Raw genomic sequence first — 55594 nt, forward strand, 5'->3', positions numbered from 1 at the left:
ACGTGCGGTCACCTCAACCGTCCGCTGTCGAAACGGTCCCAAGTCGATCCAGGCGATGATCACGCTCAGCCAAAGGTCACAGACTGCCGAAACCAGGGGCTTCGCCACGGGCATTGCCGTCGATGCGGGTCGGCCGTCTCCAGCCGATCCGCGGGCGCTTGCGCAGGCGGAGGGTCGGCCAGTCGCCGCGGTCCGTCCGTTCCGCCAGGCGCATTCCCTGGGCGCGATAGGCAGCCAGCACCGCACCGGCCTGTTCATTGAGCAGCCCCGCAAGGACGATGGTGCCGCCTTCCTCCACCAGCGCGCAGAGCGAGGGAGCAAGTTCGATCAGCGGACCGGCCAGGATATTGGCGATCAGCAGGTCATAGGGCGCGCGCGTCGCAATAGCCGGGTGATCCACGCCGGCAGCCGTGTAGAGCGCGAGTTGCCCCTGTCCCTTGCCCGTCGCAATCCCGTTGGCCGCCGCGTTGGCAGCGCTGATCTCCACCGCGACGGGATCGATGTCGGACGCCGTCGCATAAGCACGCGGCCAAAGGTGGAGCGCCGCGAAGGCAAGCAGGCCAGTGCCCGTTCCGATGTCCGCGACATTGCCGAAGCGCATGCCGACCCGCCGCATGCGGTCGAGCATGATCAGGCAGCCCGCCGTGGTTTCATGCTGGCCAGTGCCGAAGGCGCGGCTCGCCTCGATCAGGAAATTGACGTGACCGGGCGCCGCCGGGTCGCTGGCGAGATTGCGGACATGGAAACGCCCCGCAGTGACGGGTTCCAGCCCCTGCTGGCTCAACGTCACCCAATCCTCGTCGGGCAGTTGCTCGACCAGCGGCTTGACGCCGGCGGCGCTGGGGACGAGCGAACGGAGCAGCCGGATCGCGGCGGGGCTCGGCTGGCCTTCGAAATAGGCGTCGAGCCGCCAGCTTTGTTCATTATCGGGCTCCGCCTCGCTGGTCATCAGCACAGGCGGACGATCCATCAGCGCGAAGGCGGCAATGTCGCCATCCAGCGCTTCGGCCTCCGCACGGGTGCATGGGAAGGTGACTTTCCAGCTTTGCGCCTTCTCTTCGGCCAGCGCGGATGGGGTGGCAAGGTCGTTCATGTCGCGGCCTTTAGACCTTTGGCGGATGGAGGGGAAGCAGGCACATCTGCCGGGGATGCAAGCCTTGGGTGATCGAGGACATCAAACCCCTTCCCTGAAGCAGGGGGGAAGCGCCGGTGTCCGCAATTTCCCAGAACGAAGCATATATAAGAAAAGGGCGAGCTTCGCAGCCCGCCCTTCCCTGTTTCCCGCCGTTCGCGCGGCTTAGTAAACGCGCGCCTTGGGCTTGATATATTCCGCCTCGTCCGTGAGCGTGTAATCGTGCACCGGACGGTAGTCGAGCGTCACCTTGCCGCCCTTGCCGCCCCAGCCCTCGAACCAGCTTACGGTGTGCTTCATCCATTCGGCGTCGTCGCGGTTCGGGAAGTCCTCATGCGCATGGGCGCCGCGGCTTTCCTTGCGGTTTTCCGCGCTGACCATGGTGCAGACAGCCTGGGACATCAGATTGTCCAGTTCCAGCGTCTCGATCAGGTCGGTGTTCCAGATCAGCGAGCGGTCCGAAACCGCGACGTCCTGCAAGCGGCCATTGACCTCTGCCATCTTCGCGACGCCCTCCGCCAGCAGCGCGCTGTCGCGGAACACGGCGGCGTGCTTCTGCATGGTGTGCTGCATTTCCAGGCGGATCTTCGCCGTGGGCGAACCGCCCTTTGCATTGCGATAGTGATCGAGGCGGCCCAGCGCCAAGTCGGCCGCGTCCTTGGGCAGCGGACGATGCGAGCCGTTGGGCTTGATCGTTTCCTTGAGGTGCAAGCCGGTCGCGCGGCCGAAGACGACGAGATCGATCAACGAGTTGGAACCCAGGCGGTTCGCGCCATGGACCGAAACGCAGGCCGCTTCACCCACGGCATAGAGGCCCGGCACCACGACTTCGGGATCGTCACCGACCTTCGTCACCACCTGCCCATGATAATTGCAGGGAATGCCGCCCATATTATAGTGGACGGTCGGCGTCACCGGCAGCGGCTGGCGGGTCAGGTCGACACCGGCGAAGATCTTGCCGCTTTCGGTGATGCCCGGCAAGCGTTCCGCCAGCACCTTGGGATCGATATGATCGAGGTGCAGGTAGATATGGTCCTTGTTAGGACCCACGCCGCGCCCTTCGCGCATTTCCATGGCCATGGAGCGCGACACGACGTCGCGCGACGCCAGATCCTTCGCGGAAGGCGCATAGCGCTCCATGAAACGCTCGCCCTCGGAATTGGTGAGGTAACCGCCCTCGCCCCGCGCGCCTTCCGTGATGAGCACGCCCGCGCCGTAGATGCCGGTCGGGTGGAACTGCACGAATTCCAGATCCTGCAAAGGCAGGCCCGCGCGCAGCACCATGCCGCCGCCGTCGCCGGTGCAGCTATGCGCCGAAGTGGCGGAGAAGTAAGCGCGGCCGTAACCGCCCGTCGCCAGCACGACCGCCTTGCTGCGGAAGCGATGGATCGAACCGTCTTCCATGCAGATGGCGATGACGCCCCGGCATTCCTTGCCGTTCGGGCCGTCTTCCATGATCAGGTCGATGGCGAAATATTCGATGTAGAAGTCCGCGTCATACTTCAGGCTCTGCTGATAGAGCGCGTGCAGCATGGCGTGGCCGGTACGGTCGGCGGCGGCGCAGGTGCGCTGCACCGGCGGGCCGGCGCCCATATTCTGCATGTGGCCGCCGAAGGGACGCTGGTAGATGGTGCCATTGTCGTTACGGCTGAACGGAACGCCCGCATGCTCCAGCTCGATCACGGCGGCCGGCGCCTCGCGCACCATATATTCGATGGCGTCCTGGTCGCCCAGCCAGTCCGACCCCTTGACGGTGTCGTACATGTGCCAGGTCCAGTGGTCGGGCGAGTTGTTGCCAAGGCTCGCCGCGATGCCGCCCTGCGCCGCCACCGTATGGCTGCGGGTCGGGAACAGCTTGGTGATGCAGGCGGTCTTCAGGCCCGCTTCCGCGCTGCCCATGGTGGCGCGCAGGCCGGAGCCGCCGGCACCCACGACGACCGTGTCATAGGTGTGGTCGATGATCTTGTAGGCTTCGCTCATTATTTGACGATCCCCGTGAAGGCGATCTTGGCGATCGCGAAGATGCCCGCGGCCGCGCCGCCAATGGCATAGAAGTTCAGCAGCAGGATGCAGAAGAAGTTGAGGCCCTTGTCGTGGACATAGTCCTCCAGCATGATCTGCATGCCCAGGCGCAGGTGATAGAAGATGCTGACCAGCATCAGCATCAGCGGCACCGCCACCAGGGGCTGCGCGATCCAGTTATGGACGCTCTGATAGTCGAGGCCGGGCAGGGCGATCAGGCTGAACAGCAGCCACAGGACCAGCAACAGGTTGCCGACGGCGGTATAGCGCTGCGCCAGCCAGTGATGCGCGCCATGCCTCGCCGATCCAAGACCGCGGACGCGGCCGATTCCGGTTCCGGTTCCCATCAGAATTTCCCCGTGCAGATGGCGGCCCAGAAGGCGATGGTGAGGAGCATCGAGAAGACGAAGGTCAGCAGCGACCAGATCTTGTTGTTCTTGAGCTCATAGCCCGCGCCCAGATCGAGCACGAAGTGGCGAAGACCGGAGCAGAGATGCTGGAAGAAGAACCAGCTAAGGCCGGCCATCACCAGATAGCCGATGGGCGAAGTCGCGCATTTGACGAAGGTTGCATAGGCATCCGGCCCCATGGCGGCGGCCATCAGCCACCAGACCAGTCCCATCGCGCCGACCGTCGCAAGACCGTTGCCGGTCACGCGGTGCATGATGGAGACGGCCATGGCTGGCCCCCATTTCCAGATCGTCAAATGCGGCGAGAGCGGCCGGCTCGTGGTTCGCGCCATATCTTCCCTACGTCCCTGATGTTTGTCCCTCGAGTCCCGTCCCCTTAGGAGCGATACGCCAAGAGGGCAAGCCGCCCTGACCACGCGACGGGGCGATCCCCGCCAGGCCGGCGGAACATTTCCGGGATGAGGAACCATGCAGGCCGGTTTTCGGCGGTCGATGACGGGTAAAGCGCCAAAGGATCGGGATCGGGGCCGAATGTCCGCCGATCCTAAGAAGTGATTAACCAAATGGCGCTATCACCCGACGGGACAATGAGACCAATCTGGGGTTTTGCCGCACATGAATTCCGCCGCCACGCCCAAAAGCACCGTCCTTGCGATGATGAGGGAGGTCGACCCGCATGGCGAGCTGGCGCAGGGGTTGCGCCAGATTCGCGACCTGCTGGGCGAACAGGTGACCCTGGCGGCGCGCACTTTCTACGATGCCTATGTCGAGCAGACGGGGCTGCGGTCGAAGCTCAACCCCTCCACGCTCGCCAAGATCGAGACGGAAGCGCATGAATATGTGCGCCAGAAACTCGGCTATTACGATGCGGGCGAATGGGCGATTTCCTCCATCGCCTGCGTACGCCACGCCCGCAAGCACGGCTCCCCGCTGCGTGCGGTGCTGATGCCGGTGGCTGCGGCCAACGAGAAGCTGATCGACCTTATCTGGCATCGGATGGAGGATGAAACGGGGCGTCGCCGTCTGGTGCATGTCATGATGCAGGTCGGCATGGTCGACGCCGGGCTGATGGCGAACGTCATCGCAGGCGACGAGGCGGAGGCGCAGCGCAACGAGCGCCAACGCTTCGGCACGATGTTCGAACAGCGGATCATGGGAGAGATCGACGGCGCGTCGCAATTGGGCGAATCGCTGCGCGAACAGGCGAAGGACGCATCGGCCGCGACACGCGGCATGCTGGGCAAGGCGTCGGAAGTCGCCGCCGCCGCCGAACAGTCCGCCCTTGCGATGCGCGAAGCCGCCCGCACCTCCGCCGGCCTCATTCGCGCTATCGAGGATGCGCGGACGGAGGTGGAAAGCGCGGCCGACGTCGCCCAGCGGGCGGCCCGCCAGTCGGGCGACGCGGTGGCCATGTCGACCACCCTGTCCGACCATGCGAAATCCATCGAATCGATCCTGGGCCTGATCCGCGACATTGCCGGCCAGACCAACCTGCTTGCGCTCAACGCCACGATCGAGGCGGCCCGCGCGGGCGATGCCGGCCGCGGCTTCGCGGTGGTCGCGCAGGAGGTGAAGAGCCTCGCCAACCAGACCGCCCGCGCCACCGATGAGATCGCGGGCAAGATCGCGGACATCCAGGCATCCACCCGCCAGTCGGTGGAGACCAACGAGCGCATTCGCGACACGGTGGGCGAGGTCCAGGCCAGCGCCGAACGCATCCGCCACGCCATGGATGCCCAGGCGCAGACGGTGACGATGATCACCGCCGCTGTCGACGAAACCGCGCTGGCCGCCGACTCCATGTCGTCGACCATCAGCGCCATCCGCCAGGATACCGAGGTGGTCGCATCCGAAATCGACCAGCTCGAACGCGGCTTCATGAGCGTGGAAGGCAAGCTTTCCAGCCTGCGCGCGGCGTCATCGGACTTCGGACGCCAGGTGGCCTGAGGAAGAGCGGCGGCCGGCGGGGCGGAACTGCCCGCCCCGCCCCCCTTACCGCCAGTCGAAGGTCAGCGGCGCTTCCCTGAAGGCGAAGCGGTCGAGATGGTCCGCCACCACCTGCTTGAAGCGTTCGACATCGGTCCCCTCCCCCGGTTCGATCGTGACGGTCAGGGCGTCAGCCCCGGCCGCCATCCGGATCGGCCCCATGGGAAAGGCGATGCTTCCCTGCCGCGCGTCGAAATCGGTTTCGAACTTGTGCCCCCAATGCTTGCACAGCTGCTGGAGATAGCGGCTGGCGCTGGCGGTCGGCACATGCGCCGTCAAAGCCATGGTCAAAGCCTTTCGATCCTGCTGGCCGCCTCGTCGATCAGCGCGGCGACGTCGAACATGGTCTGCGCATCCGCCCCCTCCTTTTCAAGCCGCGCCCGGACCGCCATGCCCAGATTGTGCATGGCCCGCCGGATCGGCGCGCCGTCGGTGCGCTCCGCCTTGCGCGCCAGCGAGCCCAGCCGGTCCATGACCAGCGCCACGCCTTGTTCATGGTCGGCAAGATAGGCCGTGCCCGCCTCCGTGATCGCGAACAGCTTGCGGCTGCTTTCGCCCGGCTGCTCCGCGATCAGATCCATGTCCGCAAGCAAGGTCAGCGTCGGATAGACGACGCCCGGACTTGGCACATAAACCTCGCCCGACAGGGTTTCGATCTCGCGGATCAGATCATAGCCATGGCGGGGCGCGTCGGAGATGAGCTTGAGCAGGATGAGCCTGAGCGCGTCATTGCCGAACAGGCGGCGACGGCCGCCACCCCGCCCGCCGCCAAAATGCCCGCCCCGGCCGCCGCCGAACGGACCATCCCCGAAGCGACCGCCAAAGCCGCCGGGTTCGCGGCCGTCCGGTCCGAACATGCGGTCATGGCCAAAACCGTGGTGCCCGCGAGCGCGATGATGAAAATGCATGGATGATTCTCTCAACTGTTTCTTGATAGTTTGAGATATATCTTAAAAAGATCGAACGTCAAGAGTTGCGATATATCTTTATCGCGGATCAGGGCTATTGCGGGAACTCCCCAAAAATCTGGGCCGGCCTTCCGCCCCACCAGTGCCTGAATCCGGCTCAAGCATGACCCGGCCATCCCGGCGCGGTTCTGCCGGCGGACCGCGCGGGCCCGTGAACGAAAAAGGCCCGCCGGACGGTGGTCCAGCGAGCCCTTGCATGCTTCAGGTGCAACCGATCAGTCCGGTTTCTTCGCCACGCTGACCAGCGCCGGGCGCAGCAACCGGTCCTTGATCGTATAGCCTGCCTGCATCTCCACCAGCACCGTACCCGGCTCGGCATCGGCGGAGGGTACTTCCATCATCGCCTGATGCTTGTTGGGGTCAAGCGGCTGGCCGACCGACACCAGCTTCTCAATGCCGTTGCGGCCGAACACCGCCTCCAGTTCCCGCCCGGTGGCTTCAAGCCCGGCGACCAGGCCCTTGAACTTCTCATCCTCGCGCAGGTCGGCGGGGATCGCCTGAAGCGCGCGGCCCAGATTGTCCGCCACCGACAGCATGTCGCGGGCAAAGGCCGTCGCGGCATAGGCGCGTGCGTCGGCCAGTTCCTTTTCCAGCCGCCGCCGCACATTCTGCGCTTCGGCATGGGCGTAGAGCACCTCCTGCTTCGCGGTCGCCAGCTCGTTTTCAAGGCTCGCGATCCGTTCCGCCGCCGCGTCGCCGGCGGGCGACGCATCCTCGGGCAGTTCATCCACGACTTCGGTATTTTCGATATTCTGCTTATCTTCGCTCATCTCATCAATCTCGACAGCGTCTGTGCGGTGAAGTCCACCATGGGGATCACCCGCGCATAGTTCAAGCGCGTGGGGCCGATTACCCCGACCACGCCCACCACCCGGCCGTCACCGCTGCGGTAAGGCGCGGCTATGACCGAAGAACCCGACAGGGAAAAGAGCTTGTTTTCCGAACCGATGAAGATTTTGGTCGCGCTGCCCGCCAGCGCACTTTCCAGCAGCCGGGAAATCTCCTGCTTGCCTTCAAGCTGTTCCAGCAATTGCCTCACCCGCTCCAGATCGGCGGCGGTGCCGTCATCCAGCAGATGCGCCTGACCGCGCACGATCAGCACCGGGCGGTCATCGGCATCCTGCGACCACAGGGCGATACCCCTCGCCACCAGTTCCCCCGCCGCGCCCTGAAGCGCGTTCCGGTCCCCCTCCACCTCGCGCCGGAGGGCCTCGCGCGCCTGCGCCAGCGTCATGCCGCCGAAGCGCGCCGACATGAAGTTGGCAGCTTCGTTCAGCATCATCGGCGTCACGCCCACCGGAAGGTCCACGACGCGATTCTCGATGGAACCGTCCTGCCCCACCAGCACAGCCAGCGCCTGCCGTTCATTCAGGGGCACGAAGCCGAACTGCCGCAGCACCGGCTCCCGCTTGGGCACCATCACGATGCCGGCGCAGGCCGAGAGGCCGGACAGCGCAGCGGTCGCGGCCGACAGCGCCTCCTCTATCGGGCCGCCTTCGCTGATCCCGGCCTCGATCGCGCGCCGTTCCTCGACCGAAGGCTCCGCGGCCTGCATCATGCCGTCGACGAACAGCCTGAGGCCGGTTTCCGTCGGCATCCGTCCGGCGGAGGTGTGCGGCGCGGCAAGCAGGCCCAGTTCCTCCAGATCCTGCATCACATTGCGGATGGAGGCGGGCGACAAGCTGAGCGACGCCATCTTGCTGATCGTGCGCGAGCCAACGGGCAGCCCGGTGCCGAGATAGCTCTCGACCACCAGACGGAAAACGTCACGCGCACGTTCGTTAAGTTCGGTGATCGGGGTGACCGCCATGGCCTTTATCTAGGCAAGCATCGGTCCCGGCTCAAGCCCGTCGTCACCGGCCCTTCGCCGTCGTCGGCTTCACCATGGCGGCGACGTCGAGCATGCTGGGGATCGACGCGATGGTGGCGCGCAGCTTGCCATAGCCCGCATCCATGCAGCCCGACTGGAACTCCAGCCGGGTGGGCGGCGCTTCGCCCCGGGTCCATTCTATCACATAGCCGGGCATGTCCGTGGCGAAGCGGACGCAATTTTCCCCCTGGCCGATTCGCCTGACCGTGCCCTGCGCGGGCCGAAACTGCGCCAGCGCGGCGCGGAAGCGGCGATATTGCGCCGGCGTCACCGTGAAACGGGTCGGGCCGGGAATGGCGGTGAAACGCTGCGGCTCGATCAGCCCGGACCCGTCCGGCGTCACGCGCAGGCTGTAGCTGGGGCAGGCGCCGAAACAGGGACCGGCGGAAAATCTGATGGTATCGCCGGCCAGGGTCGGCTTTTCCAGCTCCGCCTGTTCCATGGCACAGCCGCCCAGCAGGACAGTGGCCGCCAAAATCGATAGTGCTTTCGTCACCATAGGCCGCTCTCTAGCATCTTTCGGGTTCATCGCCACTGGCATGATGGGCCGCCCGACGCTAAGCCCGCTCGACACAACGCTTCGGAGTAGAATATTTATGCGTCCTTCCGGCCGTGCGCCCGACCAGATGCGCGACATCACCATGGAACCCGGCTTCACCATCCATGCCGAGGGGAGCTGCCTGGTCAGCTTCGGTGACACGCGGGTCCTCTGCACCGCCTCGATCGAGGAGAAGGTGCCCCCCTTCCTACGCGGCAAGGGGTCGGGCTGGGTCACGGCGGAATATGGCATGCTGCCCCGCGCCACCCACACCCGCGGCAGCCGGGAGGCCGCCAAGGGCAAGCAGTCGGGCCGCACCCAGGAAATCCAGCGCCTCATCGGCCGGTCGCTGCGCGCCGTGGTCGACCTCCAGAAACTGGGCGAGCGGCAGATCGTCGTCGACTGCGACGTGATCCAGGCCGATGGCGGCACCCGCACCGCCGCCATTTCGGGAAGCTGGGTGGCGCTGCGCATCGCCATCGACAAGCTGCTGGCATCGGGCGCCCTCACCGAAGACCCCATCGTGCAGAAGGTCGCGGCGATAAGCTGCGGCATCTATAACGGCACCCCGGTGCTGGATCTGGACTATGCCGAGGACAGCAATGCGGAGGCGGACGCCAACCTGATCCTGACGGGCGACGGCAAGTTCGCGGAGGTGCAGGCGACCGCCGAGGGCGCGACCTATGACGAGGAGGAACTGCTGCGCCTGCTGCGCCTTGCCCGCATAGGCTGCGCGCGGATTTTCGCGGCACAGGACAAGGCGACCGGGAGATAATTCTTCCTTCCGTTCGTTTTTGGGGCGCGTGGGATATGGGATGACGGAATGAGCGATGAATTCGGGCAGGAACAGGCGATCCGCAAGCTGGGTCCGGGACGACTGGTGATCGCCAGCCATAATCCCGGCAAGGTGCGGGAAATCGGCGAATTGCTGGCGCCCTATGGCATAGAGACGGTATCCGCAGCGGCGCTGGACCTGCCCGAGCCGGAGGAGACCGGCACGACCTTCATCGCCAATGCGGAACTGAAGGCGATGCAGGCGGCGGATCTTTCCGGCCTGCCCGCGCTGGCCGACGACAGCGGCCTGTGCGTGGAGGCGCTGAACGGCGATCCGGGTATCTTCTCCGCCCGCTGGGCCGGCCCGACCAAGGATTTCGGCCTCGCCATGCAGCTCGTCTGGGACAATATCCAGGCGAAGGGGCCGGAAGCGGGTCATGACGCGCATTTCGTCTGCGCCCTGGCGCTGGCCTGGCCCGACGGCCATGTGGAGGCATTCGAAGGCCGCGTCGACGGCACGATCACCTGGCCGCCCCGGGGCGACAGGGGCTTCGGCTATGATCCGATCTTCCAGCCGCATGGTCATGGCATCAGCTTCGGCGAGATGGACCCGGAGAAGAAGCATGGCATGAGCCACCGCGCCGATGCGTTCGCGCAATTGGTGGCGGCGGTTTTTTAAGGAGCGCCTTCCGCCCGATTCGGCTGCCATGCTGCCGCGAAGGCTGCTGGACGAGGTGGGCGGCTCTTGGAAGCCCGGGGCCGGGCCCTGTGGATGATCTCATCGCCTTGACCGTGCTCCCGCCATCGCAGGAGCACGGCATGCATGAAGCCGGCGATCGGCCAGTAGCGGCCGATCCCGGCTTGTCCGTCATCCCGTGTAGAGGTTCGTCGGCAACCCCCGGACGCCGGGAAAGACTTCGAAAAACGCACCGTCATAGTCGCTTTCCGGCAGACCGGTCGCCGCCGAACTGACGAACATCCGGTCCAGCTCGTCCCCGGCGAAGCAGATGTTCGTCACCTGCCTGGCGGGCAGCGCGATCGAGCGGTCGAGCTTGCCCCCGGGCGTGAAGCGGCTGATCCGCCCGCCGCCCCAATGGGCTACCCACAGATGCCCATCCGCATCGACGGTCATGCCGTCGGGATAGCCATCCTCCTCGGCAAGGCGGATGAAGGGCCGGCGATCCGCCAGGCCGCCTTCGGCCGTGCGGGCGAAGCGATATATCTGCCGCCTGGCCGTATCGCTGTGATAAAGCCAGTGCCCGCAGGCGGAAAAGGCCGGGCCGTTGGGCACGCGATAGCCCCCGTCCATCACCGCCCAGCGTCCATCGGGATCGAGCCGGTAGAGCGCGCCCACGTCCTGCTCCTCCGCCATGTCCATCGTGCCGCACCAGATGGCGCCGCTCGCATCGGCCTTGCCATCGTTCATGCGGCTGCCGGGCAGATGCGGTTCGGGATCGCCCATCGGATCGATGACCAGCGGATCGAGCGAGAACCGGGCGAAGCCGCTCTGGAAGCCGCCGATGAAGCCCCCGCCCGCCCGCTCGGCCACCCAGCCGATCGGTTCGGGCATGGCCCAGCGCTGGATGGCGCCGTCGTCCAGCGACAGGCGGTTGAGCGCGGGCGCGAGTATGTCGGTCCAATAGACCGCATTCTCACGGGCGGACCATAGCGTCCCCTCCCCCAGCGCATCGCTTATGTCGCGGTCGACCTTGCGCCATTCACCCATGCCGGATGTTCCTTCAGCGCTTGACGGACAGGCGGTAGATCATCTGGTGATGATAGGGCTTGCCGGGGTCCACCCGCGCCGACAGGAATTTCGGCTGGTTGGGCGAGTCGGGGAATTTCTGCGGCTCCAGCGCGATGCCGTCGCCCATGCGGTAGAGATGTCCCTGCTTGCCGATCAGCGTCCCGTCCAGGAAATTGCCGGTGTAGAATTGCACGCCGGGCTCCGTCGTCAGCACGTCGAGCACGCGGCCCGACGCCGGGTCTTCCAGGCGCGCGGCCAGTTCGGGGGCCCTGGTCGCACCCTTGTCCAGCGCGAAATTATGGTCGTAGCCGCGCCCGGCGACGATCTGCGCGTCGCGGCCGTCGCGAATGCCATCCGCCACGCGGCGCGGCATGCGGAAATCGAACACCGTGCCTTCCACCGGCTTGAGTTCGCCGGTCGGGATCAGATTGGCGTCCACGGGCGTGAAGGCCCTGGCCGGAATGGTCAGCAGATGCCCCAGTGCGCTGTCGGCCGCTCCCTCGCCCGCCAGGTTGAAGATCGCATGGTTGGTCATGTTGACGATGGTCGGCCTGCTGGTCTTCGCGTCGAAGGCAATGCCCAGATTGCCTGCCTCGTCCAGCGTATAGGTGACGGTGGTGTCGAGCTTGCCGGGATAACCGGCGTCGCCGTCCGGGCTGGTGAGGGACAGGACCAGCGTGGCGGTCGGCCCGCTCTTCAGCGAAACGACGTTCCACGCCTGCTTATCGAAGCCCTTGCCCCCGCCATGCAGCGAATTGACCTTGTCATTGAGCGGCAATTGATAGCTCTTGCCGTCCAGCGTGAATTTGCCGCCCGCGATCCTGTTTGCGTAGCGGCCCACGGTCACGCCGAAATAATTGGGACGGTCGACATAGCCGGCAAGATCGTCATAGCCGAGCAGCACGTCCGCGATCTTGCCGTTGCGGTCCGGCCCCTCCAGCTTCTGCAAGGTCGCGCCATAGGTCAGGATGGTGGCCGACACGCCTTGTGCGTTCTTCAGCGTGATCGCCTCGATCGCCGTGCCGTCGGCCAGCGTGCCGGCGGGGGCGCGACTGGCCTCCGCCGCCAGTGCCGCCGTGCTTGTCATCATCAGGACGGCACCGTATGACAACGTTGCCAAAACCGTTCTGTTCATAAAGGCCTTTCGCATGCAGTTCCTCCCGGACGCCATTGACGCGTCGTTGGAGGGGATATACTCCTACAAAATAATCGGGCGCAACCCTGTTCCGGCGGCGCTCCTTTTCGACTCTTCCGGAGAAGGATGAATGGCAGGACCCATTTCCTCAACCGCGGCGCCCGCCGCGGCCCATAATCCGGGCACGCGCTACGGCCCTGCCCTGACGTTGCTGGCCAGCCTCTTTTTCATGTGGGGCTTCATCACCGTCATCAACAATACGCTGCTGCCGCATCTGCGCAGCGTGTTCGAGCTGAGCTACACCCAGACGACGCTGATCGAATCGGTGTGGTTCATCGCCTATTTCGTCGCTTCCATCCCCTCGGCCAAGCTGATCGAACGCATCGGCTACCAGAAGTCGCTGGTGACGGGGCTGCTGATCATGGCGGCGGGCGCGCTGGGCATGATGCTGGCGGCGTCCATCCCCTCCTATGGCGTGACGCTGCTCATGCTGTTCGTGATCGCCAGCGGCATCACCCTGCTCCAGGTCGCGGCCAATCCCTATGTCGCGGTGGTCGGCAAGCCGGAAACCGCCTCCTCGCGCCTGAACCTGGTGCAGGCGATGAACTCGGCGGGCACGATGCTGGCGCCGATGTTCGGGGCCTATCTGATCCTCGGCCGGTCGAAGGGCGGCACCGCCCAGGGCGATGTCGTGCTGACGCAGGCGGAACGGCTGGCCGATGCCCAGTCGGTGATCCTGCCCTATGGCCTGGTGGCCGTGGTGCTGGTGGTGCTGGCCGTCGTGATCGCGCGCTTCCCGCTGCCCGCTATGGGCGCATCGGCCACCCGCCTCGCCAAGGAGGAGCGGAAGAAGCATTCGCTGTGGGCGCATCGCAACCTGGTGTTCGGCGTTCCCGCGATCTTCATCTACCTGATTGCGGAAATCGGCGTCGCCAACCTGTTCGTGAACTTCGTCAGCCAGCCCCACATCGCCAACCTCACCCATGAACAGGCGGGCCGTTACCTGACCTTCCTCTGGGGCGGCATGATGGTCGGCCGGTTCGCGGGCTCCGCGATCATGCAGCGGTTCGACGCGGGCAAGGTGCTGGCCGCCTTCTCCATCGGCGCCTTTATCGTGATGATGATCACCGTCTTCGCCCATGGGGAGGTGGCGATGTGGTCGCTGATCCTGGTGGGCCTGTTCCACTCGATCATGTTCCCGACCATCTTCACCCTCGGCATCAAGGGGCTGGGGCCGCTGACCGAAGAAGGATCGGGCCTGCTGATCATGGCGATCGCGGGTGGCGCGCTGGTGGTGGTGCAGGGCTATCTGGCCGACCGTTTCGGTTTGCAGACCAGCTTCCTGCTGACTGCGGTCTGCGAACTTTACATCCTGTTCTATGCGCTATGGGGATCAAAGCCGACCCATGCGCTGCCCGATCAGCAGATCGGGTGACGGAGCCGAGGGTCGCAAGCCTCGAAACCGGAAAAGGCCGGAGCGGGACGTCCCGTTCCGGCCTTTTTTTCATCCTCGCCATCGGGATTGGAAGGGAAGCCGGCCAAAGGCTGGCGCAAGCGAAAATGGCACGACCTGCGCGTCCTTCCCGTCCACCACCGCTTCGCGCAGGTGAGGATGCGAATCACCGCGTCATCGCGCTCGCCGTATCCTCCAGCGCCAGATCGACAAGCACGCCCATCGCCTCCGCCGCCGCGGCCGCATCGCCTGCCGCAATGGCGTCGAACACCCGCACATGGTCCGGAATCGGGTTGCGCGGCAAGGCGCGCGCCCGCTGCTTGAACTGGGTGGTCCAGTTGACCGCCGCGCCGATGCTGGCAGACAGCGTCTGCAGCGCATCGTTGCGCGTCGAATTCAGGATCGCATTATGGAAATCGCGATCCGCCGCGCGCCCGGCCTCTGTCGCCAGCGTGTGGCGGCGCATCGCGGCCAGCGCGTCCTTCATCAGCTTGATGTCCTCCCTGGTCCGCCGCTGCGCCGCCAGCCGCGCCGCCGCGGGCTCGACGATGGCGCGCAGTTCGAACAGGTCGCGCACGAACTGAACGTCGGGCTCCCCGGCGAAGGCCCAGGCCAGCACCTCGGGATCGAGCAGGTTCCAGCGGTTGCGCGGCAGCACGCGCGTCCCCGCCTTGGGCCGGCTTTCCACCAGCCCCTTGGCGGTCAGCACCTGTATCGCCTCGCGATAGGCGCTGCGCGACACTTCCAGCTCCTCGGCAAAGGCGACTTCGCCGGACAGGACGTCGCCCGGCGCATATTGGCCGGACAAGATCGCCGTTCCCAGCTTGTGCGCGATGGCGCCATGCAGACGCCTTCCGGGACCCCGCGCCTCTTTCGATGCGCCCCCTTCGCCCTCTTCAGCCCCCTTCAAGAGCCGCCTTTCTTCAGCCATTCATGCTCCTCCGGCTCCTTCCTTAGCAGTCCATCAGCCAAGGCGAAACACAATCATTGCCTTCTACGACTAGCTGTAATATGTCGGAGTAATAAGGAGATTCACATGGCGGATAAAGCCCCGACTTTCGAACTTCAGGGCAGCTAGGCCGCCACGCGCCAGTCTCGCGCCGATGAAATGACTGACAATTCGACCTTTAGATGACGTTTGCGAGCGCCGGGAAAGGCGCGCGGGAGGAGATCGTTCATGAATTTGCGCCTGTTGCAACACCGCTCGGGCAATGGGCGGCGTTCGGTTATCGCCGCGCAGGACAGCGAGGCGCATTTCCTCCTCGGGGTGGGGAGCATCCGCGCCCTGGCGCTGGACGCCATCGCCAAGGGTCTTTCGCTGGCGCAGATCGTCGCCGCGGCGCCGAAGGGCGATGCCGTCGACATCGCCGCCGAGTTCGAGGCCGGCCGCCTGATCGCGCCGATCGACCATGAGGACGCGGCCCATGTGCAACTGACCGGCACGGGCCTCACCCATCTCGGTTCCGCCGAAGGCCGCGACAAGATGCACCGCGAAGCCGCCGCCGCCGAAAAGCAGACGGACAGCATGCGCATGTTCCTGGAAGGGCTGGAAGGCGGGAAGCCCGCCCCCGGCGCGGTCGGGCAGCAGCCTGAATGGTTCTACAAGGGCGACGGGTCCCAACTGGTGGGGCCGACCGATCCGCTGACCATGCCCGCCTTCGCACGGGATGGCGGCGAGGAGCCGGAGATCGCCGGCATCTACATCATCGGCCCCGACGGCCGGCCCTATCGCCTCGGCCTCGCGCTCGCCAACGAGTTCAGCGACCATGTGACCGAGCGGCACAATTATCTCTGGCTCGCCCATAGCAAGCTGCGCCAGGCGTCGCTCGGCCCGGAACTGCTGGTCGGCCCCGCGCCGGAACATATCGAAGGCAGCAGCCGCATCCTGCGGAACGGCGAGGTGCTGTGGGAAAAGCCCTTCCTCTCGGGCGAAGGCAATATGTCGCACAGTCTGGCCAATCTCGAACATCATCATTTCAAATATGACCTGTTTCGTCGCCCCGGCGACGTGCATGTCCACTTTTTCGGCACGGCCACGCTTTCCTTCGCCGACGGCGTGCAGACGCAGGAAGGCGATGTGTTCGAGATCATCGCCGCGCCCTTCACCCTGCCCGTGCGCAACCCGCTGAAGCGCGCGGCACCGGTCGAGGTGACGGTGAAGGTCCTCTAGGCCCATGGACCCCATTCGCATCGCCATCGTCGGCATCGGCAAGATCGCGCGGGACCAGCATGTCCCCGCGATCCGGGGCAATGGCGCCTTCAGCCTGGCCGCGACGGTCAGCCCGCAGGATGCGGGACTTGAGGGCGTGCCGCATCATGCCAGCCTCGACGCCCTGCTGGCGGAGGGGCCGGCGGTCGATGCGATCGCCCTCTGCACCCCGCCGCAGGTCCGCCATGCGCTGGCGTCGCAGGCGATCGGCAGGGGCATCCATCTGTTCCTTGAGAAGCCGCCCGGCGCGACATTGGCCGAAGTCGCCGCACTCGAAGCGGAGGCGGACAAGGCCGGCGTCAGCCTGTTCGCGGCCTGGCATTCGCGCTTTGCCGCCGGGGTGGCTCCGGCCCGCGCTTGGCTGGCCGAGCGACGGATCGACAAGGTGTCCATCGTCTGGCGCGAAGATGTGCGCGTCTGGCATCCAGGTCAGGCGTGGATCTGGGAACCGGGCGGGCTTGGCGTGTTCGATCCGGGGATCAACGCACTCTCCATCGTCACCCATATCCTGCCGCGCCCCTTCTTCCTGAAGGACGCCACACTGGTGCTGCCGGAAAACCGCGCCGCGCCGATTGCCGCCGACATCGCCTTTCGGGACACCGGCGGCGCGGCGATCCACATGGACCTCGACTGGCGCCAGACCGGCCCGCAAAGCTGGGACATCATGGTCGAAACCGACGCGGGCATGCTGAAGCTCAGCCAGGGCGGCGCCGTGCTGCACCTGCCCGGCGGTACGGAGCATGGCGAGGACATCGAATATGCGGGCCTCTACCGCCGCTTCGCCGCGCTGATCCGGGGCGGACGCAGCGATGTGGACACCGCGCCCTTGCGGCTGGTTGCCGACGCCTTCCTGCGCGGCAAGCGTCAGACCACCGCAGCATTTCACGACTGAACACATGCCTGGACATAGGGAGAGAGGAATGATCAAGGCCCTGCGCCGCACCACTGCCGCGCTTCTGCTCTGCGCCACAGCGCTCGCCGGCGCGCATGCGCAGACCGGCGGCAGGCCGACCATGGCGACCATCCATGCCGACAAGCCCGGCGCGACCTATGACAAGGCGATCTTCACCCAGTTCGCGGAGCATCTGGGCAATGGCATCTATGGCGGCCTGTGGGTCGGCAAAGACAGGTCCATCCCCAACACCAACGGCTTCCGCAACGATGTGGTGGCCGCGCTGCGCAACCTGTCGGTGCCGATCATCCGCTGGCCCGGCGGCTGCTTTGCCGACGAATATCATTGGCGGGAGGGGATCGGGCCGAAGAAGGACCGCCCGGTCAAGGTCAATACCCATTGGGGCGGCGTGACCGAGCCCAATTCGGTCGGCACGCATGAATTTTTCGAACTGCTGCGGCAGGTCGGCGCACAGGCCTATATCGCCGGCAATGTCGGCAATGGCAGCCCGCAGGAAATGGCCGAGTGGGTGGAATATATGACTGCGCCCGCCGGCAGCCTGGCCGATCTGCGCGCGAAGAACGGGCATAAGGAGCCATGGTCGGTGCCCTATTTCGGCGTGGGCAACGAACTGTGGGGTTGCGGCGGCAATATGCGGCCTGAATTCGCGGCGGACGAGACGCGCCGCTACGCCACCTTCATCAAGGCGCCGGCGGGCACCCGGATCCTGAAGGTCGCGGCCGGGGCCAATGTCGACGATTACAACTGGACCGAGACGATGATGCGGGTGGCGGCCGATCGTCTGGACGGCCTTTCGCTGCATTATTATGTCCACCCCGCGGGCGGCTGGCCGCCCCGCGCTCCCGCCGTCGACTTCGACGAGACCGGCTGGGCCGACGCGCTGGCCGGCGCGATGCGCATGGACGAGCTGATCACGAAGCACAGCGCGATCATGGACAAATATGATCCTAAGAAGCGCGTCTTCCTGGCGGTAGACGAATGGGGCGCCTGGTACGCGCAGGACCCCGGCACGCATCCCGGTTTCCTGCGGCAGCAGAATACGCTGCGCGATGCGCTGATCGCGTCGATCCATCTCGACATCTTCGCCAAACATGCCGACCGCGTGCGCATGAGCGCCATCGCGCAGATGGTGAATGTGTTGCAGGCGATGATCCTGACCGAAGGGAAGAAGATGGTGCTCACCCCCACCTATCATGTCTTCGAAATGTACAAGCCCTGGCAGGATGCGACGGTGCTGCCGATCGACATCGACACGCCCTGGTACAACAAGGACAGGTTCGTCATGCCGGCGGTCAGCGGATCGGCGGTGCGGGCTAGGGACGGCAAGGTCCATGTCGGCCTTTCCAACCTCGATCCCAGCCAGACCAATATGGTGACGGTGAAGCTGGACGGGCTGAACGCCGCCAATGTGTCGGGCCGCATCCTGACAGCCCCCGCGATCAATTCGCACAACAGCTTCGACGCGCCGGAGGTGGTGAAGCCCGCCGCCTTCACCGGCGCGCAGGTGAGCGGCGGCACGCTGACGGTGGCGCTGCCGCCCCGGTCCGTGGTCGTGCTCGACCTGCAATGAAGCCCTTGGAGCGGACGGAGGGTGGAATCGCCGTCCGCTCCATCCTTTTTAGCTGTGCCGTGTTCCTGCGCAGAAGCACGTTGCGCCCGGAACCATTATCGGAGAGAGCCTATATGGCGCGGCAGACTATCATGAAACTCATGGGCCTCGCGCTGCTGGCGGCTGCTGGCCAGGCCTTGGCCCAGCAACCCGCCGCCACCCTCAACAGCCGCCTGACCGGCGACCTGACGCCGACCCACGATCCGGTCATCATCCGCGAAGGCGACAGCTATCATGTCTTCAGCACCGGCCACGGCCAGCGCCTGATAGAAACGCGCACGTCGAAGGACCTGGTCCACTGGACCGCCGGCGATCCCGTCTTCACCGCCCTGCCCGGCTGGGCGACGAAGGCGATCCCCGGCAGCAACGGCATGTGGGCGCCCGACATCAGCTTCGTGAACGGCCGCTACCGGCTTTATTATTCCGTCTCCACCTTCGGCTCCAACCGCTCGGCCATCGGGCTGGCGACCAGCCCGACGCTCGATCCCAAGGCGAAGAATTACGGCTGGCGCGACGAAGGGCTGGTGGTGCTGTCGACCAGCACGGACGACTTCAACGCCATCGATCCCAATTTCATCGTTGACCGGGAGGGTCGCCACTGGCTGGCGCTGGGCAGCTTCTGGACAGGCATCAAGCTGTTCGCGCTGGACCCGAAAACCGGCAAACCCAAAGACCCCAAGGCGAAACCCCATGCCATCGCCCGCCGCCCCGCGCCCACAGGCGGCCCGGCCCCGGTGGAGGCGCCCTTCATCGTCGACCATGGCGGCTATTACTGGCTGATGGCGTCCTATGATTATTGCTGCAAGGGCGTGAACAGCACCTATTATACGGTGATCGGCCGGTCCAGGGCGATCACCGGCCCCTATCTGGGCAAGGACGGCAGTTCGATGATGCAGGGCGGCGGCACCATCTTCCTGCGCGCCGACCTTCAAGAGCAGCAACGCTGGCGCGGGCCGGGCCATGCGGGCTGGCTGCACGACCGGGACGGTACGGACTATGTCGTCTATCATGCCTATGACAAGCAGGCGAACGGCGCCCCCACCCTGCGGATCGCGCCGGTCCGCTGGGGCGCGGACGGCTGGCCGGTGGCTGAATATTGACCCCGTCGCCCTCCCCCCTTCCGGCGCTTCGCGTCTCCCTCCCTCTCCCGCCGGGAGAGAGGGGGTCCGCCCCCAAGGGCGGCGGGAAGGGCAAGGGCGACCCAAGAGGAGAGCTTTTCATGAATCCAATCGATCGCCGCCTATTCCTCGCCGGGACAGCCGCACTGTCGGCAACGCCGCTGATCGCGCGCACCAGGGTCGAAGTCCCCACCCCCGCCGCCGTCAACCCGTTGGTCAAGCAACGCGCGGACGCGCAGGTCTTCCGTCATGAAGACGGCCATTATTACCTCACCGGTTCCGTCCCCGAATATGACCGGCTGGTCCTGCGCCGATCGAAGACGCTCGCGGGCCTCGCCACTGCGGAGGAAGCCGTCCTTTGGCGGCATGAGAAGACAGGCCCGCTGTCCGGCTTCATCTGGGCGCCCGAACTGCACCAGATCGACGGGCGCTGGACCATGTATTTCGCCGCAGGCCCCAGCGGCGGCGGCGAGGACGTATTCCGCATCCGCACCTATGCCATCGTCTGCGACGGTCCCGATCCGATGACCGGCCGATGGAAGCTGCTCGGCCAGTTCCAGGCGCCGTGGGACAGCTTCAACCTCGATTCCACCAGCTTCGTGCACAAGGGCAGGCGCTACTTCGCCTGGGCCCAGCGCGAACCGGGGATCGAGACCAATTCCAACCTCTATATCGCCCCGCTGGCGTCGCCGCTGAAGCTGGCGGCCAGGGCGACGCGCCTCACGATCCCGACGCTCGACTGGGAAACAGGCGGCTACAAGGTGGCGGAGGCGCCCGCCGTCCTTCACCGCAACGGCCGGCTGTTCATGACCTATTCGGCCAGCGCCACCGACGCGCGCTATTGCCTGGGCCTGCTGACCGCGCCGGAGGATGCGGACATCATGGACCCCGATGCCTGGGTGAAATCGCAGCAGCCGGTCTTCACCAGCTGCCCGGAGACCAGGGTGTACGGGCCGGGCCACAACAGCTTCACCGTGGATGAGAAGGGCCGCGACATATTGGTCTATCATGGCCGCGACTATGAAGCGATCAAGGGCGACCCGCTGTTCAATCCGGACCGCCATACGCGCGTCCAGCGCCTCTATTACAAGGCGGACGGCACGCCCGACTTCGGCGTGCCCGTCGGCAACGGCCCGCTGCCCGAGCGTTTCGCCTCCGCCGTCGATCCCAGGGCGCTGCTGGCCCATGACGGCACCCGCCTGATCGCCGGCAATCCTTCGCTGCCCGCGACCCAGTTCCGCCAGACCGCCGGACGCGCCGGGCCGCAGAGCATCATGCTTTCCCCCATTCTGCTGCCAGACCATTATCTTTTGGCCGGCAAGGACGGCTCCGTCACCCTCGCCCGCAATGATCGCAGCGCCGATTTCGCCATGCGCAGCCAGTTCGTCCGATTCTCCGACGACAGGTCGAACACGGTCCGCTTCGTGTCCATCGCGGTCACGGGCAAGGCGCTTGCGGCGGTCGGGAAGGAGATCCGCCTTGCGGGCAGCCGCGACGCTACGGCACGGTGGATCGCGGACTGAAACCCAGCCTCCAAGTCCGACAAATAAAAGGATAAAAGCCGCCTCCCCATTTCGGAGGCGGCTTTTTCTTTTCGCCGGAAACGGCAGAAAAGCGCCGTTTTTTCGGATGAGACATATTTGTCACTAGGGAAAATTTTTTCGTGAACGGCAGTGCAAATTCCCTCTTGCCTTCTATTACTCCGAGAAATAATTAGTCCGAGTAATTCATGGCGCCCAAGGCGCTCGCATCTCCAAGGGGAGGATCAAACATGGCTTTGAAGCCGCTCGCTTTCACGTCTGCATCCCTGCTCGCGCTCATGTTGGCGGGCACGGCCCATGCCCAATCCGCAGCAGCGCCGCAGGATGAAGAGGCCAACGACATCATCGTCACGGGCGTCCGCGCCTCGATCGTGGGCGCGCTCAACGTCCGCAAGGAATCGACCCAGATCGTCGACTCGATCGTCGCGGAGGATGTCGGCAAGCTGCCGGACAACAACGTCGTCGAAGCGCTCCAGCGCGTCACCGGCATCCAGGTGACCAACCGCACCGGCGGCGAAGCGGCGGCGATCTCCATCCGCGGGCTGCCCGATGCGCTTACCACGCTCAACGGACGCAACATCTTCACCGCCGCCGGCCAGGCTTTCGCGTTGCAGGACGTGTCCGCCAACCTCGTGAAGCGCGTCGATGTGTTCAAGACCCGCTCCGCCGACCAGATCGAGACCGGCCTTGCCGGACAGGTCAATGTCGAAACCCGTCGTCCCTTCGACTTCGACGGCTTCGCCATTTCCGGCCTTGCCCGCGGCATCTACAATGAACAGGCCGACAGCTATAACCCGAACGTCGCGCTGCTGGTCAGCGACCGCTGGGAAACGGGCATCGGCGACATCGGCCTGCTGGTGAACGGCAGCTACAGCCGCACCAAATATCGCGACCAGACCGTGACGGCGGGCGCCTTCGTGCCGTTCGCGACGATGGACCCGGCGACGGGCACCGGCCTGACGCCGTTCCAGCGCATCTTCCCCGCCGGGCGCGATCCGATCACCGGCCAGTTCGTCGTCGCCCCCGCCCTCGGTGCGTGGGACCCCGGCCTGGACCGCGGCCTGCCCACGGCGACCGGCTCCACCATGCTCGTCAACGGCGTCGAAACCCCCTATTATCTGTCGCGCGACGCGGTGTTCAGCTCCGACCTTTACGGCGAGCGGGAACGTCCGTCCTTCAATGTCGCGCTGCAATGGGCGCCCAACAGCAGTTCGGTCTATACGGCCGAGGTCTTCTACGCCGGCTTCCGGGGCGAGACCTTCAACAGCCTGCAGTTCAGCTTCGTCGACTTCTGGGACAATCCGCAGGCGCCGACGCTCTATGACGGCACCAACATCGTCAAGTCGCGCGTCGCCAACAATGTCTACGGCTTCAACAGCGGCGACTTCACCAAGACCTCGACCGACAGCTTCGTCTATGCGCTGAACGGCAAGTGGGATCTGGGCGACCGCGGCAAGATCGTCGGCGACATCGCCTATCAGACCAGCAAGGTGAAGACCTCCTTCATCGCGATGCGCACGGACCGCGTCGCCAGCCAGATCACCACGGATTTCAATGCCGGGGGCGGCATACCGTCCTATCATTTCAGTGACGACAGCCTGCTGAACGACACCGGCATCTGGAACGTCGCACAGCTCTACGACAATGCGAACCGGGACAAGGGCAGCGCCATCACCGGCACGCTCGACGGCTATTACACCTGGGACGAGGGCTTCCTGCGCCAGATCAAGGCAGGCATCCGCATCGACCAGCGCAAGGCGTCGACCGCCGTGCGCACCCAGGACGCCGGCGCGCCGCTGGCCGCGACCACGCTGGCGGGGCTGGGCGAAGGCGCAGCCTTCACCAATTCGGACTTCTACCAGGGCCGCGCCGACGTGCCGACGAGCTGGACGCTCGCGAACGGCTACTGGCTTCACGACAATGCGGACACGGTGCGCGGCCTCTACGGCCTCAGGACATCCGACCAGCTCTCGCTCCAGAGGGTGTTCGACATCGATGAAAGCACCATCGCCGCCTATGTGCAGGCCGATGGCGAACTGTCGATCTTCGGCCGCCCGCTGAAGCTGCAGGCCGGTGTCCGCTACGTCACGGTCGACACCGACTATAATTTCTTCGACCGCTACAATGGCGGCGCGCAGACCCGCGTCTCTTCGGGTTCGGATCGCTTCCTGCCCAGCTTCACCGCGCGCTACGAGATTTTCGACAATCTGCGCCTGCGCTTCAACTATGGCGAAACGCTGCGACGCCCGAACTTCAGCGACATCAACCCCAATTATTCGCTGACCGGCGACCTCACCAATGTCGGCTATGGCAGCGGCACGGCGGGCACGGCGACGCTGAAGCCCACCCATTCGAAGAATTTCGACGCCGCGATCGAATGGTATTTCGAACGCAACAGCGCGATCACGCTGACGGGCTTCCGCCGCGAGATCAACGGGCTGGTGGTGCCGCTGACGGTGATGGAATTCATCCCCAACAACGGCATCGTCGCGGGCGCGACCAACAATTTCGCCATCACCCGGCCGGTCAACGCCTCCAACGGCGTGCTCAAGGGCCTGGAACTGGGGCTCACCTATTTCCCGAGCTATCTGCCGGGTCCGCTGGACGGGCTGGGCTTCGTGGGCAGCGTGACGGTGCTGGATTCCAAGCAGAACATTCCGCAGACGGATGCTGCGGGCAATGTCACCGGTCAGGCGACCTCGTCCTTCTTCGGCGTGTCGGACCTCAGCTACAACGCCACGCTCGCCTATGACAACGGCCCGATCGGCGCGCGCCTGTCCTATATCTGGCGCAAGGAGTTCCTGGCGAACAACGAAGCCCGCCTGTTCGCCAACCCGATCGGCGTTTGGCGCAACCCGGAAAAGAGCCTGGACTTCCAGCTCACCTGGAACGTCAACGACCGTCTGGGCGTGACTTTCGACGCGGTGAACCTCACCAAGTCCAAGCAGCAGACCTATTACAAGTTCGAGGATGTCGGCGGTCCCGAGCAATATAATCTTGGCACGACCCTGCTGGCGCGCACCTTCGCGCTCGGCGTCCGCTACACCTTCAAGTGAGTGCCCGATGGGATGCGGTGTCTCCTCACCGCATCCCATTTCCATGGCGGCCGGTCCGGGACCCCTCTCCATTCCCGGGCCGGCCGCCATATCCTTTGCGGTCATGGGCGGGTGAGAGATGCATGCTTCGATGAAGGTCCTGCTGGCGGGCGCGACGCTGTTGGGGGCCGCTGCGGCTTCCCAGCCCCCGTCGCGGCCGGGGATGGACAGGCACCGCATCGCCGTGCAGCGCTTCGGCAACGATGCCCCCTGGTACGAGCAGCGCATTCCCTTCTTCGAGTCCGCCGATCCCCGGATAGACGCCGTCTATTATTATCGCTGGTCCCTCTTCCGCGCGCATCAGCGCGATCTGGGGGAAGAAGGCTTCATCTCCACCGAATTCCTGGACGATGTCGACTGGCAGCGGCACCCTATGCCAGCCTGAACGACGCCACCGGCTTTCATCTGGCGGAGGGGCGCTGGCTGAACGACCGGCGCTATGCCGACGATTATCTGAACTTCATGTATGCCAGCGGCGGCAATGACCGCCACTTCACCGACTATATGGCCGACAGCGTCTGGGGGCGTTATCTAGGCTCAGGACCTATTACTGGCGGGGTCGAGGTTTGAGGCAAAATGGCTCAGGGCAAGAAGGCGAGGCGCAGGAATATGTCGATATTTCCAGCCTGCCGACGCAGCACTGGGCCATTTTGGTCAAATTCCCGCGGGACGCCGAAATGGCGCCTCGACCCCGCCAGTAATGGGTCCCGAGCCTAAAGGGGCTGTAAAGGCGCGACATGCAATGTTGCGGTCGCCCCTGCGAACCGGGCCCGCGCCATGGCGTTCAAGAGCGCTGGCCGCGTCCGGCTCTGTCGCGCCTGCTCCACAAGGAAGCCGTTACACAAGCATGCGTCTTTCCATCGGCGGCCGATCGGCATAGTGCTTCAAGGCCGTTTCCTTCTTTCCGGCTTCCACAACCAGAATGTGCGCCATTCAGCCGGCCCCGGAAGCAGCACAAGTTGCACGATGACCCCATTTCCAGAAAGGAACGGCATAGTGACCGTCGATCGTCGTACATTCATGCAGACCGCTTTCATCGCCGGAGCCGTCGCCGCCTCCGCCAACGCATTCGCCCAGACCGTCGCAAAGACGAAGGCGCGCAACGTCGTGCTGGTGCACGGCCTGTTCGCCGATGGCTCGTCCTGGTCGGAGGTGATCCCCCTGTTGCAGGCCCACGGGCTCAACGTCACCGCAGTCCAGAACCCGCTGACGACATTGCCCGATGCGGTGGCTGCGGCGCGGCGCGTGCTGGATCGTCAGGACGGGCCGACCGTCCTCGCCGGGCACAGCTTTTCCGGGATGATCGTCACCGAAGCGGGCATGCACCCCCATGTCTCCGCCCTCGTCTATGTCGCCGCCCGCGCGCCCGATGCGGGCGAGGATTATGGCGCGCTGGCGAAGACATTTCCGACGCCGCCGGCCAGCGCCGGCATCGTCTTCGACGGGGATGAGGGGCGATTGACCGAAGCGGCCTTCCTCCGCGATTTCGCGGGCGACCTTCCGGAGGCCAGGGCGCGGGCGCTCTTTGCCGTCCAGTGGCCGTTCCACAGGGAACTGCTCGCGGGCCGCACGACGAACGCGGCTTGGCGCAGCAAGCCCAGCTATTATGCGGTCTCGACGGAAGATCGCACGATCGACCCCAACCTCCAGCGCTTCATGGCGAAGCGCATGAACGCAAAGACGATCGAGCTGAAGTCGAGCCATGTGTCGCTGATCTCCCACCCCCGCGCCGTTGCGGATCTGATCCGCGAGGCGGCGGGGCCGGCCTGACCCGAGTGCCGGCGGGCATGGGAAAGCCTAAGGCTCAAGGCAATAGGCGCACAGCTTATTGCCATCGAGGTCGCGGCAGTAGGCGAAGTACCATCCCGGACCGCGCACATCGGGTCCGCCTTCGGTGGCGCCACCCAATGCGAGCGCGCGCTGATGAAAAGCGTCCACCTCCTCGCGCCGATCAAAGCAGAAGGCGACCATCGATCCATTCCCCACCGTTGCTGGCTGTCCGTCATAGGGCCCAAGGACCGCGAAGCTGAAGGAACCATCTCGCCCGTACACACGACCTCCAGATGGATGCTCGAACAAAGGCGCAAGCCCGACCACCGCAAGCAGCGCGTCATAGAAGGCCTTTGCACCGGCGAGATCGTTCGAACCAACTGTGCAATATGCTAAGACGCCCATGCCGAAGCCTCCCGTTCGCTGAACCTCCATCCATCCGGGGAAGAGCGATGATGCGCAACCGGTCTTTGGCGGAGCCCTGGATTCGGACGCACCGCTTCAGCCAAGCGCCCTCATAACGGTCATGATGCTCACCCTGTGGCGAACGCGAAGGCAGCGTCACGCCGCCGGCTGCACGCGAATGAGTGGATGACGCCGGCTACCCGCCGCCCGAAACGGATGAAAGTTCCAATATGAACATGGCAGTACCAGCAGGTCGAGCATACCGGGGCGCCCTGCCAGTTCGGTCATCGACCCCAGATCGGTCGTTTAGCGCCCCTGTCGGATCTTCATGACCGGCATGTCTATGCCAAGGCGCCCTGACTGGCGGCCACGAGATAGGCGTGGCAAGCTCGGGGCAATTCACAGCGCAGCCGGGCGAAATTCTCTTCCGATGGCTCAGCCTCCATGACGACCCGCACCGAGCCGCCCAGAAGGGCCGCGAGCATGAAGGCGGCAGAAGATCGGTCGGCGAACCGCGCATCCGGGACATTGGCGAGCAGCGTATCGATCACCTGCGTCATGCGTTGCGCCGCCCGGCTCATCATTTCCGACAGGTCGAACTCGGCGGCGATGCCATAGATGGCGCGGGAGGCGACCATGTCAGCCATCTTCGCGTCCAGCCATGCCGTGGCCACCCCGTGCGCGACCGTCCCAAGGTCCGATCCCGCCAGCCGCGCCGCCGCATCCCGCATCGCCGTATCGATCAGGTCGAACTGCCGCTGAACGAGGGCGAAGAGCAGCGCCTGCTTGTGCGGATAATATTGGTACATCGTCCCCACGGAGACGCCGGCGCGCGCCGCCACACGGGTGGTGGTGAGCCGCCCCACGCCGCCGGCAAGCAAAACCTGAATGGTCGCGACGTGAATCGCCTCGATAGTCACGGCGGAGCGCGCCTGTTGCGGCGCTTTGCGAGGTTTCAGCAAGGCTGGCGGTGGGCGGTTCATATGCGAATACCGAAACTGAAGGATCATTCATATCTATAATGCTCCAATGATCGCCCGCAAGGAGCTTCACGATGAACACTGTCCTCATCACCGGCTGTTCGACCGGCTTCGGCCGTGACACCGCCCTCCATTTCCTGAACCAGGGCTGGAATGTCGTCGCCACCATGCGCGATCCCGCAGCCAGCACCCTGCCCGCCTCCGACCGGTTGCGCATATTGCCGCTCGACGTCACGGATATGAGCAGCATCGCCGCGGCGGTCGCGGAGGCGGGGCCGGTCGACGTGCTGGTGAACAATGCCGGGGTGGGCTGGCTAAATGCCGTAGAGGGCACCCCCCTGGAAACGGTGCGCGCCATCTTCGAGACCAACCTGTTCGGCGCGATCGCGATGATGCAGGCGGTGTTGCCGGGAATGCGGGCGCGGCGCACGGGCGTGATCGTGAACGTCAGCTCCAGTTCGCTCTACAAGCCTTTGCCGCTGCTCTCGGTCTATCGCGCCAGCAAGGCGGCCATGAATGCGCTCACCGAGTCCGCCGCGCACGAACTTGCGCCGTTCGGCATCAGGGTGCGGATCGTCATGCCCGGCATGGCGCCTTCGACCAGCTTTGGTGACACGGCGCGGGGCCAGGTGATGAAAGATGGCGGCTTCCCCGCGGCCTATGCCGATTATGCACAGCAGACGCTGGCCGCGCTCATGGAGGCCGCCAACGGTCCGGTCACGGTCGGACAGGATGTGGCGGACGCTGTCTATCGCGCGGCGACCGATCCGGAGTGCCCGGCAGTGCTGCCGGCCGGCGCCGACGCCGTCGCCTGGGCAAGAGACGCCTGATCTGTCAGGAACGATCCTCGATGCGATCCCGCAATCGCTATTATGCAGGGCCCGTCTCGTCCCGTGTCGACGGGGGTCGCTTCCTGAACCCGCCGGGGAGAGCATCGTGCAGAAAAGTGGGAACCGGTTTTCGGTTTAAGCGATGCGACAACAGAAAGCTGGAGCGCGCGGCTAGCGCCTGATTTAACGCAGCGCGCTCTGGAAGCTTGTGGGATTTGGACTTCCTATTTTGCCGGAGAAGCGTTTCATGCCTTGGATGGAACGTTTGTACTGACGGAGGCCCAATGGAGCACGGATGTGATTGCCGATGTAAAAACGCCACCTTCTGCAATTTGCAGATAGTGGCGGTTTTCCTTGGTGCACCCGGCGGGATTCGAACCCACGGCCCTCAGATTAGGAATCTGATGCTCTATCCTGCTGAGCTACGGGTGCCCGGTGACGGCTCTATTGCGAGAGAGCGGCGCGGTCAATTCTTCGCGTCGGGGGGAATGACCGGAAAAGGCAGCGGCGCAACCTCCACGCCCTCCGCGATCAAGGCCCGGGCCTCGCTCAGGGCCACTTCGCCATGGATGCTGGTGCGATCCTGCTCGCCATAATGCATGGCGCGCGCCTGTTCCGCGAAGTCGCGCCCGACCCAGGTCGAATCCTCCAGCGCCTTCTGCTGCGCCTTCGCCAGCGCAAGCACCAGTTCGCGCATTTTCGCTTCCTCGCCCGCACCCATGGTGATCGAAGCATCGCCCGAAGAAGCGATCTGCGGCATGGTTTCCGGCCGGCTGTTCCCCTTGGCAGCGACGGCGGGAGCCATCACCGCCTTGCCGACATGCCCGTCGCCGCAAAGCGGGCAGGCGAGCAGCCCACGCGCCTTCTGATCCTCATAATCGGCGCTGGAACCGAACCACGCCTCGAACACATGGCCTTGGGATTCGCATTTGAGGTCGAAAACGATCACGATAGCGTCACATCCATGGGCAGGGATCGCCGGTTGGCGAGCGCGGGCACCCGCCCGCGCACGTCCTCTATGCGCGACAGGTCGATCTCCGCAAGAGCAAGGCCCGCCTGCTCGCCCATGTCGAGCACCATGTCCCCCCATGGGTCGACGATCAGGCTATGCCCATAGGTGTCGCGGCCATCCGCATGATGGCCCGTCTGCGCGGCGGCGATGACGAAGCAGCCCGCCTCTATGGCGCGCGCCCGCAGCAATATGTGCCAGTGCGCCTTCCCTGTCGGCACGGTGAAGGCAGCCGGCATCAGCAGCACCGTCGCGCCTGCGTTGGTGAGCGCCCGGTAGAGATCGGGAAAGCGCATGTCGTAACAGACCGACAATCCCATGCGGGCCCAGGGCGTGTCGACCGCCACGACCCGCTCGCCCGGCCCATAGACCGACGATTCGCGCCAGCTTTCGCCCGTCGCCAGATCGACGTCGAACAGATGGATCTTGTCGTAGCGGGCCCGGATCGCGCCGCCATCGTCGATCATGAAGCTGCGATTGGCCCAGCGCCCGTCGCTCCGCTCATCCTTCAGCGGGGTTGAGCCCAGATGCACCCACAGCCCCTGCTTCGCCGCCGCATTGCGCACCACGGCGAGGACAGGGTCGTCCGCCTCCGAATGCAGGGTCGCCGCCGCCCTTTGCCGGTCGCGGTCCAGATAGCCCGCCATTTCGGGTGTGAAGAGAATATCCGCCCCCTCCCCCTTGGCACGCGCAGCCATGTCCGCGATGGCGGTGGCATTGGCGGCGGGATCGATCCCGCTGGTCATCTGGAAGATGGCGGCGCGCATCCGGCCTATGCCCCCAGCAGGGCGTCGAGCTTGCCCTGCCGCTCAAGCATCGCCATGTCGTCGCTGCCGCCGATATGCCGGCCGTCGATGAAAATCTGGGGCACGGTCGTCCCGCCATTGGCGCGGTCCAGCATTTCCTGCTGCCTGGGCCCGCCCATGGTGATGTCATATTCCTCGAACGCCACGCCCTTTCCGTTCAGCAGCGCCTTCGCCCGGGCGCAATAGCCGCACCAGGCCTTGGTATAGATTTCGACCTTCGCCATGTCTTACTCCTTGATCGTCGAAATTGTGGTTCGGCGGCTGTTTGTCAATCGGCGCCGTCCGGCAGCACCCGCGCCCAGCACAGCAGATGAACGCTTGCCGCTCCGCCGCGTTTCAGCGCCCGGGCGCAGGCGGCCGCCGTTGCGCCGCTGGTCTGCACGTCGTCGATCAGCAGAACGGCGCGTCCTTTGAGCATATGACCCGGGGCCAGGGCGAAGGCGCCGCGAACCGCCTTCGCCCGCGTCTTCGGACTCATGCCGCGCAGGGGCCGGGTCCGGCGGGTGCGGAGCAGCGCATGATTGTCGACCGGCAAGCCGGTCAGCCGCGCCAGATGGCGGGCGATCAGCGCCGACTGGTTGAAGCCCCGCCACCACAAGCGCCAGCGGTGCAGCGGCACCGGCACGATGACGGCATCGCGCACCGCCGGAACCTGCCGCGCCATCTGCCTCGCAATCAGCCGCGCAAGACCGATCCGCCGCCCATATTTCAGCCGCAGCGCCACGGTGCGGGCGACATCGCCATAGGCCAGCACCGCCCGCGCGCTGTCATAGGGCGGCGGATCGGCCAGACAGGCTCCGCATTCCGCGCCATCCCCGCGGTCATAGTCGAAGGGAAGCCCGCAACGCGCGCAGCAGGGCGCGCCCAGGAACCGCATCCCGCTCCAGCAGGCGAGGCAGAAGGCATCATCCGCAGCCACGATCTCGCCGCAGCCCGGGCAGCGTGGCGGCAGGGCATAATCGACCAGCGGGCCGAGCGTGGTTTTGAGGAGCGGGACGCTCTTGTGAAGCAGGGCAAGGGACATCATCTCCCTTGTTCCCGCTCCTTCGCCCATGCACAAGGCCCCGATGACCAATCCCGACATCTTCGACCGAGCCCTGCGCGCCAAAAGGCGCGACCGGATGATGGCGCGCTTTGCCGAGCATGACTTCCTCTATCGCATGATGCTGGACGAACTGCTGGACCGGCTGGGCGACGTGCAGCGCGAGCTGAAGGAAGTGCTGGTGATCGGCTGCCCCGATGGCAGCGCGAGGGCCGCGCTGGAGGCGATGGGCAAGAGCGTCGTCTGCGCCGACCCCGGCTTTGCGGCGGCGAAGGCGCAGGGCGGCGTGCAGGCCGATGAAGACGCCCTGCCCTTTGCCGATGAAAGTTTCGACCTGGTGATCGCCTGCGGCACGCTGGACAGCGTCAACGACCTGCCCGGCGCGCTGATCCTGATGCGGCGGATATTGCGCCCCGACGGGCTGATGCTGGCTGCTTTCGCGGGCGCAGGCTCGCTGCAGCTACTCCGCGCCGCGTTGATGACGGGCGAAGGGGACCGGGCGGGGCAGCATATCCATCCGCAGGTCGACGTTCGCTCGGCGGGTGATCTGCTGGCGCGGGCAGGCTTTACCATGCCGGTTGCGGACGGCGAAGTGCTGACGGTGCGCTACGGCGATATATTGCGGCTGATGCGCGACTTGCGGGGCATGGGGGCCGGCAATGTGCTGGCTTCGCGGCCGCCCGCGTTGCGGCGGGACGTTCTGATCGGGGCCACGGAGCATTTCGCGGCGGCGGCCGACATCGATGGGCGGACGGCGGAGCAGATGGCCGTCATCTATCTTAGCGGATGGAAGGCCGATCCCAGCCAGGCGCAGCCCGCGCGACGGGGCAGCGCGACCGTTTCCCTGGCGGAGGCGCTGAAGCCGAAGCATTGACGGCGGTGAAAATGCAGCAAGGGGACTGTTCAATATGCCGCACCCATGCCCGCGTCCCTTTCCGAAATCCCCCATAATTCCGCCATTTTACCGATTGGCACACGTCTTGCGATTTTCCCCGGGCAACAACCGGAGACTTGCCAGCCGTGCCGACCCTATCCGACAGCGCCCCCACAAAGGCCAAGCAGCCCGATGAGATCTGGTTCACCCGCTGCCCCGTTCCGACTGCCACCGGCATCGCCTACAAGCTGGGCTGGCTGACCGAGAGCTTCGAGGGCGACGGCATTGCGCTGCGCACCTTGCAGGAGTCGGGATCGGAACTCGGCCGCCATCATTATGACCACCGCCTGCCCACGCTGATCCGCGAGGGCGGCAACATGCTGGCCATCGCCGCCCGCGCCCAGGGCGAGCCGACGAAGCTGATCGGCCTCACCTGGATCGAGGAGAGCCAGCTCATCCTAGCGCGGCCGGATTCCGGCATCCGCTCCGCCGCCGATCTCAAGGGCAAGCGGCTGGCCCTGCCCGGCTGGAGCCACAACGACATCCCCAGCCATGTGCGCGGCACCAGCATCGCGCGCGGCATGTCGCTCGCGGGCTATAAGGGCGCCCTGGCGTCGGCGGGGCTGAGCTTCGACGATGTAGAGCTGATCGAGACGCCCGACCGGCTGCGCAATATCGGCGGCAGCGGGCGCGACCTGCAACCACGCGGGTCGGGCCAGCGCAGCGGCGTCGGGCGGCTCTGGCCGATCGAGGCGCTGGTCGAGGGGAAGGTCGACGCCATCTATGTGAAGGGCGCCGCCGCGCTGGATCAGGCGCGGGAGAACGGTCTGGTCGTCGCCATCGATCTCGACGCCCTGCCCGACCCACGCTTTCGCGTGAACAACGGCACGCCGCGACCGATCACGGTCCATCAGAGCCTGATCGACGATCATTTCGACCTGCTGGTCCGCTTCCTGGCCGTCACCCTGCGCGCAGCCGATTGGGTCGCGGAGCAGCCCGACCGGCTGCGCGACATCCTCGAATATGAAACGGAGGGCAGCGCGCAGGCCGTCGACCAGGCCTATGCCCGGCTGCACGAAGGGCTGCACCCGACATTGGACGACGAACGGCTCGCCCTGTTCGACCTTCAGAAGAAGTTCCTGTTCACCCACGGCTTCCTCGATGCGGATTTCGCCCTGTCCGACTGGGTCGATCCCCGGCCGCTGGAGGCCGCCCGCGCCCTCAACGCCCAGCGTCCCCAACCTGTCGCCATTCCAGCCTGAAAGGAAATAAGCATGTCTGACACCAACGGACTTTCAAGGGAAACGATCGGCTTCGTGCTGCAGACGGAGAAGGACGCCCGCCGCGCCTTCCGCGTCCTGCGCGAGACCCATACCATCTCGGCCAGCGGCACCCTGTTCTTCGCGGTCCGCATCCCCGGCGAAGACAAGATCATCACGCTGAACTATGCCGGTCTGTGGGAAGACGATCCCGATCAGGCCGTCACCAGCGTCATCGGCTTCGACGGCACGCTCCATTGGGGCAACGCACCGGGCGGCGCGGCGCGCTACCTCAAGATCTTCAAGAAATATCCGGACTTCCAGGCGATCAGCCACGTCCACACGCCGCATCTGGGCGCCTATTCGCAGGCGCATTCGGAACTGCCGCTGCTGTACGTGCCCAACCGCCGCTTCCGCTTCACCGCGCAGCTTCCGGTCTATATCAACCGCCGCCAGCCTGAGCCCGACTTCATCCTGGAAGCGATCGAGCAGGATAGCGAAGTCCCCGGCATCGTGGAGGCCAATGGCGGCGCGACCATCTGGAGCTGGAAGGGGCTTCGCGACCTCACCAACACCATCGTGCTGCTGGAGGAAGGCGCGCAGTTCCAGATATTGGGGCAGGCGCTCGGCGGGTCAAAGCCCTTCGGCCCCGGCGTGCTGGAGCAGCAGTGGAAGATGGGCAAGCTGGTGCCGCCCGACGCCCGCGTCGATGATGACGGCACGATCCATCTGCCTGAAACCGCGCAAGCCGCCGAATGATGTTTGAAGTCCGGCGCCGTTGCTGACGCATTTGCGCGGTTAATCGGACCAGACCCCTCCCGTTCGGCTGAGCCTGTCGAAGGGCCCTCCTTCTCCTGAAGAAGTGAAGGGCTTCGACAAGCTCAGCCCGAACGGAGGTGAGGTGGTTCCGGTCAACCGCGCCATGCTCCAGCAGCGGCGTCGCTTTCCGGAGCGATCCCATGTCCCAGAAGAAGCGCCAGCTTGCGCTCGCCGTTTTCCTGACCCGCCACGGCCATCATCCCGGCGCCTGGCGCCAACCGGGCACCGCCGATACCGGCAAGCCCGATTTCCGCTATTGGGCCGGCCTCGTCCGCACCGCGGAGCGCGGCAAGCTGGACGCCGCCTTCTTCGCGGATTTCGTGGGACAGAGCGGCGACAGCACCAAGGGGATCGCCCGGCGGCATGCTTTCCTCGATTTCGAACCGCTGACCGCAACGGCGGCGCTGGCCAGCATCACCAGCCATATCGGGCTGGTCGCGACGGTGAACACCAATTTCGAACAGCCCTATGCGCTGGCGCGGCGCTTCGCCTCGCTCGACCATATCAGCGGCGGACGGATCGGCTGGAACATCGTGTCCTCGCTGGCGGACGGCGCGGCGAAAAGCTTCGGCATCGACCAGCCCGCCAGCCATGCCGAACGCTATGCCCGCGCCCATGACTTTGTGGAGCTGGCCAAGGCGCTGTGGGACAGTTGGGAAGACGACGCCTTCGAGGGCGCGGACAAGGACAGCGGCATCTACCTCAATGCCGACGCCGTGCATCCGGTCCATTATCGCGGGCCCTATTACGGCATCGACAGCGTGCTCGACATGCCGCGCCCGATCCAGGGCTATCCGGTCTTCGCGCAGGCCGGCAATTCGGAGGTCGGCCGCGATTTCGCCGCCCGCCATGCCGAGATGATCTATGCCGCCGCCCAGTTCATCGAGGATGCGCAGGCCTTCTACAAGGATGTGAAGACGCGGGTCGCCGGTTACGGCCGCGATCCCGATACGCTGAAGGTGATGCCGGGCCTGTCCTTCACCATCGGCTCCAGTCTTCAGGAGGCGCAGGACAAGTTCGGCGCGCTGGAGGAGAAGGTCGATTTTTCAGGCGACCTCAATTTGATGGGGCATGACGTCAGCGCCTATCCGCTCGACGGGCCGCTACCCGACCTGCCGGAGCCGGAGAACGGCAAGGGCCGCTGGCGGCAGCTCACCGCGCTGGCGCGGCGCGAGAATCTCAACATCCGCCAGCTTTTCCTGCGCTTCAACGCGGTGCGCGGGCATCGGGTGGTGCTGGGCACGCCGGTCGACATTGCCGACCAGATACAGGACTGGTTCGAGCGCGACGCCGCAGACGGTTTCAACCTGATCCCGCCGCTGTTGCCAAGTTCGCTGGAGGATTTCGTGGACCTTGTGGTGCCGGAACTCCAGCGGCGCGGGCTGTTCCGGACGGAATATGAGGGCACGACGCTGCGCGAGCATCTGAACCTGCCGCGTCCGGAGAATCCGAATGAGCGGCACGCTCCCGCCGAAGCCGTTCTGGAGTCCGCCGCCTAGGACTGTCCTGCTCCTGCCGGCGCAGGAGCATATCCTACCAACATCGAAAGGATTGCCGAATGAGCAACACACTCGACACGCTCTGGTACACGCGCTGCCCGGTGCCGACCGGCCTTGGCATCGCCATCCAGCAGGGCTGGCTGGAGGAAGCCTTCCGCGCGCAGGGCACCAGCCTGTCCTCGCTGCTCGAATCCAGCGATTTTTCCAAGCGGGAGTCGCATTTCTCGCACACCGTCCAGAACAGCGTGCGCCATGGCGGCAATATCCCGGCGATCAGCGCGAAGGCGCGGGGCCGCGACACGCGGGTCATCGGCCTGTCCTGGGCGGACGAGACGCAGTTGATCCTGGCCAGCCCGGAGTCCGGCATAGAGACGGTGCGCGACCTGAAGGGCCGCCGCTTCGGCCTGCCCAACTGGAAGAATGTCGAGATCGACTTCACCCGCGCCCAGGCCATTCGCGGCCTTGAGAATGCCTTGCGGCTGGAGGGACTGGAAGTCTCCGACGTCGAGATCGTCGATCAGGACATCGAGACTCATTATAGCGACGGGCAGGCACAGACGGTCGGCGGCACGCTTGCCTGGAACGGGCGCAGCACCAGCCGGGCGCGGGCCAATAATCTGGAACTGATCGCCCTGCTGCGCGGCGAGGTCGACGCGATCTTCCTGAAGGGCGCGAGCGGCGCCCAGATCGCGCATCAATTCGGGCTCAAGACGGTGATCGACACCGGCATCCATCCCGATCCGCTGGTGCGCTCCAACAACGGCACGCCGCGCACGCTGGCGGTGGACGGGCATCTGATCGACCATCATTTCGACGCCGCCGTCACCATCGTCGAGCAGGTGCTGCGCGCCGAACGTTGGGCGCAGTCCCACCCGTCCGACGTCCGCCGTTATCTCGCCCGCGAAACCAACAGCAGCGAATATTGGGTCAGCATCGCCTATGGCGAGGACGCGCAGACGAAGCTGAAGACCGACCTTGCCGAACAGTCGGTCACGGCAATCCAGGACTTCACCAACTTCCTTCACCGCTGGAACTTCATCCCGCAAAGCTTCGACGTGCGCGACTGGATCGACGCCCGTCCGCTGGAAGCGGCGCAGTCGCTCGCGCTCGCAAGCTGAACGGAACCATGGGGGAGAGAGGATTTCCGCAAGGCAGCCCGTTGCTGCGCTGCCTTGCCATCTATGGCGAGATGCCGGGCCGGTTTGCGCTGACCGCGGTGCTGCTGGCCGCCGTCAACGTCGCGCTGGTCGGCCAGCAGGTGATGGTCGGCCATGCCGTGCAGGAAGCGCAGCATGGCAGGCTGGTCGCTGCCGGTCCGGACGGGGTGCTGCATTATGACCGCGCCTGGTTCTGGGTCGCGCTGCTGATCGGCCTCTCGCTGGCGCGGGCGGCGGTGCAATATGGCGCGGGCCTCCTCTCCCTCTCCATCGGCCAGCGGCTGCTGACCATCCTGCGCGGGCGGATATTGACGCAGATACAGCGCCTCGACCTTGCCTATCACTGGCGCCATGGCGTGGGCGAGATGGTGACGCGCATGACCCGCGACGCGGACAAGGTGCGCGACGCGCTGATCAATTTCTGGCGGCAGATATTCGAAACCGGGCTGATCGTCGCCATCTCGCTTGGCCTGCTGGCGCTCTATTCGCCCTGGCTCGCTCTGGGTCCGCTGGTCCTGCTGGCGATCGGCATCGGCCTGCTCTGGTCGGAAGCCGACACGCTGGTGGCGCTCGACCGGCGGATCGGGGATGCCTATGACGCGGTGACGCAGGACCTGTCGGAAGGCGTCAACGGCGTCCGCGTCATCAAGGCTTTCTCGTTGGGCGAGGCGCGCGCCGAGCGCTTCCGCCGCCATGTCGACCTGTTCCGGGTGGAGGCGCGGGCGGCGATCCGCCACGCCTGCCGCAGCATTCCCCTGCCCCAGACGATCATCGCCCTGTCCCATGCCTGGGTGCTGGGCCTGGGCGCCTGGATGGTGGCGCATGGCGCGCTTGGCCTGGGCGCGCTGGTGGCGGCGATGCTGGTCGTCAACACGCTGGTCCTGCGGATCGAGAGCATCGGCCGCCTGCTGCAAGTGATCGCGGACGCCCGCGCTTCGGCGGCGCGCATCTGGGAAGTGCTGGACGCGGAGCCGGTCATCAATTCGGGCAGTGCGCCGCTGCCCGAAGGCCCGATCGGTTTCCGCCTGTCGCATGCCGCCGCCTCGCCCTTGGGCGACGGGGCGACCGTGCTGCGCGACCTCAGCCTTGCCGTGCAGCCGGGCGAGGTGGTGGCGCTGGTCGGCGCGACCGGATCGGGCAAGAGCATCCTCACCGCCCTGCTCCCCCGGCTGGTGGAGGTGGACGAGGGCCGCGTCGAACTGGGGTCGGCGGAAACCGGCTGGCGGGACGTGCGGACGAGCGACCTGCATGCGTTGCGCCGCCGCGTCCATGTGCTGCCGCAGGAAAGCTTCCTCTTTTCCGACACGCTGGCCGCCAATCTGCGCCTCTGCGCGCCCGATGCGACCGACGACGAGTTGCGCGCGGCGCTGGACAAGGCGGCGGCTGGCGAATTGCTGGCCCGCCTTGAGGACGGGCTGGAAACGCGGGTGGGCGACCGGGGCGCGACCCTTTCGGGCGGCCAGCGCCAGCGTGTGTGCCTGGCCCGCGCATTGCTGGCGGACGCGGACATATTGGTCCTGGACGACGCCACCAGCGCCCTCGACGCCCAGACCGAAAGGCGGGCCATCGACAATATCCGCAAGCTCCGCGCCGAACGCCCGGTCACCCTGCTGATCGTCGCCAGCCGCCTGTCGACCGCGCTCGCCGCCGACCGGGTGGCGGTGCTGAGCGGCGGCCGGATCGTCGCGGAGGGCACGCATGAGCAATTGTCGCAGGACAGCGCCGCCTATCGCGACCTGATGGGACTGTAAGACAGATGAACGCATTCAGAGGCGACAGCGCCCTGTCCGACATCGAGCTGGAGGAGAAATTCTCCCAGCGCAGCCTGAACCAGAGCGTGGTCGAACGGCTGATCCCGCTGCTCGCGCCGATCTGGCGCCCCATCGCGGCGGTCATCGGCATAGAGATGGTGCAGGTGCTGGCGATCTTCGCCCGGCCGCTGCTGATCGGCCTCGTCATCGACCAGGGGCTGCGCCATGCCGAGACCAAGGCCGGAGGCGGCATCGACGCGCCGCTGATCGCCTGGGCCTGCGCCGGGCTGGCGGCAAGCTGGGCCGTGCGTTTCGCGCTGGGCGGCCTGTCGCAATATTGCGCCGGGATCGCGGCGATCCGCCTGCTCAACGACCTGCGCACCCGCGTCTTCGCCCATGTTCAGACGCTGAGCGTCGGCTATTTCGACCGCACCAAGGCGGGCCGCATCATCGCCCGCGCAGACCGCGACGTCGACACGCTGGAACCGCTGCTGATCCAGGGACCGCCGGAATTCCTCTCCGCCCTGTTGCGGCTGTGCCTGTCCGGCTTCCTGCTGTGGCTGATCGCGCCGGTGCTGCTCGCGGGGCTGGTGGCGGTGGTGCCTGTCCTGATCGCCGCCACCTTCCTCTTCAAGCGGGTGGCGCAGCGCAGTTGGGCCAAGGTGGCCGAAAACCGCAGCCGCTTCACCGCCCATCTGGTCGAGACCGTGGCTGCCGTCCGTCTGATCAAGCAATCGGGCCGCGAGCAGGAAAATCTGACCAAATATCAAAGGCTGCTGGAGGACTTCAATTCCTCCCTGATCTACGGCTCCGTCCGCTCGGGCTGGTTCGCGCCCTTTACCGGCCTGCTCACCACGGCGGGCCTGGCGCTGACGCTGGTCGTTGGCGGACGCGGCATCGCGCTCGGCACGCTCACACTGGGCGAACTGACGCAAAGCCTGTTCTACGTTTTCCTCTTCCTTGCGCCCTTGCAGGAATTCAGCGACCTTTTCGAACGTTTCGCCAACGGCACCGCCTGCGCCCAGCGCGTCTTCCTGCTGCTCGATACGCAACCCGACATCGTGGACCGGACCGATGCCGCCGTCCTCGACGCGGTGGAGGGCCGGATCGAGTTCCGCAATGTCCGTTTCGGCTATCGTCCCGGCCAGCCTGTCATTCGCGACCTCAGCCTGGATATAGAAGCGGGCGAGCTATTGGCGATCGTCGGTCCGACCGGCCATGGCAAAAGCACGCTGGTCCAGTTACTGACCCGTTTCTACGATGTGGACGAAGGGTCGATCCTCCTGGACGGGCAGGATATTCGCGCCGTTTCCGAACGCAGCCTGCGCCGCCATATCGGCGTCGTGCTTCAGGACAATGTCCTTTTCGGCGGAACGGTGCTGGAAAATCTCCGTCTCGCGAGGCCCGAGGCCAGCGACGAAGAACTGATCGCGGCATCGAAACGCATAGGCGCGGATGAAGTGCTCGATGCTTTGCCCCACGGCTATGCGACCCATGTCGGTCCGCTCGGCAGCCAGCTCAGTCAGGGACAGCGGCAACTGGTTTGCCTTGTACGCGCCTATCTCGCCGATCCATCAGTGCTGATCCTGGATGAGGCGACCTCCGCCATCGACGTCAGCACCGAAAGGCGCATCCAGCGGGCCTTGCGGGTGCTGTGCGAGGGGCGAACCTCCATCGTCATCGCCCATCGCCTGGAAACCATCCGATCGGCGCACCGCATCGCCGTCATCGAAAATGGCGGGGTGCGGGAAATCGGATCGCACCGCTCGCTGCTGGAAAGCGGCAGACGTTACGCCGCCATCTATCGGGCGCATGAGGAAACAGCGGTCTTGATGGAGCAGCCAATGGCGGCTGCCCTGCCCTGATGCACGATCAGGGCGTGGAATCGCGCCTGTCCTTTTCCGGATAATCCTCCGGCTTCACCTGCCCGACCACCGGACGATCCTCTACCCGTTCCTGATCCTGCCCACCGGTCGTCCGGGGGTCTTCCTCTTCGCGCCCGGGCAGGGCGTCGCCCAGCGGTCCCTTGGGCGTCCGCGCCTTTTCGGGCGCATGATCGCTGTCATTCCGATCCATCGCTCGCCTCCACTTTTTCGGCAGTGCCGGGTTCGGCCATCTTGCGATGCCGCTCCGCCAGTACGCCCGCCGGCGTGACATGCGCGGCGGCAGCCTGCAGCTTGTTCTTCCAGCCGGACACGATATGCGCCTTCCCGTCCATCAGCGCGTCCCAGCCGTCCCTGGCGACCTTGGCCGGATCGTCCTTCTCGTCCGCGCCGACCTTGGTGTCCAGCATCTCGGCGCGGTCGAAGAACTCGGTCTCCGTCGGGCCGGGCATCAGGTTGGTGATGGTGACGCCATCGGCATCCTTGATCTCGTTCCGGACCGCATCGGCGAAACTGTCGATGAAGGCCTTTGTGCCATTATAGACCGCCTGGAAGGAGCCGGGCATGAAGCCGGCGATCGATCCGGTGACCAGCACCTTGCCCGCATTCCGGGCGACCATCGGCCGCAATATCTGCTGGAGCAGGTAAACGGTGCCCGTGATGTTGGTGTCGATCACCCGGCGCCAGTCTGCCACGTCCTGCTCCAGAAAGGCATGGCCCAAACCCCGCCCCGCATTGGCGCAAAGCAGGTCGACCCGCCGCCCGCCGGTACAGGTGATCAGGCGGTCCACCCCTTCCATGGTGGAAAGGTCGGACTCCACCGCCTGCACGTCGACGCCATGACGCCGAAAGTCGTCCGCCGCCGCATGGATCAGCGGTTCGTTGGCCACCACCAGCAGATCATAGCCGTCCTGCGCGGCGAGATGCGCAAGTTCGAAGCCGATGCCGGTCGACGCACCGGTCACGATCGCGAATTTCTGCGAAGCCATATGCTTCTCCTTTCAGGCGTCCCGGGCGGGCTGCATGCCCCGCTTCAGGACGATCTTGGTCACTTCGTTCTGCCTGTCGTGGAACATGCGATAGCCCTCCGCCGCCTGCTCCAGCGGCAGGCGGTGGCTGATCAGGAAGGTCGTATCGATCTTGTCCTCCATGATCGCGTTCAGCAGGCCGGGCATATAATGCTGCACATGGGTCTGGCCGGTCTTCAGCGTCAGCCCCTTCTCCATGAAGGCGCCCAGCGGGAATTTGTCGACGAAGCCGCCATAGACCGCCGGCATGGAAACCCGCCCGCCCTTGCGGCAGGCGAGGATCGCCTGCCGGATCGAATGGGCGCGGTCGGTTCCCATGAAGGTCGCCACCTTGATCTGGTCCCAGACATTGTCCGCGAAGAAGCCATGCGCCTCCAGCCCGACGGCATCGATGCAGGCGTCGGGGCCGATGCCGCCGGTCATCTCCATCAGCGCTTCATAGGTCTTGCTTTCCTCATAATTGATCGTCTCCGCGCCGAAGCGGCGGGCGAGTTCCAGCCGGTGGGGGAAATGGTCGATGGCGATCACCCGCTCCGCCCCCATGAGGAAGGCGGACTGCACCGCGAACAGGCCGACGGGGCCGCAGCCCCAGACGGCGACGGTGTCACCCGGCTCGATCTGCGCATTTTCGGCGGCCATCCAGCCGGTCGGCAGGATGTCGGACAGGAACAGGACCTTGTCGTCGTCCACCCCATCCGGGACGACGATGGGACCGACATCGGAAAAGGGGACGCGAACATATTCCGCCTGTCCCCCCGCATAGCCGCCCGTCATGTGGCTGTATCCGAACAGGCCCGCCATGGGCTGTCCGTAGATCGCCTGGGCGATGTCCTGATTGTCGGCGGGCAGGCCGTTGTCGCAGGCCGAATATTGATGCTTGCCGCAATGGAAGCAGCTTCCACAGGATATGGTGAAGGGCACGACCACCCGCTGCCCCTTCTTCAGCGTCGAACCCGGCCCTGTCTCCACCACTTCGCCCATGAATTCGTGGCCCAATATGTCCCCCGCCTTCATCGTCGGGATATAGCCGTCATAGAGATGCAGGTCCGATCCGCAGATCGCGGTGGAAGTGATGCGGATGATCGCGTCGCGGGGATTGACGATTTCGGGATCGTCCACGGTTTCGACCCGGACATCATGCTTGCCATGCCATGTGAGCGCGCGCATCAGGTGCCTTCCTCTTCATATTCACGGCGGTTGCGCGCGCTGGTCGCGATCTCGCCGGTTTCCATCAGTTGCTTGAAGCGCCGCAGGTCGCGGCGCGCCTGGATGGCCGGTTCGCGCTGGAACATCTTGGCGATGGCCTTGCCGATGAAGCCGCCGGGCGGATCATAGAGGATCGTCGCCGTCACCCAGCACCCCCGGCCGCCCGGCGCGTCGCGAAAATCCACGCGGCCGCTATTGGGCACGTCCGCGCCCTCCTCGGAAGCCCAGGCGATGGTTTCGCCCGGACGATCCTCCGTAATGGCGGATACCCATTCGACGGTGCTTCCGGCGGGCGCCTTCACCACCCAGCGGGAACGGCGATCGTCCAGAGGTTCGACAGCGACGACATTTTCCAGAAACAGCGGAAGATTGCCGACGTCGCGCCAGAAGGCATATAGCTCCTCCCGCGGCCGGTCGATCGTCACCGTCTTGCCGATCAGATCGTCGCCCTTCGCTTCCACCAGGCTGTCGGCGGCCTGCGCCGCCGCATCATCCTGTTTCGCCGTGGTGAGCGGTGCGTCATCACTCATGCTGACCCTCCTTGAAAGGTCAGACAGCAACCAGTTCATCCGCTCCGCCGTTCCGCCCGACCCCGGCCGAAAAGCGGCAAAACGCCGGTTTGTTAACATGGGTAAGTCCTGCCGCAAGCCGGGGAACAGGGGCTGACGGCCCCTCGTTGTCACGGGCAGGAGACCCGGAGGAGAAGATCATGAAGCAGACGCATTTCAGAAGCGGCGGGACATTGATCGGGGCCGGCATCGGCGCCAGCCTGGCGCTGCTCGGCATGGTCGGAAGAAAGCTGGCGGTTCAGGCTCCGACAGCACTGGCCGGCGATTGGGACCGGGCGCTGGCGGCGGAACATGCCATGACGCTCGTGCTGTTCGACAAGCTGGGCGAGACACAGCCGGGCGGCAAGCGCAGGATGCTGTTGATGCAGCTCAAGCATGCGCTCGGCAAGCATGCGCTGGAGGAGGAGAACGCCGTCTATCCCGCCATGCGCGCGGCGGGCCTTAAGGAAGAGGCCGACGCGCTGAACGGCGACCATGGCTATGTGAAGCAATATCTCTACGACCTGAGCGATCTCATACAGGATGACGCGGGGTTCCGGAGCAAGCTGGCGGCGTTCCGCGCCGACATCCAGGACCATATGCGCAAGGAGGAGGATGAGCTTTTCCCCCGGCTGAAACAGGCGCTCGATCCGCAAGCCGTGAGCCGCCTGACCCGGCGGATGAACCAGGAGGGGCTGAAACTGGCCTGAGGAAACTGGCCTGAAAAGGAGAGCATCATGGACGAGCCCCGAAAGACGCGTTCCCTGCCCACCGAACATACGCGCGATCCGAACATCTCTACGGAGAACCAGCCCGAAGGCGCAGCCCGCCGCCCCAGCGACTCGTTGGACCGGGAGCCGGATCGCGATCCGCTGAGCGGCGGCGCCATCCCATCCAATTACGACCCGCGCACCATGACGCGGCGGGGCGAGGAAGAGGACAGCCGCGCCGGGCGGGAGGACGCCGGCGCGAAAAGCCGGCGGGAGGAAGGGAGCGGATCACCGGCCGGCAGACGTTCCGACTGACCCTTTTCGCGATCCGGACGGGCAGATTCCGCTCTTGCGAACGGTTCGCTTGGAACCGACGCATGGCTGGCGACTTCCACCGGAAGCAACGCCCACGGAGGAGGAAGACCATGGCCAATCAGCAGTTCACCGACGCGATCGCCCTTCTGAAAGCCGACCACCGCAAGGTGGAGGATCTGTTCGAGCAGTTCGAAAAGGCCGGATCGCCCGCGCGCAAGAAGACGCTGGCGCGGCAGATCTGCCTGGAACTCAAGATCCACACGCTGATCGAGGAGGAAATCTTCTACCCCGCCTTCCGCGGCAAGATAGAGGACGATACGCTGGACGAGGCCTATGTCGAGCATGACGGAGCCAAGCTGCTCGTCAACGACATAGAGGAAGGCGATCCTTCCGACGATTTCTTCGACGCCAAGGTCAAGGTGCTGTCCGAAGAGATCAAGCACCATGTGCATGAGGAGGAAATGCGTGGCGAGGGCATGTTCGCCCAATGCCGGAAGACCGATGTGGACCTGATCCGGCTCCGCGACGCGATGCTGGCGCGCAAGGAAGAATTGTTGAAGGAGGCGGGGAATGGCGGCCTTCCGCCGGCCAAGCCGCGCGTCATCCAACTCGTGCCGGCCTGACGGCTGCGGACCGCCGGCCGAAGACTCCCCCCTTCGGCCGGCCTGTTTCCGGCAGCGCCTGTCCACGGCGCATGCCAGCTTCGAAACGCCGATTCCGACTAACCTGAGTGATGGGCGGCCCCGCCCGCTCCAGCTATGATCGCCTGGCAATGACAAGGAGAGAGCCCGTGTCCCGCCATGATGATGCGTCCTATTTCGAAGCCCGGGCCAGGGAAGAAATCCGCAAGGCGAGCGAAGCCAAGCAGCGCGGCGACAAGGGCGTGATGATCGCCGTCCATGCCGAACTGGCCGTGCGGTACCAGGCCAAGGCCCTGCAATTGCAACGCCACTGATCCATTTCCCCGATCCTGCTTTCCCCTCATTTAGGGGAAGGCAGGGCGGCAGGCCTTGAAAGCTGTCCCCTGTCCCGCCATCTGGCGGTCGGATTCCACTGGGGAGAGATTTCGATACTGCCATGACCACCACGACCGGCACCGCACCCGAAACCCGTTCCTTCGAGGCCGACGTCGCCCGCCTGCTGCACATGATGGTGCACTCGGTCTATTCGGACAAGGACGTCTTCCTGCGCGAGTTGATCTCGAACGCGGCCGACGCCTGCGAAAAGCTGCGCTACGAACTGCTGAGCGATCCCGCGCTTGCCGGGGACGACGGCCAGCCGCGCATCACCGTCACGCTCGATCCCGAAGCGCGGCAGCTCATCGTCGAGGATAATGGCATCGGCATGAGCGAGGTGGAGCTGGCCGAAGCGCTCGGCACCATCGCCCGATCCGGCACGCGCGCTTTCATGGAGCGCGTCGCGGCGGTCAGGGAAGGCGCCAAGGAAGGGGAAGGCGCGCAACTGATCGGTCAGTTCGGCGTCGGCTTCTATTCCGCCTTCATGGTCGCGGACAGGGTGGATGTCTTTTCCCGCCGCGCCGGGGCCGATGTCGCCGCGCATTGGGCGTCGGACGGCCTTGGCAGCTACACCATCCAGCTTGTCGACATCGCTGACGCGCCCGCTCGCGGCACCCGCATCGTCCTCCATCTGAAGGAAGACGCCGCCAGCTATACCGAGCCATTCACCGCCCAGCGCATCGTCACCGCGCAGTCGGGCCACGTCCCCGTCCCCATCTTCCTCAAGGAAAAGCCGGATGCGGAGGAAAAGCAGATCGCGGACGGCGCGGCGCTCTGGACCCGCCCCAGGTCCGACATCACGGCGGAGGAATATGCCGACTTCTACCGCAGCACCGCCGGACAGTTCGATGAGCCCGCGCTGACGCTCCATTATCGCGCGGAGGGGCTGCACGAATATTCGGTTCTCGCCTTTCTCCCCTCCATGCGCCCCTTCGACCTGTTCGATCCGGACCGCGCCGGGCGGATGAAGCTCTATGTCCGCCGGGTCTTCATCACCGACGAGGCGCAGATATTGCCGCGCTACCTGCGCTTCGTGCGCGGGCTGGTCGACAGCAACGACCTGCCGCTCAACGTCTCGCGCGAGATGATCCAGGAAAGCCCGGTCCTCGCCGCGGTCCAGAAGGGCGTCGCGAACCGCATCCTTTCCGAACTGGACAAGCTGGCCCAGAAGGATGGTGAAGCCTATCTCAAATTCTGGGACAATTTCGGCGCGGTGCTGAAGGAAGGGCTGTACGAGGATTTCGCCCGGCGGGAGGCGCTGCTCGGCCTCGCCCGTTTCAAAAGCACGGCGTCGGGGGAAGGCTGGCGCTCGCTCAAGGACTATGTCGAGGCGATCAAGGACAATCAGACCGCGATCTACTATGCCACCGGCGCCGATCTCGACCGGCTCGCCTCCTCTCCCCAGCTCGAAGGCTTCCGCGCCCGCGGGATCGAGGTGCTGCTGCTCACCGACCAGGTCGACAGCTTCTGGGTCACGGCCGGCGTCGACTATCAGGGCAAGCCGTTCAAGTCGGTGACGCAGGGCCTGGCCGACCTCAGCCTGATCCCGCTGGCAGAGGGCGAGACGCCCGCCGCAGAGGCATCGGCGGAGGTGGACGGCTTCATCGCCTATGCCAGGGACGTGCTGGGCGAGGCGGTCTCCGACGTCCGCGCATCGGAACGGCTGACGGAAAGCGCCGTCTGCCTGGTCGCGCCGGACAATGCGATGGACCGCCAGCTTGAAAAGCTGCTGGCCGGGGCCGGACGGATCGACAATGCGGCCAGGCCGGTGCTGGAGATCAATCCCCGCCATGACCTCATCGTCAAACTCGGCACGCTGCCCGACGGCAGCGATCTGCGCGAGGACGCCGCATGGCTGCTGCTTGACGAGGCGCGGATCGCGGATGGCGAATTGCCGGCCGACCCGCGCGCCTTTTCCGCCCGCCTCGCCCGCATGATCGGCGGCGCGATCGAATAGGATGACGGGTGGCCGGGACCGCGCCCGGCCACTCCCATATCGGGGCGGCATCGAACGACAATCCGCTTGCCAGCCCCGCGAAAGCGCGCCAAGCACGCGGCAACAGGAAAATGAGGGGATAGCGCGTCGATGAGCTATTATGACGTTCTGATCGTAGGTGCCGGCCATGCCGGGGCGCAGGCGGGCATTTCGCTGCGCCAGCTCGGCTTCGAAGGGTCCATCGCGATGATAGGCGATGAAAAGGACCCGCCCTATGAGCGTCCGCCCCTCTCCAAGGAATATTTTGCCGGCGACAAGAGCTTCGACCGCATCCTGATCCGCCCGGCCAGCTTCTGGGAAGAACGCAAGATCGACATGCTGCTCGGCCTGCGCGTGAAGGCTGTCGATCCGGCGGGCAGGTTCGTGACGGCGGGCGACCGCGAAATCGGCTATGGCAAGCTGATCTGGTGCACCGGCGGCTCCCCGCGCATGCTGACCTGCAACGGGGCCGACGCGCCCAATGTCCATGCCGTGCGCCGCCGCGACGATGTGGACGCGATGATGGCGAAGCTCGACCGGATCGATCATGTGACCGTGATCGGCGGCGGCTATATCGGGCTGGAAGCGGCGGCCGTGCTCAGCAAGTTCGGCAAGAAGGTGGTGCTGCTCGAAGCACTGGACCGCGTGCTGGCGCGCGTGGCGGGAGAGGAATTGTCGCGCTTCTACGAGGCCGAGCATCGCGCCCATGGCGTCGACCTGCGCACCGGGGCGCGGATGGACTGCATCGAAGTCACCGACGGAGAGGATGGTCCTCGGGCGACCGCCGTGCTGATGGAGGATGGCGAGCGGATCGAAACCGACATGGTGATCGTCGGCATCGGCATCGTCCCCGAAACGGGCCCGCTGATCGCGGCGGGCGCGGTCGGGGGGAATGGGGTGGACGTGGACGAATATTGCCGCACCAGCCTGCCCGACATCTATGCGGTGGGCGATTGCGCCGCCCATGCCAACGGCTTTGCACGCGGCGCGCAAATCCGGCTCGAATCGGTTCAGAACGCCAATGATCAGGCGAAGACGGCGGTCAGCCACATCATGGGCAAGGAAGAACCCTATCACGCCGTGCCCTGGTTCTGGTCGAACCAATATGATCTGAAGCTTCAGACCGTGGGCCTGTCGATCGGGCACGACCAGACGATCCTGCGCGGCGATCCGGCGACCCGTAGCTTCTCCGTCCTGTATCTGAAGGGCGGCAAGCTGATAGCGCTCGACTGCGTCAATGCGGTCAAGGATTATGTGCAAGGCCGCGCCCATGTCATTTCGGGCGCGGTGCTGGACCAGGCGCAGCTTGCCGATGCCAACGTGCCGCTCAAGGAAGTCGGCCTCGCCTGACCGGAAGGATGAAAGTCAGCCCCAAAAGCTGGCCTTCATCGCCAATTCCCAGGGTCCGCCGCGATAATGCCAGGCAGCAAGGCCGACGATGGCAAGCGGCCTTGGGTGGAAGCCCCGCCGCAATTCGGTGGCCAGCGCCTTTGCCTCAGCCGGTTCGGCCTTGTTCTGCACGGTGACGTGAAAGCGCGGCCGCCCCCGATCCTGCGACGACAACAATCCTGCGAAGGCTTCCGCCAGTTCCTCCCGCATCGCCATCAGCTCCGGACTTTCCACCCTATAGGCGACCCCCCGCCCCAGCAGCATGACCTCCGCCAACCTCGCGCCCGGCGGCGGACCCGCGCAGAGCCGCTTCAGCCGCAGCGCCACTTCTGCCAGGGCGGAGGGCGGCAGATGATGGAACAGCGTGATATGCGCCGGCACCAGATTGCGCTCCGCCGGAAAATGCGCGCGGCGCAAACCGTCCGCCCAGGCGAAATCCGCCGCGCCCATCAAAGCCGTCACGACGATCGGCGCCGCCAAGGACTCACTCGCCAAAATCCGGCATCTCCTTTCGCAAAATCCCGTCAGCCGCTATGATCCATCCAGGCGGTCCCGACAGGGAGACCGCCGATATAGGGGGAACCGCCATGACAGCGCCACGATCCTTTCGAGCCATCGGAATCCTGTTGCTGCTCTGGAACCTGATGGGGGTAGCCGCCTTCATCATGCAATATGGCGCGGACCTCGGCCAACTGGCGAAGACCGATCCCTATAGCGCCAGGATCTTCGCCTCCATGCCCGGCTGGGCCTGGACCGCTTATGCAGTCGCGGTCGGCGCGGGCACGCTGGGCGCGATCCTGCTGCTGCTCCGCAAAGCCGCCGCCGCGCCCTTGTTCCTGCTCTCGATCCTCGCCGTGGTCGTGCAGTTCGGCTACAGCTTCATCCACACCGACCTGCTGGCGGTGAAGGGCCCCACGGCCGCGATCTTTCCGGCCATGATCCTGATCATCGCCCTCTTCCAATGGCGCTATGCCCGCAACCTGATTGCAAAGGGCGTTCTCCGCTAGAGTAGCGTGCGGAAAAGCCTGTCCTGAGCCTACGGAAACTTGGAAAGCGCGGCTCGCGCCGATGTAACGCAGCGCGCTCTCGCATGTGGAGCGTTCAGCCTGCTTGCGGTATCGGTACGCCCTCTCCGGGCTCCATTCGCGCGAAGAGCGCCTTAAGCCGCCGACAACACCGGCGCCTGCCCGACAGCATTCAGATCGAAGGGCACGGTCTGGTACATTTCGTCGATCCAGTTGCCGAACAGCAGATGCGCGTGGCTGCGCCAGTGATTTTGCGGCGCCTGCGCAGGATCGTCGTCAGGGAAATAATGGGCGGGCAACTGCCTTGCCCCATCGCGCGCATATTCCTCCGCCAGCGTCATCGTGTCATATTCGAGATGGTTGAACATGTGCAGGAAGCCGCGCCCCGGATCGCCGATCAGGCAAAGCCCCGATTCGTCGCTCTCCGCCAAGATCTGCAATCCCCGCCCCTCCGGAATATCCTCCCGCCGCACCTCCGACCAGCGCGACACGGGAACGCGGAAATCGTCCGAAAAACCCCGCATCCAGGGCGATGACGGCACATGAACATGATGGCGGAACACACCGAACGCCTTGCGCTCCAGCCCATGTTTCTCCACGCCATGGAAGTGATGCAGCGCCGCCTGCGCCGCCCAGCAGATGCTGAGCGAGCGATGCACATGGGTCTGCGTCCAGTCGAATATGGCGCGCAGTTCGTCCCAATAGCTCACCGCTTCGAAAGGGAGCTGCTCCACGGGCGCTCCGGTGATGATGAAGCCGTCGAACCGCTCGTCCCGGACGTCGCTCCATGGGCGGTAGAAGGATGCCATATGGTCGGCGGAGGTGTTGCGCGACACATGGTCGCTGATCCGCACCAGCGTCAGTTCGACCTGCAACGGCGTCGCGCCGAGCAGCCGGGCAAGCTGCGTCTCCGTGCTGATCTTGTCGGGCATGAGGTTGAGCAGCGCGATGCGAAGCGGGCGAATGTCCTGCCGGACGGCGTCGGCTTCACGCATGACGACCACGCCCTCGGCCTCCAATGTGCGGCGGGCGGGCAGGTCGTCGGCTATCTTGATCGGCACTTCACGTCATTCCTTGTTCCGGAGCGACGCTTCACGATGTGGCTTGGGTCCGCTTGGTTGCCGGATCGGCCACATCCTCCTTCACGGAGTGCCACCTTGCCCGGATCGGCAGGTTGGCGTTGGGCGTCGTCCCAACTCTTGATGCTGTGCGCTCAATAGGCGGACGACAGGCGTTTGGCAATCGCTGCTTTCGGGAAGAAAAGGAAAACTTTGAGGCGTGCCCTTCAATTTCGGCGGGAAATCCTTCCCAACGCGCCATGCAGGGAGGATGCGCCATGACGGCCAACCAGCCTTCACGCCGCTTCTAGGCCGCCAACCTCAAGAAAGGCACCGGCTCTGTCGAGCGCAGGACGATGGGCTTGCCTTCCGACGCCTCGAACAGTTCGCCGTCCAGAATGACGCTGCTATGGTCGCCCTCGATGCGGATGACATCGCCCTGTTCCAGATGGATGCCCTGCATCTGCGATTTGCCGACCCGTCTGGTGATGCTCGCCCAGAACAGGCGCAGCAGGGCGGACAGGCTCTGGTCCACCGCCATCAGCTTCATATTGCCGCGCCGGCTGTCCCCCGGCTGCACGCCAAGCAGCAATCGTTCCAATGTCGTCACGATCAGCACGGCGAAACGCCCCGCCAATTGCCCGTCGCGGATCAGGGAAATCCGCACCGGGCGGCTGGATTGCGGCAGGAATCGGGCGCGGATGCCGAAGATCAGCGACACCAGCACCGCGATCACGGTCAGGAAATGGCTGAGGCCGTTGGACAGGCCCAGCGGATAGATCTGGTTGCGGCAATAGAGCATGTAGTCGGCCAGCCCCGCTCCGCCCAGGAACATGCCCAGCACCGGCCGGCTTTCCGCCTGCCCGTCCGACAGGGCGATCAGCTCGCGCGCCACCACATGGTCGTCGACGCCCGCCTTGGCGATCTGCACGATCCGCTCCAGCGCCTTGATCGGATCGCCATGGATGCCGAGGTCCAGCGCGATCAGATTGGTCTTGCCGTTGGGCAGCACCGCGATGGGCGGCACGCGGCCCTTGAAATGCTCGCCCTGATACAGTTCCGTCAACGCCGCCTGCACCGTGCCGTCCCCGCCGTTGATGACGATGACGACGGGATCGACGCGGGCGATGGTCTGGAGCGCCCGGCCGATCTGGTCGACATGCTCCACCTCATAATGGAAGATGTCTGGATTGCTGGCGCAATAGCTGCGCACGCGCGGAAGCGTCTGCCGGTTGCCCGTGGATTTGGGGTTGGACAAAAGGGCGACGCGGACCATGGTCGGGGATCACATATATTTGAGGTTGATGGTGATCTTCGTCACGCCCGGCCCTGCATAGAAGGCGGCCTTTTCGACCCCCGGCTTGCCCAGGTTGAAGATGCTGATCGACGGATTGTTCGAAAATCCGCCGCCGTCCCGCGAAATGTCCGTCTTGCCGTTGCCGTCGCGGTCGTGGCGCACGGCGATGCCATATTTGCCGGGTTGCGGCACAGGCATGCAGAAACGCATTGCGCCGTTGCTGGCCTTCACCGGAACGTCGATACGGCCCAGCCATTCGCCCTTGGCGAGCCAGGCCGCCTTCGTCGCGGGATAGGATTGCACGCGCACCTTGCCGGTCGAGGCAGCGAAGCCGCGCACGTCGACCAGAACCGCCGGGCCCTTGGCGTCCGTGGAGCAGCGTTCCAGGTCGTTGCCGATCTCCATACCATGGGCGATGGCCGGGGCGGCGGCGAACAATGCCCCTACCGACATCAGACCCACTGCAACTTTGAACATGACCATCCAACTCCGTGAAGCTATAGCCGCCCAGTGACACCGGACGGCGAGCCCCTGTTCGCCCCGCAACTTACCTGACTCGCATATGGGGGGGGTTTGCGGCCAAATCATGGTGATGGGACGACCACATAGAGAAATGCTGACCGCCACCGACAGATACCTCGCCCGCCTGATCGCCCTGCCCATGCTGGGGACGCTGGTGATCTCGGCCATGCTGCTGGTGCTCGACAAGATGCTGAGCCTGTTCGACTTCGTCGCGGCGGAGGGCGGGCCGGTCAGCGTCGTGTGGCGGATGCTGGCGAACATGATGCCCGAATATCTGTCGCTGGGCATTCCCATCGGCCTGATGCTGGGCATCCTGCTCGCCTTCCGGAAGCTGGCCCTGTCGTCGGAACTGGACGTGATGCGGGCCGTCGGCCTGTCCTATGGCCGGCTGCTGCGCGTGCCCTATCTGTTTGCGATCGCGCTGGCGCTGCTGAATTTCGGCATTGTCGGCTTCGTCCAGCCGCTGTCCCGCCATGCCTATGAGGCGCTGCGCTTCGAACTGCGGTCGGGCGCGCTGGGGGCGTCGATCAAGGTGGGCGAATTCACCAATCTGGGCAAGCGCATGACCCTGCGGATCGAACGCAGCCTGGACGAGGGCCGCAACCTGCAAGGGATTTTCGTGCGCGCCGTCGGCAAGGACGGCCAGACCGTGGCGGTGACGGCGGCGCAGGGCAGTTTCCTCGCCACCGACGATCCCGACACCATCATCTTCCGCCTGCGCGATGGCGTGCTGGTGAACGACGCGCCCAAATACAAGTCGCCGCGAATCCTGTCCTTCTCCAGCCACGACCTGCCCATCGACCTGCCGCAGATCGAGAAATTCCGCGGCCGCGACGTCGACCGGGAAAAGACCATCCCCGAACTGGTGGTGATCGGCCATGATCCGGGGACGCCCGACAAGCTGCGCAACGAGATCCGCGCCAATTTCCATTTCCGCATGGTGGAGGTGGCGATGATGCTGCTGCTGCCGCTGGCCGCGCTCGCCTTCGCGATTCCGCCGAAACGGTCCACATCGGCGCTCGGCGTGTTCCTCTCCATCGTGTTCATCGTGACCTATCACAAGGTCAACGAATATGGTCAGGGCGTGGGATCGCTGGGCAGGATCGACCCGATCATCGCGCTGTGGGGACCGTTCCTGCTGTTCGCGGGCCTGATCCTGTGGATGTACCATGTGATCGCGCACCGGCCCGGCGGCCAGCCGATCGCCGCGCTGGAATATGCCTTCGCCAAGATCGCCAAGCAGTTCCTGCGGCTTATCGGCCTCGTCCGGCGGCGGCCAAGGGCGGAAACCCCGGCGGAAGGAGCCGCCTGACCCATGCATCAGCTCAACTTCTTTCCGTCGCGCCAGCTTAGCTGGTACATGGCCCGGCTGTTCCTGACCCGGACCTTCGCGGTGCTGGCGATGCTGGTCGCGGTGCTCCAGACCCTCGACCTGCTGGGCGAATCGGGCGACATCCTTGCCTATGCCGGCAATGGCGATGCGCAATTATGGCATTATGTGGCGCTGCGGGCGCCGCAGATCGTCGCCCGCTTCCTGCCCTTTTCGGTGCTGCTCGGCACGCTGATCATGCTCGCCAGCCTCAACCAGAACAGCGAGATCATCTCGATGAAGGCGGCGGGGCTGTCGGCGCACCAGATATTGGCGCCGTTGCTGGCTGCGGCGCTGGGCGTGGCGCTCATCAGCTATGCCTTCAACGAGCGGATCGTGGCGCGGTCCACCGCCCGCCTTTCCGCTTGGCAGGCCGTCGACTATGGCCCCCTGCCCCCCGACAGCGGGGTCAAGACCAGCCCATGGGTGCGCGACGGCAACAATCTGGTCACGGCCGCCATCGTCGCCGGACGGGGCACGGCGGTCCAGCTCCGCAAGGTGGAGATATTCAACCGGATCAACAACACGCTGACCACCATCGTCCAGGCGCCCAGGGGCCATTATGACGCTTCGGCCAGAAGCTGGGTGCTGGAGGACGCGCGGCAGTTCGACGTCGCGCGTGGGACGGAGCGGCAGATCGGCACGGTGCGCTTTGGCCACGACATACGGCCCGATCAGTTCACCTTGGCGAAGGTCGACCCGGATGCGCTGACCTTCGGCCAGTTGCAGGCGGCGATCAGCGACCTGCATGATGCGGGGCGGCCGACGGCGGAGCTGGAGGGCAGCCTCTGGCACAAGCTGTCGGGACCTTTGTCGGCGCTGCTGATGCCGATTCTGGGGTCGGTGGCCGCTTTCGGGCTGGCTCGATCGGGACAGTTGTTCGTGCGCGCGGTGATGGGGATGGCGCTCGGCTTCGCCTATTTCGTGGCGGACAATTTCTCGCTCGCCATGGGGAACCTCGGGGCCTATCCGCCCTTTCTGGCAGCCTGGGCGCCGTTTCTGCTATTCCTGCTGGTGGGCGAGACGGTACTGTTCCGGACGGAGGAATAATCCTCGCCCCCGGAGATGACATGCTCCTGCCCTCTCGGGAGCACCAGCGGGGGCGGTGGAGTTAACGCTTGCCCATCGTCGAGCGCGCGATCTTCCCCACCAGCGGCCACATGCCGGGATAGTTGCCCTTGTGATAGGGCGAATCGCTCGCCAGCGTCGCCACCAACCGCTTATGGGCCTCCCCCAGCGCGTGATAGGGCACGCTCGGCAGCAGATGATGCAGCGCATGGTAGCGCAGCCCCACCGGCGCCCAGATCGCGGCGAAGGGCGACGGCGGCGGCACATTCACCGAGTCCAGATATTGCGCGGTGACGGTCATCGCCTCGCCCTCATTTTCCCACAGATGCGCGACCAGCGTGCGGAGCTGGTTGATGACGGTCATGCCGGAATGCACCGCCATATAGGTGAGCAGCGGCTTCCATCCGAAGGCGAAGATGCTGCCGACCAGCGCCAGCGCGAAGAGACACGCGCCCGCCTCCTGC

56 protein-coding genes, 1 tRNA gene and 1 riboswitch (1 of these 58 running past the window's edge) are annotated in these 55594 nt (G+C 65.3%); of the genes, 29 read left to right on the top strand and 28 right to left on the bottom strand.

What is annotated here, in order from left to right; genetic code table 11:
* Positions 1-76 precede the first annotated feature (76 nt).
* The 4 genes from EGM87_RS09740 to sdhC form a co-directional block, all read right to left on the bottom strand.
* The gene (locus tag EGM87_RS09740; protein ID WP_044662727.1) at positions 77-1093 is read right to left on the bottom strand and encodes a 50S ribosomal protein L11 methyltransferase; all 1017 of its coding nucleotides are present in this window, start codon (positions 1091-1093) and stop codon (positions 77-79) included.
* 204 nt (positions 1094-1297) lie between these two features.
* Positions 1298-3112 (bottom strand): succinate dehydrogenase flavoprotein subunit, encoded by a 1815-nt coding sequence (sdhA, locus tag EGM87_RS09745; RefSeq protein WP_025547629.1) that lies wholly within the window; start codon positions 3110-3112, stop codon positions 1298-1300.
* On the bottom strand, positions 3112-3501 hold the full coding sequence (gene sdhD, locus EGM87_RS09750) for a succinate dehydrogenase, hydrophobic membrane anchor protein (RefSeq protein ID WP_044662728.1): 390 nt from the start codon (positions 3499-3501) through the stop codon (positions 3112-3114). The genes sdhA and sdhD overlap by 1 nt, the downstream gene beginning before the upstream one ends.
* Positions 3501-3896, bottom strand: coding sequence for a succinate dehydrogenase, cytochrome b556 subunit (sdhC, locus tag EGM87_RS09755; protein ID WP_044662729.1), 396 nt, complete (start codon positions 3894-3896; stop codon positions 3501-3503). The genes sdhD and sdhC overlap by 1 nt, the downstream gene beginning before the upstream one ends.
* 283 nt (positions 3897-4179) lie before the next feature.
* Between sdhC and EGM87_RS09760 the strand changes: the two genes are divergently transcribed.
* Entirely contained in the window at positions 4180-5511 is a 1332-nt protein-coding gene (locus EGM87_RS09760; protein WP_025547635.1) for a methyl-accepting chemotaxis protein, read from the top strand.
* A 45-nt stretch (positions 5512-5556) separates the two neighbouring features.
* Here EGM87_RS09760 and EGM87_RS09765 read toward each other — a convergent pair whose 3' ends face one another.
* The 5 genes from EGM87_RS09765 to EGM87_RS09785 form a co-directional block, all read right to left on the bottom strand.
* Positions 5557-5835 (bottom strand): DUF2218 domain-containing protein, encoded by a 279-nt coding sequence (locus EGM87_RS09765; protein WP_044662730.1) that lies wholly within the window; start codon positions 5833-5835, stop codon positions 5557-5559.
* Between the two features lie 2 nt (positions 5836-5837).
* The gene (locus EGM87_RS09770) at positions 5838-6458 is read right to left on the bottom strand and encodes a PadR family transcriptional regulator (RefSeq protein ID WP_025547637.1); all 621 of its coding nucleotides are present in this window, start codon (positions 6456-6458) and stop codon (positions 5838-5840) included.
* Between the two features lie 275 nt (positions 6459-6733).
* Positions 6734-7288 (bottom strand): nucleotide exchange factor GrpE, encoded by a 555-nt coding sequence (gene grpE / locus EGM87_RS09775; RefSeq protein WP_025547639.1) that lies wholly within the window; start codon positions 7286-7288, stop codon positions 6734-6736.
* The gene (gene hrcA / locus EGM87_RS09780; RefSeq protein WP_044662731.1) at positions 7285-8328 is read right to left on the bottom strand and encodes a heat-inducible transcriptional repressor HrcA; all 1044 of its coding nucleotides are present in this window, start codon (positions 8326-8328) and stop codon (positions 7285-7287) included. The genes grpE and hrcA overlap by 4 nt, the downstream gene beginning before the upstream one ends.
* A gap of 43 nt (positions 8329-8371) precedes the next feature.
* A complete protein-coding gene (locus EGM87_RS09785; RefSeq protein WP_044662732.1) occupies positions 8372-8887 on the bottom strand; it encodes a DUF6438 domain-containing protein in 516 nt (171 codons plus the stop codon).
* A 97-nt stretch (positions 8888-8984) separates the two neighbouring features.
* On the opposite strand from EGM87_RS09785, the gene rph reads away from it, so the two are divergent.
* Together rph and rdgB are read left to right on the top strand one after the other, a co-directional pair.
* Positions 8985-9701, top strand: a complete 717-nt coding sequence (gene rph / locus EGM87_RS09790; protein WP_025550035.1) for a ribonuclease PH — start codon at positions 8985-8987, stop codon at positions 9699-9701.
* Positions 9702-9749: 48 nt separating this feature from the next.
* Positions 9750-10379 (top strand): RdgB/HAM1 family non-canonical purine NTP pyrophosphatase, encoded by a 630-nt coding sequence (gene rdgB, locus EGM87_RS09795; RefSeq protein ID WP_025550034.1) that lies wholly within the window; start codon positions 9750-9752, stop codon positions 10377-10379.
* A gap of 189 nt (positions 10380-10568) precedes the next feature.
* Here the strand turns inward: rdgB and EGM87_RS09800 are convergent, their stop codons facing one another.
* The gene (locus EGM87_RS09800; protein WP_044662733.1) at positions 10569-11426 is read right to left on the bottom strand and encodes an SMP-30/gluconolactonase/LRE family protein; all 858 of its coding nucleotides are present in this window, start codon (positions 11424-11426) and stop codon (positions 10569-10571) included.
* A gap of 13 nt (positions 11427-11439) precedes the next feature.
* The gene (locus tag EGM87_RS09805) at positions 11440-12582 is read right to left on the bottom strand and encodes an aldose epimerase family protein (protein WP_443096432.1); all 1143 of its coding nucleotides are present in this window, start codon (positions 12580-12582) and stop codon (positions 11440-11442) included.
* A 130-nt stretch (positions 12583-12712) separates the two neighbouring features.
* Between EGM87_RS09805 and EGM87_RS09810 the strand changes: the two genes are divergently transcribed.
* Entirely contained in the window at positions 12713-14017 is a 1305-nt protein-coding gene (locus EGM87_RS09810; RefSeq protein ID WP_044662735.1) for a sugar MFS transporter, read from the top strand.
* Between the two features lie 184 nt (positions 14018-14201).
* Here the strand turns inward: EGM87_RS09810 and EGM87_RS09815 are convergent, their stop codons facing one another.
* Entirely contained in the window at positions 14202-14966 is a 765-nt protein-coding gene (locus EGM87_RS09815; RefSeq protein ID WP_044662736.1) for a FadR/GntR family transcriptional regulator, read from the bottom strand.
* Positions 14967-15212: 246 nt separating this feature from the next.
* Here EGM87_RS09815 and araD1 point away from each other — a divergent pair, with 246 nt between their 5' ends.
* The 8 genes from araD1 to EGM87_RS09855 all read left to right on the top strand — a co-directional run bounded on the left by araD1 (position 15213) and on the right by EGM87_RS09855 (position 26290).
* The gene (gene araD1 / locus EGM87_RS09820) at positions 15213-16205 is read left to right on the top strand and encodes an AraD1 family protein (protein ID WP_044662737.1); all 993 of its coding nucleotides are present in this window, start codon (positions 15213-15215) and stop codon (positions 16203-16205) included.
* Between the two features lie 4 nt (positions 16206-16209).
* Entirely contained in the window at positions 16210-17136 is a 927-nt protein-coding gene (locus EGM87_RS09825; protein ID WP_025550028.1) for a Gfo/Idh/MocA family protein, read from the top strand.
* A gap of 28 nt (positions 17137-17164) precedes the next feature.
* Positions 17165-18727, top strand: a complete 1563-nt coding sequence (locus EGM87_RS09830; protein WP_044660007.1) for an alpha-N-arabinofuranosidase — start codon at positions 17165-17167, stop codon at positions 18725-18727.
* Between the two features lie 113 nt (positions 18728-18840).
* On the top strand, positions 18841-19866 hold the full coding sequence (locus EGM87_RS09835) for an arabinan endo-1,5-alpha-L-arabinosidase (protein WP_044660008.1): 1026 nt from the start codon (positions 18841-18843) through the stop codon (positions 19864-19866).
* Positions 19867-19985: 119 nt separating this feature from the next.
* Positions 19986-21407 (top strand): family 43 glycosylhydrolase, encoded by a 1422-nt coding sequence (locus EGM87_RS09840; RefSeq protein ID WP_044660009.1) that lies wholly within the window; start codon positions 19986-19988, stop codon positions 21405-21407.
* Between the two features lie 248 nt (positions 21408-21655).
* Entirely contained in the window at positions 21656-24481 is a 2826-nt protein-coding gene (locus tag EGM87_RS09845; protein WP_044660010.1) for a TonB-dependent receptor, read from the top strand.
* Between the two features lie 130 nt (positions 24482-24611).
* Complete coding sequence (locus EGM87_RS09850; protein WP_229742406.1) at positions 24612-24905, top strand: hypothetical protein; 294 nt, start codon at positions 24612-24614, stop codon at positions 24903-24905.
* Positions 24906-25516: 611 nt separating this feature from the next.
* Positions 25517-26290: an alpha/beta fold hydrolase gene (locus tag EGM87_RS09855; protein ID WP_044660012.1), complete on the top strand. Its 774-nt coding sequence runs from the start codon at positions 25517-25519 to the stop codon at positions 26288-26290.
* 27 nt (positions 26291-26317) lie between these two features.
* On the opposite strand, the gene EGM87_RS09860 is transcribed toward EGM87_RS09855, so the two are convergent.
* A complete protein-coding gene (locus EGM87_RS09860) occupies positions 26318-26695 on the bottom strand; it encodes a VOC family protein (RefSeq protein WP_044662738.1) in 378 nt (125 codons plus the stop codon).
* Between the two features lie 341 nt (positions 26696-27036).
* A complete protein-coding gene (locus EGM87_RS09865) occupies positions 27037-27615 on the bottom strand; it encodes a TetR/AcrR family transcriptional regulator (protein WP_165363301.1) in 579 nt (192 codons plus the stop codon).
* A 134-nt stretch (positions 27616-27749) separates the two neighbouring features.
* On the opposite strand from EGM87_RS09865, the gene EGM87_RS09870 reads away from it, so the two are divergent.
* Entirely contained in the window at positions 27750-28505 is a 756-nt protein-coding gene (locus EGM87_RS09870) for an SDR family oxidoreductase (protein ID WP_044660014.1), read from the top strand.
* A 355-nt stretch (positions 28506-28860) separates the two neighbouring features.
* On the opposite strand, the gene EGM87_RS09875 is transcribed toward EGM87_RS09870, so the two are convergent.
* The 5 genes from EGM87_RS09875 to EGM87_RS09895 form a co-directional block, all read right to left on the bottom strand.
* Positions 28861-28937, bottom strand: a tRNA-Arg gene (locus EGM87_RS09875).
* 34 nt (positions 28938-28971) lie between these two features.
* On the bottom strand, positions 28972-29454 hold the full coding sequence (locus tag EGM87_RS09880; RefSeq protein ID WP_025547733.1) for a DUF1178 family protein: 483 nt from the start codon (positions 29452-29454) through the stop codon (positions 28972-28974).
* Positions 29451-30281: a carbon-nitrogen hydrolase family protein gene (locus tag EGM87_RS09885; protein ID WP_044660015.1), complete on the bottom strand. Its 831-nt coding sequence runs from the start codon at positions 30279-30281 to the stop codon at positions 29451-29453. The genes EGM87_RS09880 and EGM87_RS09885 overlap by 4 nt, the downstream gene beginning before the upstream one ends.
* Before the next feature lie 5 nt (positions 30282-30286).
* Positions 30287-30544, bottom strand: a complete 258-nt coding sequence (gene grxC, locus EGM87_RS09890) for a glutaredoxin 3 (RefSeq protein ID WP_025547737.1) — start codon at positions 30542-30544, stop codon at positions 30287-30289.
* 44 nt (positions 30545-30588) lie between these two features.
* Entirely contained in the window at positions 30589-31347 is a 759-nt protein-coding gene (locus EGM87_RS09895; protein ID WP_025547738.1) for a ComF family protein, read from the bottom strand.
* Positions 31348-31387: 40 nt separating this feature from the next.
* Between EGM87_RS09895 and EGM87_RS09900 the strand changes: the two genes are divergently transcribed.
* The 7 genes from EGM87_RS09900 to EGM87_RS09930 all read left to right on the top strand — a co-directional run bounded on the left by EGM87_RS09900 (position 31388) and on the right by EGM87_RS09930 (position 40586).
* Positions 31388-32236 carry a class I SAM-dependent methyltransferase gene (locus tag EGM87_RS09900; protein WP_044662739.1) on the top strand — a complete coding sequence of 283 codons (849 nt, stop codon included), beginning with the start codon at positions 31388-31390 and terminating at the stop codon, positions 32234-32236.
* Positions 32237-32382: 146 nt separating this feature from the next.
* Positions 32383-33498: an ABC transporter substrate-binding protein gene (locus EGM87_RS09905; RefSeq protein ID WP_044660016.1), complete on the top strand. Its 1116-nt coding sequence runs from the start codon at positions 32383-32385 to the stop codon at positions 33496-33498.
* 12 nt (positions 33499-33510) lie between these two features.
* Positions 33511-34254, top strand: a complete 744-nt coding sequence (locus EGM87_RS09910; RefSeq protein ID WP_044660017.1) for a class II aldolase/adducin family protein — start codon at positions 33511-33513, stop codon at positions 34252-34254.
* 200 nt (positions 34255-34454) lie between these two features.
* Positions 34455-35813 carry an LLM class flavin-dependent oxidoreductase gene (locus tag EGM87_RS09915; RefSeq protein ID WP_044660018.1) on the top strand — a complete coding sequence of 453 codons (1359 nt, stop codon included), beginning with the start codon at positions 34455-34457 and terminating at the stop codon, positions 35811-35813.
* Positions 35814-35872: 59 nt separating this feature from the next.
* Positions 35873-36931 carry an ABC transporter substrate-binding protein gene (locus EGM87_RS09920; protein WP_025547746.1) on the top strand — a complete coding sequence of 353 codons (1059 nt, stop codon included), beginning with the start codon at positions 35873-35875 and terminating at the stop codon, positions 36929-36931.
* A 41-nt stretch (positions 36932-36972) separates the two neighbouring features.
* Positions 36973-38721 carry an ABC transporter ATP-binding protein gene (locus EGM87_RS09925; protein ID WP_249902358.1) on the top strand — a complete coding sequence of 583 codons (1749 nt, stop codon included), beginning with the start codon at positions 36973-36975 and terminating at the stop codon, positions 38719-38721.
* A gap of 5 nt (positions 38722-38726) precedes the next feature.
* The gene (locus EGM87_RS09930) at positions 38727-40586 is read left to right on the top strand and encodes an ABC transporter ATP-binding protein (protein ID WP_044660020.1); all 1860 of its coding nucleotides are present in this window, start codon (positions 38727-38729) and stop codon (positions 40584-40586) included.
* Between the two features lie 7 nt (positions 40587-40593).
* On the opposite strand, the gene EGM87_RS09935 is transcribed toward EGM87_RS09930, so the two are convergent.
* From EGM87_RS09935 to EGM87_RS09950, 4 genes are read right to left on the bottom strand one after another with little or no spacing between them, the layout of a single operon-like run.
* Complete coding sequence (locus EGM87_RS09935; RefSeq protein WP_044660021.1) at positions 40594-40797, bottom strand: hypothetical protein; 204 nt, start codon at positions 40795-40797, stop codon at positions 40594-40596.
* Positions 40784-41593 (bottom strand): SDR family NAD(P)-dependent oxidoreductase, encoded by an 810-nt coding sequence (locus EGM87_RS09940; RefSeq protein WP_044660022.1) that lies wholly within the window; start codon positions 41591-41593, stop codon positions 40784-40786. The genes EGM87_RS09935 and EGM87_RS09940 overlap by 14 nt, the downstream gene beginning before the upstream one ends.
* A gap of 12 nt (positions 41594-41605) precedes the next feature.
* Entirely contained in the window at positions 41606-42799 is a 1194-nt protein-coding gene (locus EGM87_RS09945) for a zinc-dependent alcohol dehydrogenase (protein WP_044660023.1), read from the bottom strand.
* Complete coding sequence (locus EGM87_RS09950; protein ID WP_025547755.1) at positions 42799-43368, bottom strand: SRPBCC family protein; 570 nt, start codon at positions 43366-43368, stop codon at positions 42799-42801. Before EGM87_RS09950 ends, EGM87_RS09945 begins: the two co-directional genes overlap by 1 nt.
* A gap of 179 nt (positions 43369-43547) precedes the next feature.
* On the opposite strand from EGM87_RS09950, the gene EGM87_RS09955 reads away from it, so the two are divergent.
* From EGM87_RS09955 to EGM87_RS09980, 6 genes are all read left to right on the top strand, one after another.
* Positions 43548-44096 (top strand): hemerythrin domain-containing protein, encoded by a 549-nt coding sequence (locus tag EGM87_RS09955; RefSeq protein WP_044660024.1) that lies wholly within the window; start codon positions 43548-43550, stop codon positions 44094-44096.
* A gap of 27 nt (positions 44097-44123) precedes the next feature.
* Positions 44124-44411, top strand: coding sequence for a hypothetical protein (locus tag EGM87_RS09960; RefSeq protein WP_044660025.1), 288 nt, complete (start codon positions 44124-44126; stop codon positions 44409-44411).
* Between the two features lie 110 nt (positions 44412-44521).
* The gene (locus tag EGM87_RS09965) at positions 44522-45034 is read left to right on the top strand and encodes a hemerythrin domain-containing protein (protein WP_025547760.1); all 513 of its coding nucleotides are present in this window, start codon (positions 44522-44524) and stop codon (positions 45032-45034) included.
* A gap of 167 nt (positions 45035-45201) precedes the next feature.
* The gene (locus EGM87_RS09970; RefSeq protein ID WP_165363302.1) at positions 45202-45366 is read left to right on the top strand and encodes a hypothetical protein; all 165 of its coding nucleotides are present in this window, start codon (positions 45202-45204) and stop codon (positions 45364-45366) included.
* Between the two features lie 122 nt (positions 45367-45488).
* Positions 45489-47384, top strand: a complete 1896-nt coding sequence (gene htpG, locus EGM87_RS09975) for a molecular chaperone HtpG (protein ID WP_044660026.1) — start codon at positions 45489-45491, stop codon at positions 47382-47384.
* Positions 47385-47513: 129 nt separating this feature from the next.
* Complete coding sequence (locus EGM87_RS09980; protein WP_044660027.1) at positions 47514-48752, top strand: NAD(P)/FAD-dependent oxidoreductase; 1239 nt, start codon at positions 47514-47516, stop codon at positions 48750-48752.
* A 15-nt stretch (positions 48753-48767) separates the two neighbouring features.
* Here the strand turns inward: EGM87_RS09980 and EGM87_RS09985 are convergent, their stop codons facing one another.
* Positions 48768-49271 (bottom strand): 2'-5' RNA ligase family protein, encoded by a 504-nt coding sequence (locus EGM87_RS09985; RefSeq protein ID WP_044660028.1) that lies wholly within the window; start codon positions 49269-49271, stop codon positions 48768-48770.
* Positions 49272-49378: 107 nt separating this feature from the next.
* On the opposite strand from EGM87_RS09985, the gene EGM87_RS09990 reads away from it, so the two are divergent.
* Complete coding sequence (locus EGM87_RS09990) at positions 49379-49798, top strand: hypothetical protein (protein ID WP_044660029.1); 420 nt, start codon at positions 49379-49381, stop codon at positions 49796-49798.
* 152 nt (positions 49799-49950) lie between these two features.
* Here EGM87_RS09990 and EGM87_RS09995 read toward each other — a convergent pair whose 3' ends face one another.
* From EGM87_RS09995 to EGM87_RS10005, 3 genes are all read right to left on the bottom strand, one after another.
* Positions 49951-50877, bottom strand: a complete 927-nt coding sequence (locus EGM87_RS09995; RefSeq protein ID WP_025549745.1) for a homoserine O-succinyltransferase — start codon at positions 50875-50877, stop codon at positions 49951-49953.
* Positions 50878-50920: 43 nt separating this feature from the next.
* Positions 50921-51027: riboswitch (SAM-I-IV-variant riboswitch) on the bottom strand.
* Positions 51028-51181: 154 nt separating this feature from the next.
* On the bottom strand, positions 51182-52150 hold the full coding sequence (locus EGM87_RS10000; protein WP_025549744.1) for a diacylglycerol/lipid kinase family protein: 969 nt from the start codon (positions 52148-52150) through the stop codon (positions 51182-51184).
* Positions 52151-52159: 9 nt separating this feature from the next.
* Complete coding sequence (locus tag EGM87_RS10005; RefSeq protein WP_025549743.1) at positions 52160-52654, bottom strand: DUF2141 domain-containing protein; 495 nt, start codon at positions 52652-52654, stop codon at positions 52160-52162.
* Positions 52655-52784: 130 nt separating this feature from the next.
* On the opposite strand from EGM87_RS10005, the gene lptF reads away from it, so the two are divergent.
* Together lptF and lptG are read left to right on the top strand one after the other, a co-directional pair.
* Complete coding sequence (gene lptF / locus EGM87_RS10010; RefSeq protein WP_044660030.1) at positions 52785-54005, top strand: LPS export ABC transporter permease LptF; 1221 nt, start codon at positions 52785-52787, stop codon at positions 54003-54005.
* 3 nt (positions 54006-54008) lie between these two features.
* Entirely contained in the window at positions 54009-55112 is a 1104-nt protein-coding gene (gene lptG, locus EGM87_RS10015; RefSeq protein ID WP_025549741.1) for an LPS export ABC transporter permease LptG, read from the top strand.
* Between the two features lie 61 nt (positions 55113-55173).
* Here lptG and EGM87_RS10020 read toward each other — a convergent pair whose 3' ends face one another.
* Positions 55174-55594 carry the 3' portion of a fatty acid desaturase family protein gene (locus tag EGM87_RS10020; protein ID WP_044660031.1) on the bottom strand. 647 nt of this gene lie beyond the right edge of the window, so the window shows 421 of its 1068 coding nt (coding positions 648-1068); its start codon lies off the right edge, out of view; its stop codon occupies positions 55174-55176.

Source organism: Sphingobium sp. RSMS (assembly GCF_005406185.4).
GTDB classification, from domain to species: Bacteria; Pseudomonadota; Alphaproteobacteria; order Sphingomonadales; family Sphingomonadaceae; genus Sphingobium; species Sphingobium fuliginis.

Bases quoted from the DNA above. Each gene is read 5' to 3' on its own strand.
- EGM87_RS09740 (WP_044662727.1), bottom strand. From the start codon at position 1,093: ATGAACGACCTTGCCACCCCATCCGCGCTGGCCGAAGAGAAGGCGCAA.
- sdhA (WP_025547629.1), bottom strand. From the start codon at position 3,112: ATGAGCGAAGCCTACAAGATCATCGACCACACCTATGACACGGTCGTC.
- sdhD (WP_044662728.1), bottom strand. From the start codon at position 3,501: ATGGGAACCGGAACCGGAATCGGCCGCGTCCGCGGTCTTGGATCGGCG.
- sdhC (WP_044662729.1), bottom strand. From the start codon at position 3,896: ATGGCGCGAACCACGAGCCGGCCGCTCTCGCCGCATTTGACGATCTGG.
- EGM87_RS09760 (WP_025547635.1), top strand. From the start codon at position 4,180: ATGAATTCCGCCGCCACGCCCAAAAGCACCGTCCTTGCGATGATGAGG.
- EGM87_RS09765 (WP_044662730.1), bottom strand. From the start codon at position 5,835: ATGGCTTTGACGGCGCATGTGCCGACCGCCAGCGCCAGCCGCTATCTC.
- EGM87_RS09770 (WP_025547637.1), bottom strand. From the start codon at position 6,458: ATGCATTTTCATCATCGCGCTCGCGGGCACCACGGTTTTGGCCATGAC.
- grpE (WP_025547639.1), bottom strand. From the start codon at position 7,288: ATGAGCGAAGATAAGCAGAATATCGAAAATACCGAAGTCGTGGATGAA.
- hrcA (WP_044662731.1), bottom strand. From the start codon at position 8,328: ATGGCGGTCACCCCGATCACCGAACTTAACGAACGTGCGCGTGACGTT.
- EGM87_RS09785 (WP_044662732.1), bottom strand. From the start codon at position 8,887: ATGGTGACGAAAGCACTATCGATTTTGGCGGCCACTGTCCTGCTGGGC.
- rph (WP_025550035.1), top strand. From the start codon at position 8,985: ATGCGTCCTTCCGGCCGTGCGCCCGACCAGATGCGCGACATCACCATG.
- rdgB (WP_025550034.1), top strand. From the start codon at position 9,750: ATGAGCGATGAATTCGGGCAGGAACAGGCGATCCGCAAGCTGGGTCCG.
- EGM87_RS09800 (WP_044662733.1), bottom strand. From the start codon at position 11,426: ATGGGTGAATGGCGCAAGGTCGACCGCGACATAAGCGATGCGCTGGGG.
- EGM87_RS09805 (WP_443096432.1), bottom strand. From the start codon at position 12,582: ATGAACAGAACGGTTTTGGCAACGTTGTCATACGGTGCCGTCCTGATG.
- EGM87_RS09810 (WP_044662735.1), top strand. From the start codon at position 12,713: ATGGCAGGACCCATTTCCTCAACCGCGGCGCCCGCCGCGGCCCATAAT.
- EGM87_RS09815 (WP_044662736.1), bottom strand. From the start codon at position 14,966: ATGGCTGAAGAAAGGCGGCTCTTGAAGGGGGCTGAAGAGGGCGAAGGG.
- araD1 (WP_044662737.1), top strand. From the start codon at position 15,213: ATGAATTTGCGCCTGTTGCAACACCGCTCGGGCAATGGGCGGCGTTCG.
- EGM87_RS09825 (WP_025550028.1), top strand. From the start codon at position 16,210: ATGGACCCCATTCGCATCGCCATCGTCGGCATCGGCAAGATCGCGCGG.
- EGM87_RS09830 (WP_044660007.1), top strand. From the start codon at position 17,165: ATGATCAAGGCCCTGCGCCGCACCACTGCCGCGCTTCTGCTCTGCGCC.
- EGM87_RS09835 (WP_044660008.1), top strand. From the start codon at position 18,841: ATGGCGCGGCAGACTATCATGAAACTCATGGGCCTCGCGCTGCTGGCG.
- EGM87_RS09840 (WP_044660009.1), top strand. From the start codon at position 19,986: ATGAATCCAATCGATCGCCGCCTATTCCTCGCCGGGACAGCCGCACTG.
- EGM87_RS09845 (WP_044660010.1), top strand. From the start codon at position 21,656: ATGGCTTTGAAGCCGCTCGCTTTCACGTCTGCATCCCTGCTCGCGCTC.
- EGM87_RS09850 (WP_229742406.1), top strand. From the start codon at position 24,612: ATGAAGGTCCTGCTGGCGGGCGCGACGCTGTTGGGGGCCGCTGCGGCT.
- EGM87_RS09860 (WP_044662738.1), bottom strand. From the start codon at position 26,695: ATGGGCGTCTTAGCATATTGCACAGTTGGTTCGAACGATCTCGCCGGT.
- EGM87_RS09870 (WP_044660014.1), top strand. From the start codon at position 27,750: ATGAACACTGTCCTCATCACCGGCTGTTCGACCGGCTTCGGCCGTGAC.
- EGM87_RS09885 (WP_044660015.1), bottom strand. From the start codon at position 30,281: ATGCGCGCCGCCATCTTCCAGATGACCAGCGGGATCGATCCCGCCGCC.
- grxC (WP_025547737.1), bottom strand. From the start codon at position 30,544: ATGGCGAAGGTCGAAATCTATACCAAGGCCTGGTGCGGCTATTGCGCC.
- EGM87_RS09895 (WP_025547738.1), bottom strand. From the start codon at position 31,347: ATGATGTCCCTTGCCCTGCTTCACAAGAGCGTCCCGCTCCTCAAAACC.
- EGM87_RS09900 (WP_044662739.1), top strand. From the start codon at position 31,388: ATGACCAATCCCGACATCTTCGACCGAGCCCTGCGCGCCAAAAGGCGC.
- EGM87_RS09910 (WP_044660017.1), top strand. From the start codon at position 33,511: ATGTCTGACACCAACGGACTTTCAAGGGAAACGATCGGCTTCGTGCTG.
- EGM87_RS09915 (WP_044660018.1), top strand. From the start codon at position 34,455: ATGTCCCAGAAGAAGCGCCAGCTTGCGCTCGCCGTTTTCCTGACCCGC.
- EGM87_RS09920 (WP_025547746.1), top strand. From the start codon at position 35,873: ATGAGCAACACACTCGACACGCTCTGGTACACGCGCTGCCCGGTGCCG.
- EGM87_RS09930 (WP_044660020.1), top strand. From the start codon at position 38,727: ATGAACGCATTCAGAGGCGACAGCGCCCTGTCCGACATCGAGCTGGAG.
- EGM87_RS09935 (WP_044660021.1), bottom strand. From the start codon at position 40,797: ATGGATCGGAATGACAGCGATCATGCGCCCGAAAAGGCGCGGACGCCC.
- EGM87_RS09940 (WP_044660022.1), bottom strand. From the start codon at position 41,593: ATGGCTTCGCAGAAATTCGCGATCGTGACCGGTGCGTCGACCGGCATC.
- EGM87_RS09945 (WP_044660023.1), bottom strand. From the start codon at position 42,799: ATGCGCGCGCTCACATGGCATGGCAAGCATGATGTCCGGGTCGAAACC.
- EGM87_RS09950 (WP_025547755.1), bottom strand. From the start codon at position 43,368: ATGAGTGATGACGCACCGCTCACCACGGCGAAACAGGATGATGCGGCG.
- EGM87_RS09955 (WP_044660024.1), top strand. From the start codon at position 43,548: ATGAAGCAGACGCATTTCAGAAGCGGCGGGACATTGATCGGGGCCGGC.
- EGM87_RS09960 (WP_044660025.1), top strand. From the start codon at position 44,124: ATGGACGAGCCCCGAAAGACGCGTTCCCTGCCCACCGAACATACGCGC.
- EGM87_RS09965 (WP_025547760.1), top strand. From the start codon at position 44,522: ATGGCCAATCAGCAGTTCACCGACGCGATCGCCCTTCTGAAAGCCGAC.
- htpG (WP_044660026.1), top strand. From the start codon at position 45,489: ATGACCACCACGACCGGCACCGCACCCGAAACCCGTTCCTTCGAGGCC.
- EGM87_RS09980 (WP_044660027.1), top strand. From the start codon at position 47,514: ATGAGCTATTATGACGTTCTGATCGTAGGTGCCGGCCATGCCGGGGCG.
- EGM87_RS09990 (WP_044660029.1), top strand. From the start codon at position 49,379: ATGACAGCGCCACGATCCTTTCGAGCCATCGGAATCCTGTTGCTGCTC.
- EGM87_RS10000 (WP_025549744.1), bottom strand. From the start codon at position 52,150: ATGGTCCGCGTCGCCCTTTTGTCCAACCCCAAATCCACGGGCAACCGG.
- EGM87_RS10005 (WP_025549743.1), bottom strand. From the start codon at position 52,654: ATGGTCATGTTCAAAGTTGCAGTGGGTCTGATGTCGGTAGGGGCATTG.
- lptF (WP_044660030.1), top strand. From the start codon at position 52,785: ATGCTGACCGCCACCGACAGATACCTCGCCCGCCTGATCGCCCTGCCC.
- lptG (WP_025549741.1), top strand. From the start codon at position 54,009: ATGCATCAGCTCAACTTCTTTCCGTCGCGCCAGCTTAGCTGGTACATG.